Here is a 54,353-nt window from a genome sequence, read left to right on the forward strand (position 1 = left end):
ATCCGCTTCCACACCCACGAGAACATCGGCTACGGGCCGGTGAATCTGCCCGACCAGGAACTGCACACGAGTTCCGTGTGGTGGCAATTGCCGCAAGCGGCACTGGACCGCGCATTCGATGCGCGCCACGAGGCGCTGGATGGCTTCCTCGGCGCCTCGTATGCGCTGCATCTGGTCGCGCAGGTGGCGGTGATGGCCGAAAGCCGGGATCTGCAGAAAGCCGTCGGCAGCGGCGACGGCACCTGGTTCGCGACCGCCGACCAGCGCGGTCGCGGGCAGTTGCGCGACGGCGACGGCAGCAGCACCTCGATCGAGTTGCTCGGCCGCTTCGCGCCCACGCTGTATCTCTACGACAACTATCCCGGCGGCGTGGGCCTGTCGTCACCGCTGTTCGAGCGTCGCGACGAGCTCCTGGGCAAGGCCGCGGCGCTGGTCGCCGGTTGCAGCTGCCGGGCCGGTTGCCCGGCCTGCGTGGGGCCGATTCTCGCCTCGGAGGAGGACGCCGAGCGCACGCCGCGCCAGCTCGCGGCGCGGGTGATCGATCTGCTGATGCACGCGTCGCAGCAGCCGGCATGAGTGCGCTGGGCAAACGCCTGGGCCTGCTGCGCAGCCAGGCCGGGACCGTGCTGCCGTCGGTGACCCCGACACCGCCGTTGCCGTCGACCGTGCCGCGCGCGCAGTGGCCGCGCGCCGATGGCGCGCGTTCGCCGGAGCAGGTGGTCGAACAGTTGCGCAAGCTGATGAAGCTGCGCGCGCCGACGCCGGCGATGCGCCCTCCGGCGCCGGTCGACCGCGCGCTGCCCGGCGACGAAATCGCACCGGGGCTGCGCTATTTCGAGCAGACGGCGGCGTGGCCGTACGACGACGACGAGCTCGCACTCGGCGACATCCGTCACGAGCCGGCGAAGCGCGCCCATCTGCTGGCCTTCGACACCGAAACCACGGGCCTCGCCGGCGGCACCGGCACGCGCGCCTTCATGATCGGCGCGGCGGATTTCGTCGAGGGAGCGCTGCGCATCCGTCAGCTGTGCATCACCACGCTCGGTGCCGAACGCGCGATGCTGAAGACGTTTTCGACGTGGCTGCGGCCCGAGACGGTGCTGGTCAGCTACAACGGGCGCAGTTACGACCGGCCCCTGCTGACCACGCGCTATCGCCTGGCACGGCTGCGCGATCCGCTGGTGGAATTGCGTCACGTCGATCTGCTGCACCCGGTGCGGCGCCGCTATCGCGGCGTGTGGGCGAACTGCAAGCTGGCGACGGTGGAGCGCGAGTTGCTGGGGGTGCTGCGCGAGGACGACCTGCCGGGCAGCGAGGCGCCTGCCGCATGGTTGCGCTATCTGCGCGGCGGCAGTGCGGACACGCTGCGGCGCGTGGGCCTGCACAATGCCCAGGACCTGCGCAGCCTGTTCGGTCTGCTGGAGGCGATGCGCGACGAACCGGTGCACGACACGGTGGTGGTGCGTGACGCGCAGGCGGACGCCGACGGCGACTGCGGCGTCGACTGAAGCCCCGCCCGAACCCGCTGCGCCCTCATGGCCCCTGCGGCGGCGTCACGTCGACCGTCGCGCGCGTCCTGCCGGTGGGCTCGATTCCATTCGGGCGCGCTCCCGCACGCGCCGCAGGTGCATGTGCCCTGTCGGGTGCTTCATGCCGCACGGCGTTCACGTGCTCCGCATCGCCCGGATGCTTGAATCCGGAGGCCCAGCAGTCCCGATCCGCTCGCCGTCCGGCAGCGACCGCCCGCGTCACTCTGGAGCTTCATGGATACACGCGAACGCCGGCCCGCGATGGCCGACCCGGTGTCCCCGCGCGCCACACTGCGCGCCCGCGACGCGTTCGCGATCACCATCGGCGTCGTCGTCGGCGCCGGCATCTTCCGCACGCCGTCGCTGATTGCCGGGGTGTCGGGCAGCGAGTTCGTCATGCTCGCCGCCTGGGTGGTCGGCGGCGTGCTCTCGATCATCGGCGCGCTGTGCTACGCCGAGCTCGCCACCACCTATCCGCAGGCCGGCGGCGACTACAACTATCTGCGGCGCGCCTACGGGCCGCGTCCGGCCTTCCTGTTCGCCTGGGCGCGGGTGTCGGTGATCCAGACCGGCTCGATCGCGCTGCTGTGCTTCATCGTCGGCGACTACATGGCCCAGCTCTACGACGTGGGCCCGCTCTCGTCCGCGCTCTACGCCGGCGCCGCCGTGCTCGTGCTCACCGCAGTGAACTGGCTGGGGACACGGCAGGGCGCCACGGTGCAGGCGTGGCTCACGGTCGCGGAGATCATCGGTGTGCTCGTGATCGTCGTCGCGGGACTGTGGTTCGCGCCCGCCGACATCGCGCCCGTGCCCGGCACGGGCGGCGACAGCGCGATCGGGTTGATCCTGGTGTTCGTGCTGCTGACCTACGGCGGCTGGAACGAAGCCGTCTACGTCACGTCCGAAGTGCGCGATGCCAGAACCTGGATGCCACGTGTGCTGGTGTTGAGCCTGATCGCGATCGCCGCGCTGTATCTGCTGGTGAACCTCGCCTACCTGCGCGTGCTCGGGCTCGGCGGCATGGCCGAGCACAGCGCGGTCGCGGCCGAGGTGATGGGGCGGGTGCTCGGCCCCTCGGGCGCGATCGTCATGAGTGCGATCGTCATCGCGGCGGCGCTGACCTCGGCCAACGCGACCATGATCACCGGCGCGCGCAGCGTCTATGCGGTGGGGCGGGATTTCCCGGCGCTGGGCTTCATCGGGCGCTGGGACGCGCGCAGCGGCACGCCGCGCGCCGCGTTCGTCACCCAGGGCGTGCTCGCGCTCGCGCTGGTCGTACTCGGCGCGTTCGCGCGCGACGGCTTCGAGGTCGCCGTGGAATACACCGCGCCGGTGTTCTGGCTGTTCTTCCTGCTGGTGGGCATCGCGCTGTTCGTGCTGCGCCGGCGCGATCCCGACCTGCCGCGTCCGTTCCGCGTGCCGCTCTACCCGGCGCTCCCGCTGCTGTTCTGCATCACCAGTGCCTACCTGCTGTATTCGAGCCTGGCCTACACCGGCCGCGGCGCGCTGTTCGGCGTCGGCGTGCTCGCGGTGGGCGGAATCCTGCTGTTGCTGATCAAACCGACTACACGACCCGAGGACGACCTGCCATGACACCTTCGAAGAAGTCCCTGCTCGCACTCGCGATCTGCGCTCCCATCCTGCTGGCCTGCGCCGACCAGGCGGTCAACGCCTACGAACCGGCCGGCGGCAGCGCCGCGGCCGCGCCTGCCGATGCGCCCGTGGATACCACCCACACCGTGACCGCGGCCATCGGGGAGGACGCCGCGGCCGTGAGCGATGCACCGCGCCCGGCGCGCGAGCCCGACGTGATCTACGTGCCCACACCGGAACCCGTGGTCGATGCGATGCTCAACCTCGCCGGGGTGCGCGCAGGCGACGTGCTCTACGACCTCGGCTCGGGCGACGGTCGCATCCCCATCGCCGCGGCCCAGCGCTTCGGCGTGCGCGCCGTCGGCATCGACATCAATCCGGTGCGCGTGCGCGAGGCGAACGCGAATGCGGAAACGGCCGGGGTCACCGATCTGGTGACGTTCAAGGAGGCCGACCTGTTCGAGGAGGACATCAGCGAGGCCACCGTGGTCACCCTGTATCTGCTGCAGAGCCTCAACGTGAAGCTGCGTCCCAAGCTGCTGGCCGAGCTGAAGCCGGGCACCCGCATCGTCAGCCACGCCTTCGACATGGCCGACCAGTGGGCGCCCGAGCAGACCCAGGAAGTCGACGGCACCCGCATCTACCTGTGGACGGTGCCCGAGCGTTGATCCACCGGGACGCGGTGCGCTCCGGCGGCCGCGTCCTGTCCCACACCCGGCATCCGCCGGCGTGATGCGGCCACCGGCGTCGACGCCGGTGGCACTCGAGAGGAGTTTCCCATGACATCACCGGGCGTCGCCGCCTCGCTCGCCGCCGCGTTGCTGGGTCTTGCGAGCCTGCCCGGGCTCGCCGCGGCGCCGTCGTACGGGGGCGAGCTGCAGGGGTTCGACTATCCGCACCCGCGCCTGGCCCACGCGTTCGAATCCCAGGGGCAGGCGCTGTCGATGGCCTATATGGACGTCCGTCCGGACGGCCCCGGCAACGGGCGCACCGCGGTGCTGTTGCACGGCAAGAATTTCTGCTCGGCGACCTGGGAGGACACCATCCGCGCGCTGGTGGAGGCCGGCTGGCGCGTGGTCGCCCCGGACCAGATCGGCTTCTGCGGCTCGACCAAGCCGCGTGGCTACCAGTTCTCGTTCGCGCAGCTCGCGGCGAATACCCGTGGCCTGCTCGAGGCACTCGACGTGGCCCATCCGGTGCTGATCGGTCACTCGATGGGCGGCATGCTCGCCACGCGCTATGCCCTGCAGTATCCCGACGAGGTCGCGCGCCTGGTGCTGGTCAATCCGATCGGGCTCGAGGACTGGCAGGCCGAGGGCGTGCCCTACGCCAGCATCGACACACTGGTGCGGAACGAGCGGACGACCACGTTCGACAGCATCAAGGCCTACCAGCGCACCTTCTATTACGACGGCCGGTGGGCAACGCGCTACGACCGCTGGGTCGGGATGCTGGCCGGCATGTACGCAGGGCCCGATGGCGAGATCGTTGCCTGGAACCAGGCCAAGACCTCGGACATGGTGTTCACCCAGCCGGTGGTGCACGAGTTTCCCCGACTGCGCGTGCCCACGCTGCTGATGATCGGCGGCAAGGACCGCACCGCGCCCGGCGCCAACCGCGCGCCGGCCGACGTGGCGGCCCGGCTCGGTGATTACCCGGTGCTCGGACGCCGCGCCGCCGAGGCGATTCCCGATGCGCGGCTCGTCGAGTTTCCGACCCTCGGCCATTCGCCGCAGGTCGAATCGCCGGACGTGTTCCACGCGGCCCTGCTCGAACACCTGTAATCCCGATCCGCGCGGGCGGCTGCGGGCGGGTGTTCAGACCGCGTTCTTCCGCATCCCGGCCCACGCCCTAAACTGAATCGGTCGAGGCCGCGTCGGCCCGTATGGTTCCGGAGTCCGTTGTTCCCATGTCGTTCTGGCGTCCCGCCCTGCTGCCGTTGATCGTCTGCGCCGCGCTCGCCGCGTGCCGTCCTGCCACCGATCCGGCCGCGTCGCCGGTGGAGACGGTCGAAGTCGCGAGCCCCGAGGAGGGCGGCGCGGTCAGTACCGCGCCGCTGGCCGACGAGGACATGCCCGAGGTCGCGCTGCCGGAGGCCGGCATCGAAGGTGTCGACTGGTCGCCGATGACGCTCAGCGACGGCACCGCATCGCTCAGTTGCGAACTGGATTACGCCAACGCCGGCGACGGCGACGCACTGGGCGAGTTCGATCGCGAGGCCCTGCGAACCGCGATGTCGGCCTGCGCCGAACGCGGCGTGTTCCGGCTGCGCTACCGGGGCCGCGTCACCCAGGAATTCACCCAGCTGATGCAGCGACTCGCGGTGGTCGCCGACGACCTGGCGATCAACAAGCGCGTGCTCGACATCGACTCCAGCGGCGGCATGGTCGAGGAAGCCCTTCGCGCCGGTGACGTCATCGCCGAGTCGCGCTGGACGATCTGGGTGCGCGACGGCGCGGTCTGCCACAGCTCTTGCGTGTTCGTGCTGGCTGGCGGCGACACGCGGCTGATCGGTGGCCGGGTCGGCATCCACCGCATCATCCGCATGAGCTCGAGTGCGTCGACACGCGCCGAGCTCAACCGTGAGCTGCGCGCGGTGTACGGGCGCGTACGCGACTACCTGGAGCGCAATGGCGCCGCGGTCGCCGTGGCCGATCTGATGATGGCCGTGCCCAACCGCAGCCTGCGCATCCTGACGCCCGACGAACTCAAGCTCTACGGCCTGGACGGCGTGAACCCGGCCCAGGACGATCTCGACCGCCTGCGTCTGATGCGCACCTGCGGTCAGGATTTCGTCAACCGGCGTGACGCCTACGTGCGTGCCTTCGACACCACCTGCAACGCGCCGGATCGCGACGTCGAGCAACTCGCCGCCTGCGGACTGGAACTGCGCGGCAAGTTCGGTTTCCCCGACGAGCAGTGCCCGGCGGAGAGTCCGCTGTCCGAGTTCGATCTGGTGGGGCAGATGACCGCGGCGGCCGACGTCGCCAGCCGGCTGCGCATCCTCGGCGTGCCGGGGGTCGAGCCGCAACCCGCGGCCGACGCACCCGCGGCCGACGCGGCGCCCGTGCGGCGACGCGCGCCGGGCCCACGGGCGCCGGCGGCCGAGGCGGCGAACGGTCCAGCGCCTGCGGCGCCGCCGTCCGACGAATCGCCCGTTCGCCCCGAACCCGCAGCCGCCGAGAGTGCAGAGACGGGCGAGGAGGGCTGATCCCGGGCAGATGCGGGCGGCGCGTCCGGGCCCGGTCCGCGTCGATTCGCGCGCCGCCTCGCGCCGCGGCGCGCCGGACGGCGCGGCAGACGAGGACGCGGCGGATCAGATCGCGTCGTCCTGCAGGAATCCGCCGGACTGGCGGCGCCACAACTGTGCGTAGATGCCGTCGGCGGCGATCAGCGCCTCGTGCGTGCCCTGTTCGACGATGCGGCCGTGGTCCATGACGATCAGCCGGTCCATCGCCGCGATCGTCGAGAGCCGGTGCGCGATCGCGATGACGGTCTTGCCTTCCATCAACCGGTAGAGGTTTTCCTGGATCGCGGCTTCGGCCTCGGAATCGAGCGCCGATGTCGCTTCGTCCAGCACCAGGATCGGTGCGTTCTTCAGCAGCACGCGTGCGATCGCGATGCGCTGGCGCTGTCCGCCGGACAGCTTGACCCCGCGTTCGCCCACATGGGCGTCGTAGCCTGTGCGGCCCTTGGCGTCGCTGAGGGTCAGGATGAAATCGTGCGCTTCGGCCCGCCGTGTGGCATCGAGCATCTCCTCTTCGGTGGCGTCGGGCCGGCCGTAGAGGATGTTCTCGCGCACCGAACGGTGCAGCAGCGACGTGTCCTGGGTGACCATGCCGATCTGCGCGCGCAGCGAATCCTGCGAGACGGTGGCGATGTCGACGCCGTCGATGCGGATCACGCCGGCTTCGCGGTCGTAGAAGCGCAGCAGCAGGTTCACCAGCGTGGACTTGCCCGCGCCCGAGCGCCCGACCAGGCCGATCTTCTCGCCTGGACGCACGTGCAGATCGAGCCCCTCGATGAGACGACGGTCCTGCTGGCCGTAGTGGAAATCCACGTGCTCGAAGCGGATGTCGCCGGCGACGACCGGCAGCGGCGCGGCGTCGGCCGCGTCGTCCACCGTGGGCGCCAGCGAGATCGAGTTGATGCCGTCGCGCACCGTGCCGATGTTCTCGAACAGCGCCGACAACTCCCACATGATCCACTGCGACATGCCCAGCATCCGCAGGGCCAGCGCCAGGCCGACCGCGATCGCACCGGTGCTGATCGCGCCGCCCAGCCACAGCCACAGACCCAGCGCCGCGACCGACGCCACCAGCAGCATGTTCAGGACGTAATTGCAGACGTTGACCATCGTCACCAGACGCATCTGCCGGTGCACGGTGTCGAGAAAGCCGTCCATCGCCTCGCGCGCGTAGGCCTGCTCGCGCTGCGAATGCGAGAACAGCTTGACCGTCGCGATGTTGGTGTAGCTGTCGACGATGCGGCCGGTCATCACCGAGCGCGCGTCGGCCTGGCGTTCGGAAATCCGGCTCAGTCTCGGCACGAAGACCCGCATCAGTGCCGCATAGGCGAGCACCCAGCCGATGAAGGGCAGCATCATCCGCCAGTCGGCCGAGGCCGCGACCACCAGCGCGCCGGTGAGATACACCAGCACGTAGTTGCCCACGTCCAGCAGCTTGATCACCGTCTCGCGCACCGCGAGCGAGGTCTGCATCAGCTTGGTCGCGATGCGGCCGGCGAACTCTTCCTGGAAATAGCCCATCGACTGCCGCAGCAGATAGCGATGCACGTTCCAGCGGATCCGCATCGGAAAGTTGCCGAGCAGGGTCTGATGGATGATCAGCGAGCTGAACAGCGTGAGCAGCGGCAGTGCGACGAGCACCAGCACCGCCATCGCGAGCAGGCGCCCGCCTTCGGCCTGGAGAAAGCTGTCCGGTGTATGTGCGGCCAGGCGGTCGACCAGCGAACCGACGTAGGCGTAGAGCACGACCTCGGCGATCGCGATCGCCGCGGTGAAGACGGCCATCAACAGCAGCCATCGTCCGCTGCCGCGCACGTAGTGCATGCAGAAGGCGAACAGCGTGGTCGGGGGCTGCGCCGGCGCAGCCGGCGGGAAGGGGTCGATGCGGTTTTCGAACCAGCGGAGCATGGCGGACCTTGGTGCGCCGCGGGACGCGGCGATGGGGGGCACTCGGGCGGCCCATTGTCGGGGATGCGCGCGTGGTGCGCGCGGCGCTCAGGGCACGTCGAGCACGATCCGGCCCAGATGGTGGCCTTCGAGGGCCTCGACCGCCTCGGCGATGCGCGACAGCGGCAGGCGTGCGCCCAGGTGCAGGTGGAACGGGCCGCGTTCGATCGCGCGGCAGGCGGCGTGCACGTGTTCGGCGCCGGCACGGGCGCCGAACGCCACGGCGGCGATGTCGGCGCGGGCCGGCGGCGGACGCACGCCGTGCGGCCACGCCAGGCGGCCGCCCGGACGCAACGCCGCCACGGCCGTTGCCGCGATGGGGCCGTCGTCTGCGGTCAGCAGGGCCGCGTCGAGGCCGGCGGGCGCGAAGATGCGCAGCGCCGCGGCCATGTCGTGGCGTCGGCCGTCGATCGCCATGTCCGCGCCGAGCCGTTCCGCCAGCGCCTGTCCGTCGCGCCCGGATGCCACGGCCAGCACACGCGCCCCGCGCAGCCGGGCGAACTGCAGGGCCATGTGGCCGATGCCGCCGCTGGCACCGAAGACCAGCAGCGCGTCGCCGGGCGCGATACGCAGCGCCGCGTCCACCGCGTGCATCGCCAGGCCGCCATCGACCGGCAGGGCCGCGGCCTGCTGCAGCGGCAGGCCGGCCGGCACCCGCCAGAGATGGTGGGCGTCGACGAGCGTGAACTGTGCATGGAAGCCGTAGCCGGGGCGGCGCGTCATGACCAGACCGCAGACCCGGTCCCCTTCGCGGACGTGGTGTACACCCGCACCGACCTCGACGACGGTGCCGGCGCCCTCCGAGCCGCTGACGAAATCCGTCGCGGTCGACGCACCGAGCCGTCCCGCGCGCTCGAGCACATCCCAGTGCCCGAAGCCGGCCGACAGCACGCGCACCAGCACTTCGCCGCGGCCGGGGGCGGGAATCGGCATGTCGACGGGGCGCCACGCGCCGCGAGCGCCGGGATCGGCGACGGCCATGGCCGTCATGGTCTCCGCGGCGAGATCGTCGGGGGCGAACGCCGGGTCGGTGTCGGCATTGCAGGCGGATTCGGCGTCGAGATGCATCGGCATAGGGCGGCTTGCGGTCGGTGGACGGGCAGGGTAGAACCTCAACATTGATTGAGGTCAAGCGGGGCGGATGCAATGGGCACGGTGGGCGACGCCCTCTCGGTGGGCGAGCTGGCGGCACGCAGCGGCGTGGCGGTGTCGGCGCTGCACTTCTACGAGCGCCAGGGCCTGTTGCGCAGCGCGCGCAACGCGGGCAACCAGCGCCGCTACGGGCGCGACGTCTTGCGCCGGGTGGCCGTGATCCGCGTCGCGCAGCGCGCCGGCGTGCCGCTGGCGGAAATCCGCGCCGCATTGGAGACGTTGCCGGACGGCCGCACCCCCACGCGCGAGGACTGGACCCGCCTGTCGCGGCACTGGCGCGCCACACTCGATGCACGGATCGCACGGCTGAGCGCGCTCCGGGATCAGCTCGACGGCTGCATCGGCTGCGGCTGCCTCTCGCTGAGGCAATGTCCACTGCGAAATCCCGAGGACATCGCCGCGGAGCGGGGGCCCGGCGCGCCGTATCTGGAGGGATGAGGCGAGACCGCCGCGCGCGGAATCCGGACGCGCGGCGACAGGTTCGGCCTGGGGCGCTGTTTCGACGTGCGGGACGCACGCGCCCGACCCGGCGGTTCCACTGACGGAAGCAGGCATGGGGTGGTGGATTCCCGCAGCGGCCCTGGCCGTTCTCCCGGGAACTCGGACCGGGGCCCGGATCCCGCCGCCACACCGGCGCGCCGCGCCTGCGGATGCGTGCAGGGTGGCCGGATGTCGCTGTCGAGCGCGCGCCGGCGGCGGGCCTGCCGCCGACGTCGTTGCTTCGATCACGCCGCCCGGCGTGCGCCGGGCCGATCACGTCACCGGGCGCGCGTCACCACCGCGGCCGCATGCCCTCGGTTCGTGGCGGTTGACGATTTCCGCAGTCCCCGGAGCCCGCCGCGCCCGCCGTCGCAGCGCTCATTCCGGCAGGTGCACCTGCACGGCCGAGCGGCCGGCGGCGTCGGCCTCGAAGAACGCCGCCGGACCGATCCGGGAGACGCGCGCCACGACGAGATCGGGAACCCGCTGCACGGCGTCGTTGAGTTCGCGCACTGCGCCGTTGTAGAAGCGCCGCGCGTACTGCAGTTGGGATTCGACGTCCACCAGATCACGCTGCAGCTGCAGAAAGTTCGCGCTCGCTGCGAGGTCCGGGTAGGCCTCGCGCAGGGCCAGCAGACGCTGGATTCCGGCCGCCAGCGCGGGCTCGATCGCCGCGAGGGCCACGGGCTCGTGCAGCCCCTGCGCGCGATCGCGCAGCGCGGTCACCGCCTCGAGCGTGCCGCGCTCGTGCCCGGCATAGGCCGACACCGCGCGCGTCAGGGCGGGCACCAGATCGTGACGGCGCATCAGCTGCACGTCGACGTCGGCCCAGGCCGTGCGCACCTGGTTGCGCAGTCTGACCAGGCGGTTGAAGACCACGACCGCCCAGCCCAACAGCAGGGTGACGCCACCGGCCGACACCAGGGCGATGCTCACGCCGACTGCGCCTCGTGCAGGGCGGCGCCGCGGGGAGAGCGGTAGACGTGGACCATGCGGGCGAGGATACCGCGACACGCATGATGCCGGCACGGCGGGCGCAGGTCCGCGGGCGCGCTTGCCCCGCGTCCGCCGCCGCGTACACTCGGTCCCCTCATCGCCGCAGCAGGAGTGTTGTCGTATGAAGTCCCTCCGCATCCCGATGTCGGCCGCATTGCTGGTCGCATGCGCGTCCACGGCCGGTGCCCAGCAGCCGCCCCCCGCCGCGCCGGCCCCGGCGGCCGCCCAGGCGCCGCTCACGCCGGAACAACAGGCCCAAGTGGAACGCCAGAACGCCGAGATGAGCGCGGCCGCCCAGCAGGTGCTGCAGATGATCGACGCCGATCGCGCGGGCGAGGTCTGGGACGGGGCGTCGCAGACGATGAAGACGGCGGTGGATCGCGACACCTTCATCCGGCAGCTCGCCACCGACCGCAGCCAGCTCGGTGCACCCACCCGCCGCGATGCGCCCGCGGTCAGCCGTTCGCAGTTCCAGGCCGGTGAATCGGTACCGGCGGGCATCTACATCAACGTGGCATTTCCGACCACGTTCGCTGCGCAGCCGCAGCCGATCCGGGAACTGGTCTCGTTCCGTCTCGACGAGGACCGCACCTGGCGCGTGTCCGGCTACAGCGTGCGCTGAGCCTCGCGCCGGGGACAGGGCGCGCGTCGCTCAATCGGCCGCGCGCACGTGGATGGTGTGCGCGCCCAGCGCCACCGTCTGGCCTGCGCGGATCTTGCAGGTCTTGCGCAGTTCCACCGCGCCGTCGACCCGGACGGCTCCGCTGGCCACCAGCATCTTTCCCGCACCGCCGCTGTCGCACAGGCCGACCAGCTTGAGCAGCTGGTTGAGTTCCACATGCTCGCCTTCGAGCGGAAATTCGATCGTCTCGGTCATCGGCGTTCTCGCGGGTCGGCCGTGCATTATCGGCCATGGCGATCCCGCCATGGCCGGTCGCCGACTCACCGTGAACGTCGCCGGGTGACTGTGTACCCGCAGTCAGTCACGGTGCGTTACCGTGGCCGCGACGCCATCAGGAGGCCGCGGATGCCAGCCGATCCGTTTCGCGTGATGCAGAGATCTCAACCGTGATGCCCGCACCGGTTCCCGCCGACGAGGAAGCGCGCCAGGCCACCCTCGATGCCTACCGGATTCTCGATACCGGGCGCGAGGCGATCTACGACGATCTCGTCGCGATCGCGGCGGCGATCTGCGATGTCCCGATGGCCGTCATCTCGCTGATCGATCGCGACCGGCAATGGTTCAAGGCCGCACACGGCGTGGACGGTGACGGCACCGCGCGCGAAGTGGCGTTCTGCGCGCACGCCATCTTGAATCCGTCCGAGACGATGATCGTGACCGATGCGTCGCGGGATCCGCGTTTCAGCCTCAATCCGCTGGTCACGGATACACCACGTGTCCGCTTCTATGCCGGTGCCCCGATGCGGGCGACCAATGGTCAACCGATGGGTACGGTGTGCGTGCTCGACGACCGCCCGCGGGAGCTGGCACCGCAGCAGCGCACCGCGCTCGAGGCGCTGTCGCGGCAGGCGTCGCGCCTGATGGAACTGCACCGCGTGAGCCGGGAGCTGCGGCATCAACTCGAGGAGCGCGGCTGGTACGAGCAGCAGCTGCTGCATTACCAGCGGGAGCTGGAACAGCAGAATTCGGATCTCGAAACGCAATCACTGACTGATCCCTTGACCGGCCTGGCCAACCGCCGTGCGTTCTCCCGCACGCTGGATCAGGCCATCACCCAGGCCCATGCGCTCGGCGAACCGCTGTCGGTGGCGATCGTGGATATCGACCACTTCAAGTCCATCAATGATCTGCACGGTCATGCCGAAGGCGACCGCGTGTTGCAGTCGCTGGGGGAAATGCTGCTGTCGGCCGAGGCGGCGCGTGGTCGCCTGGCGCGCTTCGGCGGCGAGGAGTTCGTATGGCTGCTGCCGGGACGCGCCCTCCACGAAGCGGTGCGCGAATGCGACCATCTGCGCGAAGCGGTCGCGGCCATGCCCACCGGGTTGCCGGTGACGATCAGCATCGGGGTCGCGGCGCTCGAGCGGGACGAAGACGCCTCGTCGCTGCTCGCCCGTGCCGACCAGGCGCTGTACACGGCCAAACGCGAGGGCCGCGATCGGGTGTGCGCGCTGCCCTGAGGCGGGAGCGCGCAGCGACGACACGGGCATCCGCCGCGGGCGGTGTCCGGCGATCGCCGGAGACGGCGCTTCAGTCGGTGATCCGCTTGGCCTCGCCGGCCGCGAGATTTTCCGCATGCGTGATCCGCCGCGGCCGTGCGAGCAGCGGATACAGCAGCACCGCGGCCAGGATGATGGCGACGCCGACGTAGAACCGGGCCGAAAGCTCGTGCTGTTCGCCCAGCAGCAGGATCGCCAGCGCGATCGCGTAGACCGGTTCGAGATTCACCGCCAGCTGCGCGGCGAACGCACTCATGTGCCGCAGCGCCACCAGCGACAGCGCGAACGGAAACAGGGTGCAGGCGAAGGCGAGCAGCAGCAGATAACCGCCATCCTGCAGGCCGGGCAGCACCAGCAGGCTGCCGGCGAACGCGGGAAACAGCAGCGGCATCAGCGGCGCGAGCAGGGTGAGGGTGAGCGTGCCGGCGCCCAGCTCCAGTGCGGTCACGGTGAGCGGATCCGCGCGCTCGACCAGGCGCTTGTTGAGCGAGCCGAAGCAGGCGACGAACACCGCCGACAGCGCGCCCACCGCCACGCCGATGCGCATGCCGTCGGGAATGCCGCCGACCACCAGGGCCACGCCAGGCAGCACCGCCACGCCGAGGGCCAGTTCGCGCCACGAGAAGCGGCTGCGCGCGACCAGCGGTTCGATCAGTGCCACGAACACCGTCGCCAGTGCCATGCAGGTGGCCGCGACCGACGCGTTGGCCAGCTTCACCGCGCCGTAGAACGTGAGCCAGTGCAGCGCGACCAGCGCGCCGACCCCGGTGTAGGCCAGCAGCAAGCGCGGCGGCATCGCACGCAGCCCGCGCCATACGCGCGGCACCAGCATCAGCACCGCGGCCACCAGCAGCATCCGCCACCACACCAGCGGCAACGCGGGCAGGGTGATCAGCTTGCCGAGGATGGCGGTGAAACCCCACAGCAGCACGCAGAGGTGGATCTGCCAGTGGGCTTTGGCGACGGGCGTCATCGGCGCGGGATCGAGGGCGGGCGCGCATTATCCACGGGCGCCGGGTCCCGTGCGGTGCCCCGCGCGGAACTCGCTACGCGTCGCGGACGGCGGCGTCCCCGGCTCGGGCGCCGGCCTCGCTGCGACGGTGCTGCGCGCGCCCCAGCCACAGGCCGAGCGCCGCCCAGACCAGCGCAAGCGGCACGACCACGCTGACGAGTCCACCCAGCGCCAGCCCGAGGCGACCGAGCAGGCCTTCGGTCTGCGCGCCGACGACGTCACCCACGCGGTAAACGAAGGTGTCGATGAAGGCCTTGGCCTTGTACTTGTCCTCCCGGCCCACGACGGTGAACAGCGTTTCGCGCGCCGGCCGGGTCAGGCCGCGCTGCAGGGCGCGGTTGGTCGCCTCGAGCAGGATCAACACCAGAAACGAGCCGTAGATCGCCAGGCCGATGAACCCGACCGCCATCGCGATCGGCAGCAGCGCCAGCGCCACGCCGAGCCCCAGTCGACGGATGATGTGCCCGGTCAACGTGACCTGGAGCACCAGCACCGCGATCTGGGTCCACATGTCGATGCTGCCGAGCAGGCCGGTCCGGGCGTCGAGATCGGCCTCTGCCGCGGCCACCATCTGCAACCGGGTGAAATAGATGAAGGTCGCGACCACGGTCATGATCACCACGTAGCCGGCGATGCCGAGCAGGTAGGGCGACGCCAGCACCGCACGGATGCCCGCCCAGGCGCTGCCGCCGATGCGCGTGTGCTCGTCCGAGCGGGCGTCGGATTCCGTGGCGATGCGTGATTCGCGATGGGGCCGGTCGGGCTGCACCCGCACCAGCAGCCACGCCATGCCCACTGCGAGCGCGAGAAAACCGCAGGCCAGCGGCAGCAGGCTCGCGGTGCCGAGCGGCTCGGCGAGGCGCGCTGCGAGCCACGGCCCGAAGATCGCGCCCAGGGTGCCGCCGACCGCGATCAATGCGAAGAACCGCTTGGCCTGGTCGCTGGAGAACCGGTCCGCGAGCAGCGCCCAGAACACCATCGTCACGAACAGGTTGAATACGCTGAACCACACGTAGAACACCTGCCCGCTGCGCGCGCCGACCGTGTCGGGTGCGAACACCAGCAAGGCCCAGAAGCCGAGCAGGCTCAGGATGAAGAAGCCGTAGGTCGCCGCGATGAACGACAGGCGCCGCAGCCGGCTCACCAGCCACCCGAAGACCGGGTTCACCAGCAGCGTCACGACCGCGGTGCCGATGAACAACCAGCGCACGCTGTCGAGCCCGCGCTCCATCCCGAGCGCGTCGCGTGCCGGGCGCAGCATCATCAGCGCGGTCAGGATGAAGAAGAAGAACGCCCCGGCGATCGCCACCGGCAGGATCTCGCGGCGACGGAGATTGAAGACCCCGGCAGGCCGCGTGCTCATGCCGGGCTTCCCGCGGGGTGCGAATTCGGTCCCGGGCCCCGGTCCTGGGCGCCGTCGTCGCCCCGCGGCGACCTGGCGATGCTGAGCGTGCGGCGGCGTAGCGGCATGGACGGCCCCGGCATGGATGACGGCTCCGATCATAGGCGGTGCCCGCGGCATGTCGACGCTCGGCCGGCTGCAGACCGCGACGGGTCGGATGTCCAGCGCGCCGTTCGACGGAGTACGCTGTCGGCTGCCCGCCCGGTTCCGGCGCCGGGGTGCCGCCGCCCGTCGCGGCCCGCCCTGAAGTTTTCCGGCGGCGGGCCGATCTTGGGGTGTACACGACCACGGACGCGAGATGGCGCTGGACGAACGAAAGCTGGCGGTCTCGGAATTGCGGACGGGCATGTATGTCTGCCGGCTGGACCGTGACTGGGAAGGCACGCCCTTCCTGCTCCAGGGTGTGCTGATCGAGTCCCAGGGCGACATCGACACGCTGGCGCGGCTGTGTGCCCATGTGTACATCGACCTCGAGCGCGGCGTCGGCCCGCTCGGCCTGGGGCTGCTCGCCGACGAGGCGCCGGGAGCGCGGCGTGCCCCGCCTGCCGCCGGCTCTCCCACGTTGCACGACGCCGACATCCGGGCCCTGCAGGGGTCGGTCCGGTATCCCGAACAGGTGGGCTTCGAGGACGAACTCGCCGATGCCCGCGACGCACACGAACGTGCGGCAGCGTTCGCCGGTCGCGTCCTCGATGATGTCCGCAACGGGCGGCCGCTGTCGCCCGCCGACGTGCGCGAAGCGGTCGAGCCGATGGTGCGCAGTCTGGTGCGCAATGCCGACGCGTTCCTGTGGCTCGATACGCTGCGCGCGCGCGGCGGCCATGAATATGCCCATGCGCTGGGCTGCAGCGCGCTGGCGGTCGCGTTCGGGCGGCATGTCGGATTGCCCGAGCATCTGCTGGTCGATCTGGCGAGCGGGGCTCTGCTGCTCGACATCGGCAAGTTGCGCGTCGATCCGGACCTGCTCACCACACCCGAGACCTACAGCGACGCCCAGGCGCGTGCGATGCAGGCCCACGTCGGCCACGCACTGGCGCTGCTCGACGAGAGCGGCGCGGTGCCGGACCACGTGCGCGACATGGTGCGCACGCATCACGAACATGTCGACGGCACCGGGTATCCCGCGCGCCTGTCCGGTGACGCGATTCCGCTGCTCGGCCGGATCGCGGCCGTGGTCGACGGCTACAACGCGATGATCAGCGACCGTCCGCACCGACGGGCCGTCGGTCAGCACGTCGCGTTGCAGACGCTCTATCGCGAGCGCGACGCGCGCTACGCCGCCGAGGTGGTGGAGCAGTTCATGCAGTGCATGAGCGTCTACCCGATCGGCTCGCTGGTGGAACTGAGTACGGGCGAGGTGGCGATCGTCATGGCGCAGAATGCCGCGCGCCGGCTGCAGCCGCGGGTCATGGTGCTGACCGCGCCCGACAAGCGGCTGCTGCAGCAGTTCCACAGTCTCGACCTCATGGTGCGGGCGAACAGCGACGATCCGGTGCGCATCCTGGCGCCGCTCCACCCCGGCGCGCACGGGCTCGATCCGGTGGCGCTGTTCCTGTGAGCGGGGCGCCGACGTGCTGAACCGGGCGCAGGCTTTCGCGGCGGTCGCGCGCCTGCATGCACAGGCAACGCGCGACGCGCCGGCGGCCGTGCTGGTCGTCCGGCTCCAGCGCCTGCGCGAGATCGAACTCGCGTTCGGCTACGAGGCGGCCGAGATGCTGTGCGGCGAGTTCGAACGACGCCTGCAGGCGCTGCTGCGCGCGGGCGACGTGCATTTGCGCACCGGCGAGTCGGATCTGCTGGTACTGCTGCCCGACCTGCGTGGGCGCGCGCATGCCGCGCTGGCGGCGGCGAAGATCGTGCGCGCGCTGCAGGCGCCGTTCGATACGACGGCGGGGACAGTGCATCCGCTCGTCGTCGTCGGCATCGCACTGTGTCCCGAGGACGGTGAAACGTCCGAACTGCTGTGCCGACGCGCGGACCGGGCCTGCGACGAGGCGGCGGGCCACGTGGAGCGCCTCGCGTTCTGGCGCGCGCCTGCGATCCCGGTGGAGGCGGTGCAGCAGGCGCTGCGCACGGCCATCACCGACCACCAGTTGCAGTTGCACCTGCAGCCCATCCAGCGTCTGGCCGACGGACGCATCGTCAGCTACGAGGCGCTGTCGCGCTGGACGCATCCGGTGCTGGGCGCCGTGCCGCCGGCATTGTTCATCGGCGTGGCCGAGCGCAGCGGGCAGATCGCGGACCTCACGCGCTGGACGCTCAACGTCGGCCTGCGGCATCTGGCCGACCTGCGCCGCGCGGATCCGGAGGTCCGGATCGCCGTCAATCTGTCGGTGGAAGTGCTGCAGCTGCCGGGCTTCGTCGACCAGGTGTTCGACCTCCTGCGCTTGTGGAACGTGCCCCCGGGTAGCCTGGTGCTCGAGGTGACCGAGAGTGCACTGATGCGCGACGTCGGCCAGTGCGAGCAGCAACTCGCCGCGTTGCGCGCGGGCGGGGTGCGCGTGGCGATCGATGATTTCGGCACCGGCTACTCGTCGATGGCCTATCTGCATCGCCTGCCGGTGGACACGCTGAAGATCGACCGCAGCTTCATCCAGGAGATGGCCACCGACACCCGCGCGCAGCGCCTGGTGGGCACGATGATCGAGCTCGCCCATCATCTCGGCCTCGGCGTGGTCGCCGAGGGTGTGGAAACGCCCGAGTCGCGTATGCAGCTCGCGGCGTTGGGCTGCGACCACATCCAGGGCTATCTGATCGGACGGCCCGCGGCGGCGGACGAGGTCGTGGCCGCGGCCTTCGCGTCAGCGACCGCACGCGCGCGCTGACGGCGGCTTGGGTGTGCACGTTGGGCACGGCCTTGTGAGCCGGCGCGCGTGCCGCCCGATGCGCGCTAGCGCAGTCGCGCCGCGACGCTGTCCCAGCTCACCAGGTGCCAGAACGCCTCGAGATAACGCGCCCGGTTGTCACGGTAGTCCGGATACGCCGCGTGTTCCCACATCGAGGCCGCCAGCAGGGGCGTGTCGTCGCCCGTGATCGGCGTGGCGGCGTTGGCGGTCGCGACGAGACCCAGTCGGCCGTCGGCGCGTTGGACCAGCCACACCCAGCCTGCGCCGAAATGGCGAAGGGCGATCGCATCGAAGCGCTGGCGCAGTGTGGCCACGTCGCCGAAATCGCGCGCCACGGCTTCGGCCAGCGCGCCTTTCGGTCCACTTCCGCCCGCCGCAGCCGGGCGCAGCGAGTGCCAGTAGAAGGCGTTGTTCCAGGCCTGCGCGGCATGGTCGAACAGCGCGCCCTGGGCCTTGCGCACGACGACCTCGAGCGGTGCCCCGTCGAGCTCGGTGCCGGCGGTCAGCGCATTCACCCGGTCGATCAGTGCCCGCTGGTGGTGCCCGTGGTGGTGGTCCAGGGTGTCACCGGACAGATGCGGTTCGAGCGCGGTGCGGTCGTAGGGAAGCGCGGGCAGTTCGAGAGGCATGAAGGCAGACGTCCTGTGTGCCGCTGCGAGAAGCGGCAACGCGATAGAATGTCGTGATTCTAACCCTGACCTCCGCCGGCTCCGCTGCGGCGCGGTGGTCATGCAGGAGTGGTATCCGTGTCGATCCTCGAACGCATCCAGGCCGAAATCGACGGTCACGCCGTCGTGCTGTTCCTGAAAGGCACGCCGCAGTTTCCGATGTGCGGGTTCTCCGCGCGCACGGTCCAGGCGCTGCACGACGCCGGTGCCCGCGACTACCGCACGGTCAACGTGCTGGAAGAGCCGGAGATCCGCGCCAATCTGCCGCGCTTCTCCAACTGGCCGACGTTTCCGCAGCTGTTCATCCACGGTGAGCTGATCGGCGGCTGCGACATCACGCTGGAGTTGCACGAGTCCGGTGAACTGGCGCGCATGGTGGCCGAGGTGCTGCAGGCGTGAGCGCGGCCGGGCATGAAGCGCCGGCGTCCGCGGAGGCGTTGGCCGGGCGGGTCGTGCTCGTGGTCGGCGCGCACGGCGGCCTCGGCGAGGCGGTGTCGATGGCCTGCGTACGGGCGGGCGCGACGCCGGTGCTGCTGGGCCGCAAGGTGCCCAGGCTCAACCGGCTGCACGACCGGCTGCAGGCTGCCGGCGGCGCGCCGGTGCTGTACCCGATGGACCTCGAAGGCGCCTCGCCCGATGACTACGCCGAACTCGCCGCACGCATCGATGCGGCGTTCGGACGGCTCGACGGGGTGCTGCACGCGGCCGCGCATTTTTCCGGACTCACGCCGCTCGAGCACACCGACCCGGCGGCGTTCGCGCGTGCGCTGCACGTCAATCTCACCGCGCGCTGGTGGCTCACCCAGGCCTGCCTGCCGTTGCTGCGCCGGGCCACCGACAGTGCGGTGGTGTTCGCGGTCGACGATCGCGCCCGCAGCGCCGGGGCGTACTGGGGTGGATACGGGCTCGCCCAGGCGGGCCTGGAAGCGCTCGTGCGGATGCTGCATGCGGAACTGGCGCGTTCTCCCGTACGCGTGAGCGGCCTGCAGCCGCCGCCGATGCGCACGGCGCTGCGCGCCCGCGCGCATGTGGAGGAGGACGACCGCGTCGCCCGCGATCCCGGCGATGTCGCCGCGGCCTGCATCACCCTGCTGGCGCCCGAAGGCGCGACCCACCGCGGCCGGATCTGGTCGCCCGCTTCGAGTCCGCCCGCATGACCATCGCGTCCGCCGCGCTGCTGCTGTTCCTGATTCTCGACCCGCTGGGCAACATTCCGGTGTTCCTCAGCATGCTGCGGCGGCTCACGCCGCAGCGGCAGCGGATCGTGCTCGCGCGCGAGCTGCTGATCGCCCTGCTCGTGCTGATGGCATTCCTGTGGGCCGGCAAGTACGCGCTGGAGGTCATGCACCTGCGGCAGGAGTCGGTGGCCATCGCTGGCGGCATCGTGCTGTTCCTGATCGGCATCCGGATGATCTTCCCGCCGCAAGGTGGCCTGATGGGCGAGATTCCCGACGGCGAGCCCTTCATCGTGCCGATGGCGATTCCGCTCGTCGCCGGCCCCTCCGGCATGGCCGCTGTGATGCTGATGGGCAGCAACGAACCCGATCGCCTCGGCGAATGGAGCCTCGCGCTGCTGATCGCCTGGGGCGCGACGGCGGCGATCCTGTTCTCGGCGACCTACCTCTACAAGCTGCTCGGCCTGCGTGCACTGACCGCGATCGAGCGCCTGATGGGCATGCTGCTCGTCGCCATCTCGGTGCAGATGCTGCTCGATGGGCTGGTCGGGTTTCTCCGCGGAGCGGGCGCCGGCTGAGCACGTGACCGTGGCGCGACAAGGACTTGGCGGCCACTTCTTCGACATCGGATAAAAACGAGTCAGCTCAGTGGCTTGCGTAGCATCGTCGGTGTCACGGCACTGTCATTTGCGCGGCCTACCATGTTAACCTGTTGTTAACCACGGCATGCCCGCGCGCCACCGGCCGGGGTCCCACTTTCGCTCCATGTCCTGAACGTCGCTCGCCGCGAGGCGTCGACGCACTCCACGCACCGAGGCTTACACCCATGACCCAGATGCACCGCGCCCGACTTTCCAAGCTGTCGCTCGGCCTGATCGTCGCACTCGCCGCCGCTCCCGCGTTCGCGCAGAGCACCTCTGCCGGTGTCGGCGGCCAGGTTACCGGCGCCGGCGGCCAGCCCGTCGCGGGCGCTGAGGTCACCATCGTCCATACCGAATCCGGTACGGTCAGCCGCGCCACCACCGACGCCAGCGGCCGCTACAACGCCCGCGGCCTGCGCGTCGGTGGTCCGTACACCATCACGGTGACCAAGGCGGGCGAGGGCACGCGCACCGAGGACAACGTCTACCTGAACCTCAACCAGGTCAATACCGTCAACACCGCGCTGACGGGTGACATGACGACGCTGCAGACCGTGACGGCCACGGCCATCGGCGGGGGCTCGGAACTCTTCAGCGCGAACAAGATGGGCACCGGCACCAACGTCACCAGCGCCGAGATCGAGGCACTGCCGTCGATCAGCCGCACGCTGCAGGACTTCGCGCGCCTCGATCCGCGCGTCTCGCAGACCGACAAGGCCCGCAACGAGATCTCGATCGGTGGTCAGAACCCGCGTTACAACGCGATCCGCGTCGACGGCATCAACAGCGGCGATACCTTCGGTCTTGAGTCCAACGGTCTGGCCGCACCGCGTCAGCCGTTCTCGATGGACACCATCGACGAAATCGCCGTCGACGTGGCCAACTACGACGTCACGATCACCGGCGGCGTGGGCGGCGTGATCAACGCCGTGACCAAGTCGGGTACCAACAACTTCAGCGGCACCGTCTACGGCATCTACCGCGACAACGACTGGTCCGGCAAGAACCAGAACGACATCCGCCCGGTGCTGTTCGACAACGAGACCACCTACGGCCTGACCTTCGGCGGTCCGATCATCAAGGATCGTCTGTTCTTCTTCGCCAACTACGAGAAGTACACCGGCAAAGAGCTGTTCATCGGTAATTCCAGCTATGGCCCGATCGGCTCGGGTGCGAGCAACATCGTCGGTATCTCGCAGGGCGACATCGATCGCGTGATCGGTATTGCGCGCAATACCTGGGGTTTCGATGCCGGTTCGCTGGCGCTCCCGGCGCTCGACACCGAGTCCGAGGAGTACGGTCTGAAGATCGACTGGAACATCAACGACAACCATCGCGCGAGCTTCCGCTATGCGAAGTCGGAGCAGAACCAGGCGTATCTGCAGGGGTTCGGCAACAGCTCGCTCGCGCTCAATACCTATCACTACGTCAAGAACTACGAGATCGAGACGTCGACGGCGCAGCTCTTCAGTGACTGGAGCGACATCTTCTCGACCGAGATGAAGGTCTCCTACCGCGACTACTTCGTGCCGCGCGTTCCGCTGGCCGACCTGCCGGCGATCTCGGTGCGCATCGGCAACAACACGCTGAACCTGGGGACGGAAGAGAACACCCACGTCAACGAACTCGGCACCAAGACCTGGAACGGTTTCTTCGCGGGTAACCTGTTCCTCGGTGACCACACGGTGAAGTTCGGTTTCGATTACGAAGACAACGACATCTACAACCTCTTCGGTCGTCGGCTCAATGGTGTGTACACCTACGACAGTATCGACGCCTTCCAGGCAGGCAACGCGAGTCGTTACCAGCTGTTCTATCCGCGCGAAGGCGATCGGAACAACATGGCCGCTATTTTCGGCCTCAAGAACGTCGGTCTGTTCCTGCAGGATTCGTGGGCGATCAACTACAACCTGACGCTCAACCTCGGCGTGCGTTACGACGAGCCGCGCGTCAGCGGGTCTCCTTTCTACAACCCGCGTGCGTTCGCCGCGTTCGGCTTCGACAACAGCCAGACGATCGACGGCAACGGCCTGTTCCAGCCGCGTGTCGGCTTCAACTACACCTTCGACAGCGATCGTCCGACCCAGCTGCGGGGTGGCGTGGGCCTGTTCCAGGGCGCCGCGGCCAGTGTGTGGCTCTCGAACGGGTTCTCGAATTACGGTCGTGATGCCTACGTCGACTATCTGTTCTCCAACGGGTTCAACGGGTTCAACCCCGATCCCGCCGCGCAGTGCGCGTTGGTGAGCCAGAATGGTCGGCCGTGCCCCCCGACGACGGCGAACAGCGGCGCCGAGGCCATCGATTTCATCGATCCCGATCTCGGTCAGCCGGCGGTCTGGAAGGCCAATCTCGCCTTCGACACCGAGCTGCCATGGTGGGGCATCGTGGCGTCGGCTGAAGGCGTCTGGACCCAGGTCAAAGAAGCGATCTACTACCAGGAGCTCAATCTCGGCAGCGCCACGCGCACGGGGCAGGACGGACGCGCGCTTTACTACAACGCGGCTGGTTACGATCCGCGGTGCTTCAATGTCCAAGGCGCCGTGGTCGCGAATGCGGGAGGCGTCGCCACCGGTTGCTCGCGCGCCAGCGGAACGGGGTTCGTGTCCAACGTCGATGCCCGTACGGGGCGTGACCGCAATTTCACCAACGTGATCATCGCGCGCCCGACGAGCGAGGGTGAGAGCCAGCAGTACACCTTCGCCCTCAACAAGCCGTTCAACGACAGCGACTGGTCTTGGCAGCTGGCGTATACCTTCACCCGCGCCACCGAGGTCAGCGCGCTGACCAGCTCGACCTCGGGCTCGCAGCTCGGCAACACCGCAGTGTTCCAGGCGAACGAGGCCGAGGCCTCGCGCTCGAACTACGAGATCCGCGACCGCTTCTCGGCGGCGCTGACCTGGAAGCGTGCGTTCTTCGGCGACAACAACACCTCGGTGGCGATGTTCTACGAAGGCCGTTCGGGTCGTCCGTTCAGCTACACCTTCGACAACGACGCCAATGGCGATGGTCGACTCAACGATCTTCTGTACATTCCGTCGGGTCCTGGCGACGTGCGCTTCGGTTCGGCCGCGGAAGAGGCGGCGTTCTGGGCCTATGTCGACGGCGATGCCTATCTGCGCTCGCACAAGGGCCAGATTGCCGGTCGCAATGCGGCGCGCAACCCCTGGGTCAACCAGTTCGACATCCGCATCTCGCAGGAATTCCCGGGCTTCTTCAACGGCAACAAGGCTGAAGTCGCGCTGGACATCCTCAATGTCGGCAACCTGATCAACAAGGACTGGGGCCGCATCGAGGAAGTCGGCTTCCCGGCGATGAAGGGCATCGTCGAGTACGGCGGTATCGGTCCGGACGGCAAGTACGTCTACCGCTTCAACACGCCGGATGCGGCGAACATCTACGACGATCGCGGCGTCTCGCGCTGGGCTGCGCAGCTCAGCTTCCGCTACAAGTTCTGATCCCCGGATCGGACACGTGAAACGCGAAACGGCCGGGCGACCCGGCCGTTTCCGTTTGCGCGGACGGCTGCGCTACAGTGCCGCACCGACAAAAGCACCAGAAGAAGAACAGGATGAGCAACGAGATCGGAGCGGCGACGGCGCTGCCCACAGTAAATGCCTACGTCTATCCCCGCGGCGGCCTGGACGTGCTGTCGCGCGACGAGGTGGCGCGGCTCAAGGACGCCTCCAGCGGCGGCATGCACGACCTGCTGCGTCGCTGCGCGCTGGCGGTGCTGACCAGCGGCAGCGCGTCCGACGATCCGCGCGCGGCGCAGGAGCTTTATCCCGATTTCGACATCCAGGTGCTGCAGCAGGACCGCGGCATCCGGATCGAACTGGCCAACGCGCCCGCGATGGCCTTCGTCGACGGCCAGATCATCCGTGGTGTCGCCGAGCTGCTGTTCGCGGTCGTGCGCGACCTGGCCTATACCGCGATCGAACTCGGCCCCGAATACGCCCGGGATCTCGAGACCTCGCCCGGCATCACCAACGCGGTCTTCGGCCTGCTGCGCAACGCGCGCCTGCTGCAGCCGGGTGATCCGAACCTCGTCGTATGCTGGGGCGGGCATTCGATCAACCGCGGCGAGTACGACTACACCAAGCTCGTCGGCTACGAGCTGGGCCTGCGCGGCATGGACATCTGCACCGGATGCGGCCCGGGCGCGATGAAGGGGCCGATGAAGGGCGCGAACGTGGCGCATGCCAAGCAGCGCCAGTATCCGGCGCGCTACATCGGCATCACCGAGCCGGGCATCATCGCCGCCGAGTCGCCCAACCCGATCGTCAACCAGCTGGTGATCATGCCGGACATCGAGAAGCGCCTCGAATCGTTCGTACGCCTGGGGCACGGCATCATCGTGTTTCCGGGGGGCGTGGGCACCGCGGAGGAAATTCTCTACCTGCTCGGCCTGCTGCTGCAGGAGGAGAACCGGGACATCCCGTTTCCGTTCATCCTCACCGGCCCGACCGCGTCGGCGCCGTACTTCGAGCAGATCGACCAGTTCATCCGCCTCACCCTGGGCGACGAGGCGGCGGCACGCTACGAAATCATCGTGGCGGACCCGGAGCAGGTCGCGCGGCGCATGGCGGCAGGCATCCGCAAGGTCAAGGAGTACCGGGTCGCGCACAAGGATTCGTTCTACTTCAACTGGTCGATGACGATCCCGCTCGACCTGCAGCGCCCCTTCGTGCCGACCCACGAGGCGATGGCCGGGCTCGATCTGCACCACGGGCGCAGGCCGCACGAGCTCGCGGCCGACCTGCGGCGCGCGTTCTCCGGCATCGTCGCCGGCAACGTCAAGGAAGACGGCCTGCGCCGCGTGGAGCAGTTCGGCCCGTTCCGCATCAACGGCGACCGCGACATCATGCAGTCCCTCGACGCCCTGCTGCGCGCCTTCGTCGAGCAGCGCCGCATGAAGATCGCCGGGGACTACAAGCCCTGTTACGAGGTGGTGGCCTGAGCCTGAGCGCCTTCGCCATCACTGATTGGTTGACGCTTATCCCGGCCGGCAGACCGTCTGTCCGGGAGCGCTTGCGACCGAGCGGTTAACACCTAGACTCCAGCAGGCCCGGGGGACCGGCCGTGGTATCTATTGCAGGGGGCGCGTGGCACATGCGTAACAGGGGTTTCACGCTCGTCGAGCTGTTGGTGACGATCGCGATCATCGCGATCCTGCTCGCCGTGGGCTTGCCGAGCTTCCAGGGCGCGCTCCGCTCCAACCGGGTCGCCACGATGACCAACGAGGTGATTGGCAGCACGTCGTTGGCCCGCACAGAAGCCATCAGGACCACACTGGGCGGTGGGATGTGTCCAACCACCGACGGTGGCGCGTCTTGCGGCGGAAGCGACTGGAACAGCGGCTGGCTGGTCTGGGCGGACGGCGGCACCGCTGACTTCGGTGTGTTCGATGCGGCGGATACCGTCGTCCGTGTGATCGACCCGCACCCGCAGATGGCGCTGACGGTTTCAAATGCGGGCGGGGCGCTGGATGCCGTGAGCTTCGATTCCAGAGGACGCCCGAGGCAGGGCGTCGTGACGATCACACTCAGTCCGGTCGGCTGCACCGCAGGCACCGAGCTTCTGCGCACCTTGACGCTCAATGCTGTCGGACAGCTTTCCACCGTCAGGAGCGCCTGCCCATGATCCATCGCCACGGCTTTCCCCCGTCGGGTGCCGGACGGCGCCAATCGGGCTTTTCGCTGATCGAGGTGCTGATCGCACTCGTCGTGCTCGGCGTCGGCCTGCTCGGACTCGCCCTGCTTCAGACGATGAACCTGCGCTACACCCAGAGCGCGCACCAGCGCACCCTCGCGGTCAATCTGGCCAGTGAACTCCTCGATACGATGCGGGCCAATCGCTCCCTCGCCTCCATCTACGTGATGAATCAGGCGAGTTTCGCGGGAGTAGTGCCGACGAAGGAGACAGGATGCGCCATCCAAGGGCAGATGACGGCCGCCAACAACGTGACGCGCTGGCGCTGCGAAGTGCGCGAGGCGCTGGGGCCCGACGCATGGGCCAGCGTCGCATTGGGCACCGATCCGTTGAATCCGACCGTGACCGTCACCGTCCACTGGACCGAAGCCAATATGCCTGCGCTGGCCGATGCCGGTCGGGTCGAACTGAGCACCGTCCTATGATGTCCACGCGCCGACGCCATGCAAAAGGTGTTTCGCTGATCGAGCTCATGGTCGCGCTCGCGATCGGGTCGCTTCTCATCCTGGGCCTCGTGCAGGTGTTCGCGGGTTCGAGGACCGCCTATCAGCTCTCCTCCGGCCTCGCGCGCACACAGGAGAACGGGCGTTTTGCGATCGACATTCTGCAGCGCGATCTGCGCATGGCAGGCCATATGGGCTGCGTCAACGACCAGGCGCGCTTTCTCCCATCCAATGTCACGTCCTCGCGCCCCGCACTGCTGTCCACGTTCCTGTCGGAAGACGAGCAGTTCGGCACCGGACCTGCGCCTGCGACCAATTATGGCGGCGCCAGCGATCCGCTGCGGTTCGATCGGGGCATCGAGGCGTTCAACGCGGTCAATACCGGGAGCGGGGATACCCTGTCACTGACCACGGCTCCGACACTGGCCACGGCGGCGACCAACTGGCAGCCTCAACTTCCCAACCGCCTTTACACCGATCTCACCGCCGGCACGGTCGGGCGTCCGGTTGCCGGCAGCGACATCGTCGTTCTGCGTTATCTGATGCCCACGGGTGCGCAGGTCACGGCCTTCACCGCGGGAAGCCCCACGAATATCGAGGTGGCTAACCTCGCACCCCTGCTGGAAGGCGATGCCAATCCGGGGCTCTTCGGTATCTCGGACTGCTTGCAGGCGGGTGTGTTCAGCGCGACATCACGGACCGGCACCGCAATGACCGTGCAGACCTCGGGTCTCAACCGGTCGACCTTCGATACGGTGCCGCAATTCACCCTAGGCCAGTCGATGGTGTATCGCGCGGAAAGTATCGCGTATTACATCGGACTCAACGCGAGCGGAAATCCCGCGTTGTATCGGCTGCGCTACTGGGCAGCGCCGGGCGCGGGTGGCTTGTCCACTACGAAGGAGGAACTGGTGGAGGGCATCGAATCGATGCAGCTCCAGTTCGGCCAGGACAGCAATACCACCCTGACGGGGCGCCCCACCGGCAATATCGGTACAAGCGTGGTTGCCAGTGCGCTTCAGCCGGCGGGCGCTGCCAACTATGACCACGCCTGGCGGCGAGTAGGACTGGTGCAGGTCGGGCTTGTCGCGCGCAGCCCCGATCCGGCTGCTGCCACGCAACGTATCGACGATGATGTGACGCGGCTCTCGGCGCTGGGCGTGATCATCGCGCCCCCCGACGACACCCACTACCGCGCCGTCTACGAAGACACCGTGGCGCTACGCAACCGCCTGTTCGGCAACTGACGGACACGAGAAACATCATGAACTCTAGGCAGCAACAGTCGGGCGCAGTGCTGTACGTCGCGCTGATGATCCTGATCCTGATGGCGCTGATCGGCATCGTCGCGCTGCAGGTCGCCAGTCTGCAGGAACGAATGTCGGCCAACTACACCGCCACCAATATGGCATTCCAGGCGGCGGAGTCGCGCGCCCGAAGTACGGAGAACACCCTGAAGAGTCAGGTGCTGGCAGGCGAAAATCCAGCGACCAGCCTGTCGCCTAACGACTGCAGCTCCACGCCCAATCTCGCCGCATGGAACGATCCGGATGTCCAGCACGTCCGCCGGCTCGACCTCTGCTTCTCGTGGGGGGCGCTGGATGTGCCGGCCGACGAGGCCGAGCGGACCGACCAGATTTACCAGATCACCGCGTACTCCCGTGACCGGGCCTTGTTTCCGACATCGGAAGCCACGGTCGATACGGTTTTCATTCCCTGATCGGGACGGAACGACATCATGAATTCTGACAACCTCGTCCGTTACGGCGCCGCCGGACTGCTGCTGGCAGCCATCGGTGTTTTCAGCCTGTCACTGCGTTCCGATCCCGCGTTCTACGCCGGGGAGCCGCCGCCGATCGCGCAGTCGCCGCTGTACATCCGCGACGCGGTGCCGCCGCTCAACATGCTGGTCATGGGCAAGGACCACAAGAACTACTACGAGGCCTACAACGACGCCTCGGACCTCGACGGCGACGGCGTCCTCGATGTCGGCTACAAGGGCTGGGTGCTCAAGGACACCCAGCCCACCGAGCCGGGCGTGTCCCGCTTCAAGATCGACTACTACGGCTATTTCAATTCCTACGCCTGTTACCGCTGGGACGTCAACGAGGGTGGACGTTTCGTGCCGGCGGCGGCCGCACCGAACAAGACTTGCGGCCGCCGGTCCAACGAGTGGAGCGGCGATTTCCTCAATTACCTCACCACCTCCCGCATGGACGCCCTGCGGCGCGTGCTCTATGGCGGCTGGCGCCAGGTCGATACCGCCGAGCGGACCATTCTCCAGGGCGCCTTCTTCCCCCAGGATGCGCACAGCTGGGGCAAGGAATACATGAGCGAAGCGCGCGACGGCTATCACATCGCCGACTACGCGCCGCTTCCGCTGCCCAACCAGGACCGCTATCACCTCTTCGCGGTCACCACGACGACCGGCAGCGCGAACTCGTTCCTGTTCCCCAACTACCAGGCGCCGCGGTTCCGGGTCCTGCGGCAGTCCCCGTTCCGCGTGTGGAACTGGCTGTCGATCGAGGGTCCGGTCGCGGGCAATAACTGCGTCAACGCGGCGAACCAACGTGTCAGTTGTACCGGTGGGGGAACCGCCCCGGCGCATCCGGGGCATCCTGGGAGTCGAGCCGTATTTGACACGCTTGTCAGCAACTATGCGATTCCGGGAAACCGTTACGGCAGCGGGCCCATCAGCACGATCAATTGTCGCGACAACGACTGCAACCCCTTTGGACCCGACGACAACTATCTGACCATCATCGAAGGCCAGTTCGCGATACCGGCCGGACGCTACCAGTTCAAAGTGGACGGCGACGATGTCATCGACTTCCAGCTCAGGCGAGCCAATGGGAGTGTGCTGGCGGAGGCGGGCTGCTACACGACCGGCGGACGCGGTTTCGGCACCTGCAGCAACGCGGAAAGGACAGCCGTGGTCAATTACGCGGAGGGCGTGTACCCCTTTACCTTCCGTCACGAGGAAGGGACTGGCGGGGACGGCTATCAGCTGCAGTTCCGGACCTGCACCGGAAACGGTGAAGGGTCCTGCGAATCGACTTGGAGAAATGTGTTCGCGGATACCGGAAGTGGTGGCCTGAGGAGCACGACGATCACCACCTACAACCTGCGCCCGACGACCGGCGGGGTGACCCGCGACGACTACCTCGTACGTGTGGAAACCTGCTCCTCGGACGCGGCGCTTCGCGATGCGTCCTGCAGAGTGTATCCCGGTGGCTCGGTCAAGCCGACCGGCATCCTGCATGAATATGGTGAATCGCAGCGGATGTACTTCGGCCTGATCACAGGCTCGCAGCGCAACAATCTGGAAGGCGGCGTGCTGCGCCGGAACATCTCCGACTTCGCGACCGAAATCGATCCGCAGACGGGCGTGTTCCGTGCCGATGTCAATGGCATCGTGCGCAGCATCGACCGTCTACGGATGATTGGTGGCGGCTATAGCGGTAACACCACGGATAACTTCAGCAGCGACGCGAACTGGGGCTGGGGCAACGGAAACGGCAACTGTCCGTCCATCGGCAATCGTCCGATCAACAACGGCGAATGCCGCATGTGGGGCAACCCCATTGCCGAGATGATGTACGAAAGCCTGCGCTATTTCGCCGGTGCGACGGGCGCGACGCCGCGCTTCGTCGAGGGCGGCAGTACGGCCGGAAACGAGGACGAAGTGCTTGGTCTGCCGGCGCCGGCATGGCGGGATCCATACCTGCGCACGGGCACGGGCCTGAACTATCCAGCCTGTTCGCGGCCGTACCAGACGGTCATCAGCGACATCAACCCGAGCTACGACGGCGATCTGCCTGGCAGTGCATTCTCCGGTGCGATCACCACGACCGGGAACACACCCACCAGCATTGCCGGGTTCCACGCGGCCAATGAGGGCCAGGCGATCTGGAACGCCGAGTTCGGCGCGGGCGCGCGCAACGTGTTCGTGGGCGAGGCCGGCACCGTGAGCGACGGAAATCCCACGGTGAAGTCCGCCTCGAGCTTCGGCAACATCCGCGGTCTGTCACCGGAAGAGCCGGGCAAGCTCGGGACCTACTACTCGGCCAGCGTCGCCCGCTTCGCGCGGAATACGCGGTTCAACGCCAATGCGGCACCCGACGTGCGCCTCAGTACCTACGCGATCGCACTGGCCTCGCCCCTGCCGCGTATCGAGTTTCCGATCGGCAATGGCCGGGTCACCCTGGTGCCGTTCGCCAAGACCGTCAGCGGCACGTTCGGCGACGGGACACGCAAGCCGACCAACACTATCGTTGACTTTTACGTACAGGAATATGCGAACTTCCCGGGCACGCCGATCAACGCCACGATCAACGGCGGTCGTCCGTACGCGGTGTTCCGCATCAACTACGAGGACGTGGAGCAGGGCAACGATCACGACATGGACGCGATCGTCCGCTACGAGATCCGCGCCAACAGCAACAACACATTGACGGTGACGCTGGATTCGGAGTACGCCGCCGGTTCGGCCAATCAGAACATGGGCTACATCATCTCCGGCACGACGCGTGACGGTGTGTATCTGGAAGTGCGCGATCGCGACAACTCCAACCAGGCATCTTCCGCTTATCTGCTCAACACGCCTGCAGGACGCTGGGCGGGCGAGTGCGCCACCCAGATGGGCACCGCGCCCTGCAACGAGGGACTCGGTTTCAACTCGACGCGCGACTTCACCCCGAGTTCGAACGCCCCGGCGCTCCAGCTGCGCGACCCGCTCTGGTACGCGGCCAAGTATGGTGCGCCCGAGCCAACGACGTCGCCGACGGGTGAGCCGGACAACTACTTCCTGGTCACCAATCCGCTGAATCTGCGCAACCAGCTCTCCAGGGCATTCGACGACATCGCCTCGCGCAATCTCGACGCGGGCAGTCGCACCCTGGCGGGCGCCCGCGTGGGCGCGGAGTCTTTCACGCTTCAGCCGACCTTCCAGCGCGAACGCAACGGCAAGGACTGGACCGGCAACCTGACGGCGTTGTCGATCAACCCCGACGGCTCGGTCGGCGCCCCCCTGTGGAATGCGCGTGCCCAGCTTCCGCTCCCAGCTGACCGCAACATCGTCACCATCGTCGACGCACGGGATGGCACGTCGTCGTCGGCCAGTGGTGTCACTCGCGCACCTTTTGCGGTGGGCAATCTGGGCGCGAGCAACGCCGACCAGCTCGGCAAGCTCGGCATCACCCAGGCCAGCATCACGAATGGTCACTACGGCAGCACTGGCTACACTGCCGACCAGTTCGTGTCCTACCTGCGCGGTGACCAGTCGCTCGAGCTCGGTCGTGGAAACGGCACGCTGCGCAACCGCAGCTCGGTCATCGGCAGCATCATCAACTCCGAGCCGGTGATCGCGGCGCCCAGGTCAGATGTCGGATACGGAAATATCCATCGACTAACGTCGGACCCGATGTTCGCCGGCTACGCCAGTGTGGCGACGGGCAGCAATCCGGGCAGCGGGTATCTCGATCTCAAGCGCACACGGCCGACGATGGTGTACGTCGGCGCCAACGACGGCATGCTGCACGCCTTCAACGGGAATACCGTGCCGTGCGCGACCGATCCAAGAATTTCGTGCGCCGGGCTGGGTGCGGGCCGCGAGATGTTCGCTTTCATCCCGAATGCGGTCCTGGGCAACCTTGGGCAGATCCCGCTGCAGGATGCGCGGTATGACCATCGCTATTACGTGGACGGGCAGATCAGTGTGGGCGATGTCAAGAGCGGTCCGGGCAATACGGGGGCCGACTGGTCGACGATCCTGGTCGGCTCGACCGGTGGTGGTGCGCGGTCGGTCTTTGCGCTCGATGTCAGCAACCCGTCGAGTTTCGGCGACAGCCAGGTGCTGTGGGAGCGGAACTCGACCGTCGACTCCGACATCGGCCACGTGTACGGCAAGCCGTTGATCGTGCCGCTCGAGAACGGCGAGTGGGGCGTGCTGTTCGGCAATGGCTACGGCGCACGCCGCAGCGATCCGTCGCTTTACATCCTCAACGCAATGACGGGCGCGGTGATCCGCAAGATCACCGCCAATGATGGCAATCGCGCGGGCACCAACGACACGGCCTGCGCAAACGCGGCGCCGCACTCCAGCGCCTGCGTCGCGAACGCCACCGACCCCTACAACGGGCTGGGACAGATCACCGCCATCGACCGCAGCGGTAACGGCAAGATCGACGTGGTTTACGGTGGTGACCTGCAGGGCAACCTCTGGAAGTTCGACCTTGCGAGCGCGAACGAGGACAACTGGGGGGTCGCCAACAACGGAGCCGCACTGTTCACCGCGCAGATCGGCACCGAGCGGCAGCCGATCACGGGAGGCATGCGCGTCGCTGCGGGCCCTGGCACTGGGGTGATGGTGTACTTCGGAACTGGCCGGTACCTGTTCGGCGGCCCGAACGGGGACAACAACGTGCCGGCCAATCCGACCGTGCAATCGCTGTACGCCGTGTTCGACAATGGCACTCCGGTCACCGGCGGACGTAGCGCGCTGCAGCCGCAGACGATCACCGGTGAGACGACCGTTGACGGCACGGTGACGCGCAGCATCAGCCGGGCCCGGGTGATCTACAACGGGCCGCAGGCCAAGCGGGGCTGGTACCTGGATCTCCAGGTGTACACCCAGCCCGCGGGACAGCCGGCGTTCTACAGAGCGATCGGGGAGCGCTTCATCGCCACGCCACGGATCCAGAGCGGGCGGGTCTTCTTCACGACGTTCACGCCCTCCGAGGACAGTTGCAACCCGGGCGGTGACAACTTCGTCTACGCGCTCGATCTGTTGTCGGGCTCCGGTGCACTGGCGAACGTGCAGGTACTGCCCTCGCAGACGCCAGCTTGCACAGGGGCGGACTGTGGCGGAATCCGTATCGACCAGGGCGGCGCACCGGTGACGAGCAACTCGGTGGCCGCGATTAATCCCCTTGTGCCCATCACCGGTGCGCCCGGCACCCCCGGCGCATGTACCCCGGGCGTCGATTGCCCCACCTTCGAGCAGTGCCAGGTGGTGGTGTATCCGGGTGCCTTCGTTCTGCCCAGACCTTGTGGCCGCCAGTCCTGGCGTCAACTGAGATGACCCCGATGATCCTGCGAGAGAGCACCATGCGGACCCCGTCAAGACTGCGCGGCTTCACCCTGATCGAACTGATGGTGGTGGTGGCCGTCGTGGCGATCCTGGTGGCCATTGCCTACCCGTCGTACCAGGATGCGGTGCGCAAAGGGCATCGAGGTCAGGCCAAGGCGGATCTTGTGGATCTCGCGCAGCGCGCAGAGCGGCACCGTACCGTTCGCGGCTCGTACCAGGGCTTCAACGTGACCGGAGACGACGCACGCTCGCCGCGCCAGGGTACGGCGCGCTACACCATCGCGCGTACCGATGATGAGACAGATCCCAACGTCTTCGCATTGAGTGCGACGCCTACCGGGGCACAAGCTGCGGATGCGCGCTGCCGGACGCTGACGATCAATCAGGCTGGCCAGAAGGGCGTCACCGGTGACCCCGCGCCGACCGGGACTGCGACTGACTGCTGGTAATCGGATCGGCTGTAAATGCCGCGGCAAGCCGCGGCATTTTTCTGCGTCGAGTAATGCGGTGCGCGTCGTCTGCCCTGGCTGACGGCTCGCGATGGACGGCAACCGGTCATGCTCTCGCAGGGGCGCAACACGGATCGCGCGTCCTGCTGCCTCGCGCATAGACGCTGTGCCGACGCGCCGGCGCATGCCGTCCCTGTCCATGATGCCCACAGACGGCGCGCGCTCTGGACGCCAACAAAAAAAGCCTGCGCATTGCTGCACAGGCTTTGCTGTTCTGGCGCCCGAAGTTGGACTCGAACCAACGACCCCCTGATTAACAGTTAGCCGCGCTTCCCTTTGAATTCAATTACTTAACTCTATTTTATTTACGGGGCTGCCCGTCCTAAGTTGATGAATTGCTGTGCGGAAGTGCGTTAAATTACGTGGCTCGCAGGCTTGTGGTCATAGCGCATGGAAGAGCGTGTCGGTCACCTCAGATGGGTTTTGGAGCGCCAGATTCACTGGATATCGGCCGCTGACGCTAAGGCCGGCGCCCTCATAGCGGTCTACATTGCGCTCTTCACAGTCACTCTAGCCGCACTTGAGGCGACTCATCCGACGCCGGGGATCAAGGCGCTGCTCGCTTTGGGGGGCGCGCTTATGTGCGTCGGCCTTGCAATGGCGCTATGCGTTTTCTTGCCAAGAACTGAGTACCAGTACCCATCCGACATCTACTTCGGTGGGATCGTTAAGTGGGACGTACTGAGCTTCATTGATCGCGCCGCGTCTCTTGACGCGGAGGCCATCGCGAAAGACTTGGTCCAACAGATCTACGTCAATGCGGACATCGCGACTGTCAAACATCGCTACGTGAAGCGGTCGCTCCTCTTCGGGAGCTTGGCCATGGTGTTCTGGCTTCTGGGAGTCGCTATCGCCGGAGCATCCACATGACCGTGTCTACAGATCTTATCGACGAGGTGGCCAGCATCGCAGTTGCACCTTGGCAGATCACCCAGGGCCGTGTTGTTCCTGATCTCGACGGATTAACACGTGGAAACGTCGGCAAGCTGATATCTGCGTGCATCCTCTATGCGGATCTGAGTAAGTCAACAGAGATGGTGGGTAGAGTGCGCCGCGAGGTGGCTGCCTCGTATTACAAGGCGTTTCTCTCAGCTGCAGCGAAGCTGATCAGGCACAACGGTGGGGAGATCCGCGCTTACGACGGCGACCGGGTCATGGGAATCTTTATCGGCGACGGCAAGGAAGATCGTGCTGTTCGATGTGGTCTCAACCTCAAGCACATCATGGATATGATCGTGAATCCGACGTTCGCAGCGGTCTGGAGCGATCATCAGCCTTTGCTCTACACGGTTGGCATCGACACGGGTGAGGTTCTCGCCTGCAAGGCCGGCGTTCGGAATGACTCTGATTTGGTGTGGATCGGAGATGCGGCGAACTACGCAGCAAAGCTAAACAGTTTCTCCGGTCTGGACCACGAATTTCCCATGCGCATTACCTCGCGCGTGCACGCATTGCTTTCCCCGCAGTCTGTCGGAGCGACGTTGCTCAGTTTAGGGCCTGAGTGGTCGGGCCCGTATGGCAACATTGGCGTCGGTCATTACCGCACCTCGAGCAGCAGTTCGTTGGGACTTTAAGGTTTCGGCCTGGGGCCTGCCGGCGCCACCACCGGGAGGTCGAAGTCGTAGACCTCGAGCATGTGCTCGTTGACGTGGCCGCTGGCCAGCTGCTTCTCGGGTCGCGTGCCGGGTGTGTCGGTGATGCCACGGCGCTTTAGGGCGTGGGCGCCGAAGCGCTGAGCCTCAGTCAGCACACCCTTCGTTGTGGCCAGTTGGATCAGGCGGCGCCAAGCCGAGCTGAAGGTGCTCTTGAGCATCGCGTCGCCGGTCATGTTGACGACCAACGGGCGGTCCTCCGCGCGGATCGGGGTCGGTCGCTTCCGCTTCTCGAAGATCCGCTTCCGCTCGGCGACCAGGTAGTCCCAAGCTTCGCGCAGCTCCGGCGACCAGGTGGTGATGTTGTCGCGGCTGCCCTTGCGGCGGTTGGTGACGATGCCGAGATCGACCGCGTTGGCGTCGGTGAGTGTACGGACCTCGATGGGCCGCAACCGCACGCGATATCCGATCACGATGCAGGCCCACAGGTACGGCGCCACGCTGTTCTTCGTGCCGCGGCCGCCGGCGTTCTGGCGCGCGAATGCGATCAGGGCGTTCATAGCATCGCTCTCGGGCAGCACGCGCCGCTTGCGCTCGATTGGCAGCTCAATGCCATCGGCCGGGTTGATGTCGTTGTAACCGCGGTTCATGCCCCAGCGGAACAGGCGGCGCAGGTAGCGCTGGACGTGTGCGGCCTTGCTGGGTGTCGGGATCAGATTGCCCGTGTCGTCGCGCTTGTGGCCGCGTGCGATCGCATCGACCAGGCCCTGCACCACCGGCTGGGTGATCCGCTTGATGACCAGGTCGCCAACGAGGCCGCCGGCGGGCAGCTTGAACTTCGTGACGACCTCGGCGCAGTAGGCGTAGTCGTCGCGCGTGTCTTTCGAGAGGCGCTTGCACTGCGGGCTGTTCGCGAAGGCCTCTGTCAGGCCTCGCAGAAGGCGGCTGCTGGTCTTGCCGCTGCGGGCCTCGGCGATCGCATGCAGATCTGCCAGGGTGGCCGTGTGCGTGGCTACATTCGATCGGCGAGGGCGCATGCCTGGTGGATTGAACGCATACCAGACACCGCCCCAGCGGCCATCCCAGTACAGGCCGGTCGGAATCTTCTCGAAATCGGGGGCAATGTGTTTGGGCAGCGTAGGGTCTGCCTTTCGCTTGCGACCACGGGGCGCCATGTCACTTCCCTCCGAATAGAGCGGCAGCGTCGTAGGGCGAGTCATTGGCGGCAGGCGCGACGCCGAGCGCTGTCTCCAACGCGCCCAGTGTCGTCCAGATGCCGCCCTTTCCGTCGTACTTGTACTTGATACCGGCATCGTCGGCCCACTTGGCAACCGTTGTCAGCCGTGGCTTCTCGCCTGGCCGACAAAGCTCCTGCAGGTCCGGATACTGAAGGATCCGATCGCCGATCATGCTGCCCTCGCATCGACGTCGATCGCGTCTGCATTCGCGGCCACGAGCGCGCACTGTGGCGGCGGGCTGACGCTGTTGCCGCACATGCTGACGCTGCGGCTCACGGACAGCGTGCGGCCGTCGGCGGTGCGGTCGATGATGTAGTCGGCCGGGAAGCCCTGCGCGCGGAACAGCTCGTGGCGCTGGAGCATGCGCAGGCCGATGTCGACGATGACGTAGGGCGTGCACTTGATGGTCACCGTTACCAGCGCGAGGCGGTCTTTCGTCGTGATCGCGTGCGCTGGATTGCGGACGTCAGCCAGCTGGCCGCCCGTGCCGTAGTAGCGAAGCAGGAACGCTGCCACCTGCAGTGCGCCGGCCTCGTGCTCGGGGCTCAGCGTGCATTCGACCAACGCGTGGTGCTCGGCGCCTGCGGTGATGGTGCGCACCGGCTCCGCGGCATCGGCGCCGTCGCAGTTGCGGCGCAGCGTCACCATGTTGGCGGCGACCAGGCGCTGCTGGCTGCCCTTCGTGGATATCGTCGACACCGGCTCGGTGGCGGCGCGCGGCCTCGACGTGTTGCTGTTCGGTCCGCCGGCCGCCTGTTCGAGGAATGCCGTCATCAGACCAAGCGCATGCGCAGCGCCAGCGGGTCGCGCGGCGCCGGCGCCGCTGGTGAGGGTCGGCGCTGGCGCCTGGACGTCTGCGCCATCGCTGTCGCCGCGGAACTTCACGAGTGCCGCAGTCACTGCTGCGTGCTTCTGTCCGTCGACGAGCGTGCCGATCGGCTTGTCCAGCCCGGGTACGCGCGGCGCTTGCCCTTCGCGTTCGCCATAGCCCGTCTGCACCAGCGTGGCAGCAGCCAAGGCATAGCCGCCACTGCCGGACGCGGTGAACGTACCGGCGGGCTCTTCGATCGCGCGCGCGCCGCTTCCCCATCGCTGCACGCCGCCCGGCTTGCCCTCGCCGTGCGCCGCTTGCACCAGCGTCGCGGCTGCCACTGCGTGTGCGCCGCCCTTCGGCCATGACGTCACCGTGCCCAGCGGATTGGATCCGGCGGCAACGCCATTCGCAGACGCGTTCGCGCACTGCACGATGGTGGGTGATACCGCCATCAGTTCGCCGCGGTTGGCGGCGGTGATCGTGGGTAGCGGTTCGCCTGCGCCATGCGGCCTGCGCTCGCCGCCGTGTGTGGCATGCACGATGAATGGCTCTTTGGCGTCGATCACGTAGCGCTGGATACCGCGCGCGATGCGCCGCATCGTTGCGTCCGCCAGCGGCTTCGCGCGGGTGAAGATCGACGGGCACGCGATCGACCAGTCGATGCAGTCCGCCGCGGTGACATACGGGTGCGCGCGGCCTGGGCCGTGGGTGGGCGCCGGCCAGACGATCGGCTGGCCATCGCGCCGGGCGATTAGGAACAGGCGTTCGCGGCTGGTGCCGGCGCCGTAGTCGCACGCTTTCAACCGGCGCCACTCGACCTGGTAGCCGAGCGCACGCAGCGCCGCGACGAACTTGCGCCACGTCTCGCCCTGACGGCGCTTGTCCGGCACGAGGAATTGCTGCTCAACCGGCACGCGCTCGCCTGGTGCCGCGACGGTGCCGTCGAGCTTGAGCACGCGCCCGGTGGCCTTGCAGCGCTTCGCCACCAGCGGCCCCCACTTCAGGATCTGGTGGACGTTCTCCAGGCTGACGATCCGCGGTCGCGTCTTGCCGGTCCAGCGCACTGCGCACCACGACAGCGCCCGCACCTTGCCGCTGCGCGGCTGGCCGCCCTTGGCCTGGCTGAAGTGCGTGCAGTCCGGCGAGGCATGCAGCCAGCCCACCGGGCGGCCCGCAACCTCGCGCACCGGGTCCGCCTGCCAGACGTCCTCACACAGGTGGCGGGTGTACGGGTGGTTCGCGGCGTGCATGCTCACCGCCCACGGGTTGTGGTTGATGGCGATGTCGACCGGCCGGCCGAGTGCCTGTTCCAGCGCGGTGCTCGCGCCGCCGCCGCCGGCGAACAGGTCCACAACGATCTCCCCCGGGCGCAGGCGGGACGTGGCCTTGAGGTGGGGCAGGTGGAAAGCATGCTGGTTGCCGTCAGCCATTGGTCGATTCCTTGGAGAACTTGTAGCGCCGAGCGCGCAGCCACTCGCCGAACGAGAGGCCGCTATCTGCGTGAAGAAAGTCGGCGTAGCGCTGCTGGCTGCGCGAGTGCGGCACGAACCCGCGATCGCCCTCGGCCGGCGCGGCGGCCAGGCGCCCGGTGGCGGTGACGCTGAAGATGTCGTCGCCGCCGCTGAGCGCGTTGCCGGTGCGGCGCGTCATGAGGCCGCGCTCGACCAGCGCCATGCAGAGCGGGTGGTCGGTGCTGCCCTCGCCGGTGACGAAGTGGTTGCGGAACGGCGGGCGGGTGCCGTCCTCGCCGGTGCCGAGGGCGTGGCGCAGGATGGCGACCAGGGCGGCATCCATCAGGCGTTGCCCTCGTCGAACATGTCACGCGTGCGGTCGCAGCGCGGCGTGGGCGGGCGTCGCTCGGCATCGCTGGTCTGCCCGTCGTCGCGTTCGCTCGACTGGCGGCGCATGCGCGCTTCGAAGTTCTGTTCGAGGTGGGCCCAGGGATCAGTCATCGAGGTTCTCCGGGGGTAGGAAGTCGCCATTGGCGGCGCGTTTCGGTCGCGCCACGCCGCAGGCCTCGGCGAGGCAGTTGAGCCAGCGGTTGGCGGTGGCCTTGCTGACCTCGAAGCGAGCGGTCACGTCTTCGGGCATCGGGAAGTGGGTGCGCTCGATCGCCCAGGCCACGAAACGTGCATAGACGACGAGGGTAGGCAGCCCGGCACACGCGCCTTGGCGCGTCCGATTGGCCGGCGCAGCCTTGGGCAGCGCGGCCACGTTCGAGAGCGGCTCGATCGCGACGAACCCGGGCACGTGGTGCAGCCCGGTGGTGCCGAGCGAGGCGTGCATCAGGCAGCCTCCGTCACCTGGAGCGCAGCGCACGCGGTGCACCGGCCGTCGGCATCAAGCGGGCCGTGCCAGAGCCCGCACGCGGTGCACGCCGGCACGTCGATCAGCCCGTGTGCGCGGCCGGCGGCGAGATGGCGGGGGTTGCCCAGGCTCAGCAGCCAGTCGCGGTGCTCGCGCAGCCTGCGCACGCGGACCTCGGTGTAGTCGACGTCGAACAGCGCCATCAGCAGGCCGTAGGCGACGGGCTTGGCGTCTCGGCAGTCGCGGGCCAGCACCAGCACGGCGCCGTGCTCGGGCTCGCCGGCGAAGGCCATGTAGGGGCGCATGGTGGGGGCGTCAGGCATCGGTGTCGCCCTCCATCGCACCGCGCACCGTGTCGTCGCGCGGCGGGTCACAAGGTGCATCGCTGTCCACCCACCGCTGCACGCCATCTCTGCCTATGTACCAGGCGCGTGCGCAGCCGGTCGCAACGTCGAAGCGCGTTCCGAAGCCTCCAGTGATCGGCATCACGCACCCCCGCCAGTGCGAAGCGCGGCTTTGAGGACGATCCGGAAATCCTCCATCGCCCTGTGCTGCTGATATGAGGTCAGGCGGTCGAATGAGGTGTCAGTCAGGGCGCACCATTCGCGCGCGGCTGCGGTAGCCATCGCGTCCGTGACATCCAACCCGACGGCCGGGGGCTGGGCGCGGGTGTTCCAGTTGGAGACGAAGTTCTCCTTGTAGCCGAACTCCACTGGACCGCTGGACTCACACTGCGTGCAGGCGATACACGAACCGCCCTCGTTCTCACCATCGCCGGGTCCGAAGTCGATTCGCTCGGCTTTCCCGCCACAGAACGGGCACGGCTTCAGTTCAGCCTTCATGACCCACCTCCCCCTCTGCGTCCGGCGTCGGCGCGGCGGCGAGCATGGCGGCGCGGCAATCGTTCCAACCGGACTTGTAGCCGTTCCTGCTGCCCCAATCGCTCGGCAGAGCGGGCACGTCGAGTAGTTCGATCGCATCCGGCACCCCAGCCGCACCACCCTGCGCTGCGCGGTCTTGCGCGAGGGCGGCTTCCAGTGCGGTCATTTCCTCGTCGTACTTCGGACCGGTGTAGCGGCCTCGGTGCAACTGCGCGATCTGCCAAACGGCCTGATACTCTGAGCTGCCGTGAACTGAAACCAGCTTGTCCAGCAGTGCGGCAGCGGCCTTGCGCACCGCATCACCGGCCACCGGGCGGTCTTGCGCGAGGGCGGCGACTCCCACGATTCGCTGCGACGGGTCCGTCTCGTTGATGAAATCGTTCACCTGCTGGCGCGACGCCTCACCGTCGTTGGCGTCGGCTGTGGTCAGGCCGTAATTAACCGTCCCGTCCGAGTCCACCGCGAGCCAGTACGCCACAGCATCACCGGCCACCGGGGCGGGCGCGGCAGGCTTGGCCGACTTCGCCATCTTTCGCAGCGCCTCGGCCTCGCGCTTGTCGAGGATGCTACCCGTGCCTTCGAGCAACGCAGCGGCCGACAGGATGGTCTGCAGCCAGTGCGATTCGATCGTCACGAAGTCGGACTGCACCGCATCCCCGGCGACGGCGGCAGGCTGCGGGCGGGTGTAGAGCGCGATCACATTGACTGCGTCCGCGGGCGGCACGGCACCGACCTTGAATCCAGCCCCAGGCATCGCGAACGACTTAGGGTCATCGGAGAAGTAGTGGCCGAACGGCTTCTGCTCACCCTGCGCCGCCTCACCGCGCAGGCGGGCGGCTGCGTGTTCGAGCGCCTTTCTGGTCTTGCAGTCCTCATGCCTTTCGGCAATGCGCCGTTCCAACACCTCGACCGCCAGCGCATCCGTCATGGTCTCTTCGTTCACGTCATCTCCCGTGCGCGCGTAGCGCGGTCAGGCGGCCATGGCCGCGGCAGTGATCCGCCGCAGGCGCTGGTCGAGGGCGGTGTTCTCGGCTTCGAGCTCGGCGATGCGGCGCTGATCCGCGGCCCACTGCTGGGCGCGCTCGCGGAAGTGCGCGGCGTTGATGTGGTGGCCGGTGGTGGATTCGGCGTCGGCCAGCTGGTCGAGCAGCTCGGGGCCGCTGATGGCGGTGAGGGCGGTGATGTCAGTCGTCATTGGAGGCGTCTCGCGGGGTGCGGAAGAGGAGCGTTGGGCCGAGGCGTTCGATGCGCCCGCCGCGCGCCTGGAATGCGGCGATGTCGGCGGCGATCTGAGCGCTGCGGTCGCGGTTGGTGGGTGACACGCTGGTGCTCGAGGACGTCGCCCGCGGCGCAGCCGTTGCGCTGGGTCGCGGGCCGGCGGTTCGCGCGCGCATGGCTTTGGGCATCACTTCGCCCACGCGGTAGCGCGCATCCTTGCGACCGCCGCCGGCGCGTTCCGCGTAGCCGCGCTTCACCATGCTGGCGAGCGTGATGCCGGTGATGCGGGCGTCGTGCTGGGCGTCCGTCGCGTCGGCAATCGCCTGGATGGTGTGCGGCCGCGGATTGGCGCGCAGGAAGGTGTAGATGCGCTCGCAGCGGCCGTTGCTGCCTGTCTTGCCGCTCATCAGAGCGCCCTGTCGTGCACGAGCCAGAACAGGTCGCGAATCTCGCGCGGCAGTTCCGGCATGTTGAGCGCGGCGGTGTAGGCGCGCTCGATGATGTTGTAGCGGCGCGCGGCATCGCCGTCGCCGAGTCCCGGCGGGCAGCCGCCTATGAGCTTGGACACGAGCGTGACCTTGTCGGCATCACTGAGGCCGTTGGCGATGGTCTCCACGTCGAGGTCGACGTCCTCGTCGATATACGCGGAGATCTCGCGGCAGATGTTGACGCTGACCCGGCTCATACGGACGCTCCCTGTTCGGTGCTGCTGAGGTCGCGCGCGGCGTCCAGGCCCATGTCGGTGAGCGTGACGGTGGGGGAATACTCCGTACCGTCATCGAAGGCCAGCAGGCCGTCGCGCTGCAGGCGCAGCACGGTGCGGCGGGTGAACACTGGCACCTGGGCCTGCCCACCCGCACGCACCCGCTCAGCGGGCGGTGCGGTGAACCCGCCCGCGCATCGACGCAGGCGGTGATGCGGCGCGGAGGCCGCGGCAAGCAGTGCGGCGCGGATTTGCGGGGTGTACGGGTTCGTGGGCATGTGCGTGCTCCGAAGTTCAGGCAGAGAGGCCAATCACTGACCGGCGCGGCGCACGGCCAACGCGAACCCGTCGTCGCCGCGGTGGGCGCCGTCGACGCCGCCGTAGTTGAAGTAGACGCCCCACGCGGACGACGACGACCACGCAGTGAGATCGCTGGACCAGTACCAGTCGTCGCTCACGAAGGGGAACGCCTCCGCATCGATCGCCGGCGCGTGCCGGGTGATATCGGTAATGGCGATCAGCTCGGCACGCGTGGGTGCGCGCCAGCCGCCGCCGGCAATGGCCACTGCGGTGCACGCCTGCATGGCGGGGTCGTGCTCGAGGTAATCGCCGCGCTGCCCGGCGGCGGTGTACTCGAGGCCGGTGCTGGTGTCGCGGGTGATGACGTGATCCTCGGCGCCCAGCGCCACGGCATTGCCGGCGGCATTGAAGGCGGCGAAACGGGGCTGCGTGGTGGTGCCGGCAGCGGCGATGGTGGTGGTCTCGGACATGGCGAATCTCCTGCCGGCACGGCCGGCGTTGTGGTGTGGGTCGATCAGAAGCGGGTGCGCGCCCAGGCAACGAGCGCGACAGCGACGAGCGCGAGCGCCAGCCGGATCCAGCCGGCGAGGCGTCTGCGGCGGCGTGCGCGCGGGCGGCCGATGCCGTGCGTGGTGTCGGCGATGTGGACGGCGAGGCCGTGGCGGCGGGGTGTGCTCATGCGGGCGCCTGGGTGCCGCAGTTCGCCGTTTGCGGCGAGTAGCGGTGGAAGCCGTCGCGCGTGTCGGCAATGACGCGGGCGATCACGCGCTCGCGCGGTTCGTCGCGGCCGGTGAAGGCGTTCTGCCAGAGCGCGTGGCGCACGGAGTCCAGCCGCACGACAAGGCCGGTGGTCTGCTCAGCCACGGAGCACCGCCTCCCGCGCTTGCATCGCGCGGACGTGTGCGTTGTGCTCGGTCTCCACCAGGTCGGCGTTGCCCGTCTGGATGCCGAACACGGCGGGCGGCAGGTAGCCGTCGTTCGACTGAGTGGCGGGTTCGATGGTGGCGTGTGCGAGGGCGCGAAGCTGGAGCGCTTCGACCTCGGCCAGCAGGGCGTCCAGGCCGTCGCCGTCGAAGCGGCCGGCGTCCACGCTGGCGATGTAGTGCGCGCGGATGGTGTCAGTGAGGGTGCTCATGACTGCGCTCCGGTGGCGCGGGCGAGGGCGCCGTCGAATGCATCGAGCGATGCGCGCAGCGGGGTGCCCGCCGCATTGCCGCCGTTGAAGGTGACGACTGCGAGGGCGTGCTCCAGATCAGCAGAGAGCGCACGACCCGTCGCAATCAGATCCTTCAGAGCGGCCTCGACTTTCTCCAAGTCGTCAGCGATAAGCCCGCCGTTGAAGATCGCGACCTTGTCGATGATCGCCATCACATCGACGCCGCTCATCGCGGCCGGCTCCGCATGTCAGCGCGGGCGCTGGGGGTGTACTTGGCATCGCCCCAGCCATTGGCCTGGAGCGCGGGCGGCACCGTGGGCTTGGCCGGCGGCTTGCTGCGGCCAAGGGCGCGGTCTTCGAGGGCGTCGAACGCCATCAGGGCCGCGAGCATGCCCAGCGCGCCCACGATGAGGCCGATGACCAGGCCGATGGGCAATCCGGGTTGGTTGAGCAGTTCGTTGATCATCTGCGCCTCCATCGAGTGATAGAGGCGGCAGGCGGGTCACCGGGGAGGGGAGGCCCCGTGTTGCCGGTCAGGGGTGGGCCCGGCAGGCGACCCGCCGGCCGCCGTCCCGTGGTGGGACGAGGCCGATACTAAGGACGCTTAGCAAAATGTCAAGCGGGCTTTGCAAAATTCGCGTGGACGCTTAGCGGCCATGCGCGAGACCATGGCCCTGTCACTTAGGAGGGCTTCATGGACGGATCATTGCTGGTGGTCGTTATCTGGCTTGCGACATCGATTTGGGTGGGGTTTGACGCTCGCTCCATCGGAGCCGAGCGTGGGCTGCTCCCAGGCATCGCCAACATGGGCCCGCTCGGGTGGTTCCTATCCTCGATCCTTCTCTGGGTTGTGGCTTTCCCGCTGTACTTGGTCAGCCGGTCGAAGATCAAGGCAGCGGCCGCCGGCCCCAAGCGGCGGCGCGGTGGCCCGATCACCGGGCGCTAGGTCGCCGGGGGGGCATCAGGTGCGCCGAGTCCGTGCTTCGCGTTGTCCTCGAGGTGCCGCATCCGGTTGCGAAGCCGTGTCAGATCCTCATCGCTCAGCGCCGAGAGCAGGTCGACGTTCGTCTCGTCCAAGGTCCGCTGGATTTCAGACGTCCAGCCATACCACGCCGCAATTCGCGTGATCTCGCGCGCGGCTATCGCTCGCCACGAAGATTCCAAGGGCGCGGGGGCACTGTAGGCCTCGAACTGCTGAAACCTCCGCCACGCTTCCCCTTCAGCATCGTTCGTGACAATTCTCGGCGACGGCGTTGCCTCGCCCAGCAGCTTTCGCAGCTGGGATACCTTGTCCCTCATGTGACCTCCCTGACCGCCTAGGCGGCTGCACGCTTCACGAAATGCAGGACCTTTGCGGCCTGCAAGCCTTCTACCAGCAGGTCGTGGGCCAAGAGCGTGACTTCCGCGCGCTTGTCAGGCGGGAGCGTGAGTCCTCGGTCGTCAAGAGCCTCGGCAACAAGCTGGAAAGCCATCTTCCAGTTGTCGAGTTGCACAGGCTGAGACGCGTACTCCGCGCGCGGGTCGGCGACTGCCGACCGGGTGCCAGTGAGCAATTCGCGCGCGTCCGCCCCAACGGCGTCGGCGATCTTGAACAGCTGCACCGCCTTCACGTGCTTTGGAAGCACGTTGTCGTTCATCCAGTTACTGATGGTCGCCGTCGTCGATTCCGCGCGGCGCGCGAGTTCCGCCGGCTTCATGCCGGCCATCGCCGCACTCAAGCGCTGTCCTAGTGTGTCCCGGGCCATAAGCCAGCTTAGCGACCGCGACGCTAGGCGTGCTTGACATTGGGCGCTAAGAGGTCTTAGCGTATCGCTCGCCATGAACCTATCCCTTACCAAGCGGCAAGTCCGTGACGCGCTCGGGCAGAACACCGATGCATCGGTTGCCCGCTTCTTCGAGATATCCACGGCCGCTGTCGCGCAGTGGGAGTTGGACCGTCCGATACCTGCGAGGCGTGTGCTCCAGGCGGTCGTGAAGCGGCCTGACCTTTTCGGTGCGATCGCTGAGCCGGCTGCCAACGACGACGTCGGCCCGGCGAAAGAAGACGGCGACCGGTGCGCCGGGACCGGTGCGGATGTCGAAGGCGCGCAGGGCGCTGAATCTGATGTCCATGCGGCGACATGCTCAGGCGCGGAGGAATCCAGTTCCACGATGATCGCGGTACGCGATCAGGGGGCAGGTCAGTGACCTGCGCCCGCTCCGAGCTTCAATGGCGCGACGCCCTGTACGCCGCGGTGAGCGATACACCGGGCGGCGTGGGCGATGCGGCGCTGTACCTCACGCAGCGCCGCGGCAAGTCCATCACCCGCGAGAGCCTGCGCAAGAAGCTGCGCGGGCTCGAGGGCGAGTCGCTGTCCATGGAGATGGCGGAGCTGCTGACCGAGTGGATGCAGGAACGTGCCGGTACGCAGGCGTTCTCCACCAGCTGGATCCAGTCGCTGGCGTCGCAGTTCGGGCTGGCGGTGGACCACGTGCCGCCGGCGCCTGAAGGCGGCTGGACCGACGAACTGCAGGCGATGCGGGACAAGGTGCTCAGCATCGGGCAGCACGCAGGCAACGTTGCGGGCACCACACTGGGCGCGCTGGTGGACGGCCGCGTCACGCTGGGAGAGGCCAACGCACTGGCTGCAGACCTGCGCGAGCTGCGCACGATGGCGCACCGGCTCGAGCGCAATGTGCGCCGCGCGGTGTGCGGGGTGAGGCCGCGTGGCTGATCCACAGCCCTATGACTTCGGCGAGGAAGGCTATCTGGCCTTCGTCATCGCCGAGGCGCGCCGTTCTGGTGCGCCGATGCCACTACCGCCCGCGCCGCGTGGCGACGACCAGGGGGATGCAGGCAATGCCTGACGAGATCGACCGCATCACGGACATGACTGAGCGCCAGATGGAGAACGCGCTGGAGCACCGTGCGCGCCAGCAGGCGCGACGTGCACCGGGACTGACGAACTGCGAACAGGAAGGCTGCGGCGAGGCCATCGCGCCGATGCGCACGGAGATGGGTGCGCGCCTGTGTATGACGTGTGCGACTGCGGACGAAGCGCGCAGCGCACACCTGGCTGCCTGGAGGCGTCGGTGAATCATGAAACTTCCGCGGGGCTGCCGCGAGCGTGCGACACACCGGCCGCCGAACGCGATATCGCGGCGTCGGATCACGGACATGGTGAGCCTGCTACAGGCGCCAGCGCCGACGCCTCGCTCGAGCGAGACATTGCTGGCGGAGCTGGAGCAACGCCGCGTCGACGTTACCTGCACCCGACAGTTGCCTTTGCGATCGCCGACCAGCGAATGAACATGCGCGTGCTGGAAGCCCAGCTGAGCACGCTCGGCGATGGGGTGCTGCACGACCAGATCCGCACGCTGTCCAAGATGGCCCGGCATGCACAGCGTGTGCTTGCGGCGGCCCACCGCGCTCGCAAGCGCAAGAGTCGCGAGGGCCGCGGCGCATGAGCGTCTCGCATTGCATGCGGCGTGCACTAGCCATTGCGCTGCGACCTCGCGCGGACTGGAAAGAGGCAATCGCCGAGCTACCTGAAGCCTGCCCGCGGACCGATTGCACGGGCGGGGTGGGCTGCCGGAAGCGCGTGGCTGACTACCTGCGCATGCAGTGGCGGATGCTCGATGCCCGTTCCACGGCGGTGAGCCCGTGATCGCGTCCCCGCACCCCTTGGTGGTGGGATTGGTCCGCGATTTCCGCGGCGCTTCGTCGGCCTGTCAAGCATGCGAACGAAATGTTAAGGGAGCCGGGCGCGGGTCCTCCCGGGCCGCCTTCGACGCGGGTAATCAGACGCGCGATTGCAGGGTAGTCAGTGGGGTCTTGAGTAACTGAAATGGCTTCGAATCTCGACGACGTCCTGAATCAACTGCGCTCTGCCGGCCTCCTCGTCGACGGCGGGCTGGAGATCGGCACCCCGCGGCCGGTCCGCTGCCTCGTCGAAGGCGGGGGGCGCGAGCGCCGCGGCTGGTACCGGCTGTACGAGATGCCCACGACGGCCGGCGACATCCTCATCGTCGGCAGCTTTGGCATCTGGCACGGCAACGAGAACAACGCGCAGAAGGTGACGCTGGCCAAGGGCGCGGCGCTGAGCGCCGAGCAGCGCGAGACCCTCAAGCGGCGGCTGGCGGAAGATCGCCGCCGGCTCGAGCTGGAGCGCAAGCGTCAGGCCGAGCGCGCGGCGCTGCGGGCGAACGCAGCGTGGAGCCGGCTGTTGCCGGACGCCGAATCGGACTACCTGGCAGGCAAGGGCGTGCGCGGCCACGGGCTGCGATACACGCAGAACGGCACCGCTGTGGTGCCGCTGCTTGACACCGGCGGCCGCATGCATGGCCTGCAGTTCCTGCGCAGCGCGAAGCAGGCCGAGGCGTGCAGGCGTCCGGCCAAGGAGTTCTGGCCGGCCGGCCTGGTCAAGCGCGGACACTTCCATCTGTTGGGCACGCCCGACTGGCTGGTGATCGTCGCCGAGGGCTACGCCACCGCGGCCACGCTGCACGAAGCCACCGGCTATCCCGTCGCCGTCGCGTTCGATGCCGGAAACCTCGAGCCGGTGGCGACCGCGCTGCGCAAGCGCTACAAGCGCGCGAAGATCCTGATCGCCGCCGACGACGACGTCCTCGCGAAGTGTCGCAACCCGGACTGCCGCGGCCGCGTCGTGCTGTCCGTCGATCCCATCACGTGCCCGCACTGCGGCGAGGCGCACAGCGCCACCAACGCCGGCATCACCGCCGCAACGTCCGCAGCCATCGCCGTCGATGGTGCCTGGGTCGCGCCGGTGTTCGCCGATGACGCTGGCCGCATCGAGCGCTACCGCACCACCGGCCGCAAGCTCACCGACTTCAACGACTTGCACGCCGCCGAAGGCCTGCACGTTGCGCGCACGCAGGTGGAAGCCCGCCTCACGGCGCTGTCGTGGCGTCCGAAGGCCATTGCGCCTTCTTCCTCCAACCCGGGGGGCGGGGACGACCGCAAGCTGCGCCCCATCCAGAACCTGGACGATCTGCTGCCGCGTTTCTCGCTGGTCTACGCCGCCGGTGGTGCCGTGTTCGACCGCAAGGAACACTGCCTGCTGCCGATCACCGACATGCGCAACATCTGCATCCGCGCCGATCTGCACAAGGCCTGGATGGAGCACCCCGAGCGCGACATCGTCCGGCAGGAAGAAGTCGGCTTCGATCCCGCATGCACCGATGCCTCCGTCACCTGCAACCTCTGGTCCGGCTGGCCGACCACGCCGCGTGCAGGCAACTGCGACCGCCTGCTCGATCTGCTGCGCTTCCTGTGCTCCGACGAGCGCAACCGGTCCGACGAGCTGTTCAACTGGGTGCTGCGCTGGGTCGCGTATCCCATCCAGCACCCCGGCGCGAAGATGAAGACCACCATCGTCGTGCACGGCGGGCAGGGCGCCGGCAAGAACCTGTTCTTCGAGTGCGTCATGGGGATCTACGGCAAGTACGGTCGCATCCTCGACCAGGACGCGCTGGTCGACAAACACAACGACTGGGCCAGCCGCAAGCTGTTCCTGATCGCCGACGAAGTCGTCGCCCAGGCCCACCGGTTCGAGCTCAAGAACAAGCTCAAGACCCTGATCACCGGCACCCAGATCCGCATCAATCCCAAGCACATCGCCGCCTACGACGAGGCCAACCATTGCAATCTGGTCTTCCTCAGCAACGAGGACATGCCCGCGGTGCTCGAGGAAGACGACCGCCGGCACTGCGTCATCTGGACGCCTGCCGAACGCAAGCCCGATTACTACGCCGCCATCCGCGATGAGATCGCTGCCGGCGGCATCGAGGCCCTGCACGACTACCTGCTGCACCTGGACCTAGGCGACTTCCACCCGGGCACACGTCCACCAGAGACCGAAGCCAAACGCACCCTGCAGGGCCTCGCCCGCGACACGCCGCTGGTGTTCGCCGATGCCCTGGTCACCGGCGACATCGGCAAGCTGCAGGCCATCCCCGGCCTCACCACCGACTGGTACGCCGTCTACCAGCGCTGGTGCTCGACCATCGGCGAGAAGCCCGCGCCGATGAAGCGCTTCCTCAACACGCTCGAACGCAAGCGTGGGTTCGCCACGGAGCGCCGCCGCTACCTCGACGGCCAGACCGTCGTCCACCCCAAGTCCGTCCTCACCTTCGGCCTGCGCGCCCGCGAGGGCACCGATGAGCGCGACTGGCTGGGCGAGCAGATCCACATCATGAAGAACGCAATGGCCGACTACCGCGGGGGCCTCGCATGATCGCGCCTACTGCTGTGCGGCCTGTGCGGGAAGCGGTGCGGGCAGCTGTGCGGGCAGAAACCGCGCAGCCACGCGGATTGTGCGGCCTGTGCGGCCAAACCGTCCGCGCCCGTGTAGGCGCATGCGCACACCTGCGCACACACATGCACCCGCGCCCGCGCACGGGGATGTGCCCGCACAGGCCGCACACCCCGCACAGCCGCGCAGCCATGCGGGTTCGCGCACTCCGATCCCCGCACACGTCGGCGCACACCACGCCGCACAGCCGTGCCGCCTCGCGCGCGCTCGTCCTCTCACTCGTTGCTCGAAAGAAGATGGAGGGAGGTTCCTCGATGCGGTCGCACGGCCGGCAGCTCGACCTGGTGCGCCACGGCGAGGCCGCCCTGGCGCACGCGCATCGCATCGCGGCGGAGACCGCCCTGCGCAACCCCTACGAGACCCCCGCGGCCTGCGCCCGCCGTGCCGCCCACCACCTCGCCGAAGCCGCCCGCCTCACCGCTGGCGCCCCCTGCGCTGAAAAATCGCGCGCGATCCTCTCCGCCTCCACGCAGGCCGCCGCATGACCACCGCCGTCGATATGGGATTCCGCGAGTTCGCCGACCACCTCGGCTGCAAGCCCGGCTACGTCACCGAGCTCCGCAAGGCCGGCCGCCTGGTGCTGACCGATGACGGCAAGCGGGTGCGCGTCGCTGAGAGCCGTCAGTTGATCGAGGACACGCGCGACCCGCGCAAGGCGGGGGTGGCTGCCCGCCATGCCGGCACTCGCGGCGCACTGATCGGACCGGCTGGCCCGGCGCTGGACAGCGCGGATGATGGCGCAGACGATGATGACGAAGCACTCGCCACCAGCGGCCCGTCCGCAAGCCACGCCGCGCGTCGCGCGAAGGCCGCGGCTGATCGTGAGGAAGCGCTGGCACGCAAGGCGCTCCGCGACGAACAGGTGGAGCTCGGCACGCTGCTGGTGATCGACGAGGTGGTCTCGGCCATCGCCACCACGGTGACCACGCTGCGTACCGGTTTGCAGAACCTTCGAGCCACGCTCGCGCCGTCGCTGGCCGCTGCCCAGACCGAAGAACAGGTCGGCGCCATCCTCGGCGAAGCCATCGAAAGCGCGCTGGACGAGTGCGCCCGCGAGTTGCGCACACTCGGCAAGGACGCGCAGGCATGACCGCCGCTGCCCTCTACACCGCCGCCGCCCGCGCCATCGCCCCACGCAAGCCCATGCGCGTCAGCGAGTGGGCGGATCGCAACCGTGTGCTCTCCCAGAAGGGCAGCGCGATCGGCGGGCAGTGGCGCAGCAGCCGCAACCCGCTGCAGGTCGAGATCATGGATTGCTTCAGCGCCCGAAGCCCGGTGCGCGACGTCGTGGCCATCCTGCCCATCCAGTTCGGCAAGAGCGAGATCGAGACCAACATCCTCGGCTACACCATGTGCGAAGACCCGGGCCCGGTGATGGTCGCGTTCCCCGGCGAAGTGTCGATGAACAAGTGGATCGACCAGAAGCTGAGCCCGTTGATCGAGTCCACCCCAGCGGTAGCGCGCGTGCTGACCAGCGTGGCCAGCCGGGAGTCCAGCAACCGCCGGCACTTCAAGGATTTCCACGGGGGCCAGCTCTACATCGAGCATGCGGGCAACCCGGTGCGGCTGAAGTCCACCTCGGTGAAGGTGACGCTGGGCGACGAGTTCAGCAGCTTCGCCAATCTGCTGCGTGGCGGCGATGACCCGGAGGCCCTGCTCGACGGTCGCAATTCGGCATTCCCCACCACCTACAAGCGGCTCAAGGTCGGAACCCCCGAGCTGATGGGGCTGTGCCGGCTGACGATGCTGTGGGAGAAATCCGACAAGCGCCTGTTTCACGTGGACTGTCCGGACTGTGGGCACGCGCAGCCGCTGCAGTGGTCCGGCCTGCACTGGACGCCCGACGCCAGCCGCTGCTGGTACGTGTGCCGGGAGTGTGGCGTGGTGATCGAAGAGCACCAGAAGGCGCAGTTGCTGGCGGGTGGTCGCTGGATTCCCACTGGCGATGTCGATGCACGCATCCGCGGCTACCAAGCGAACTGCCTGTACTACCCGCTCGGTCTCGGCCCGCGCTGGCTTGATCTGGTGCACATGTGGCGTGACGCCCAAGCCGACCCCGGCAAGCTGAAGACCTTCGTCAACGACCGCCTCGCCGAGGCCTGGGAAGACCCCGCCATGCGCGCGGTCAAGCACAACGTCATTGCCGATCGCGTGGAGCGCTACGATCTGCGCACCGCGCCGGCCGGCGTGCTGCTGCTCACCGCCGGTGTCGACACGCAGGACAACCGCCTTGCCGTGCAGATCGTCGGGTGGGGCAGGGGCATGGCGTGCTGGATACTCGATTACGTCGAGCTCGACGGCGACCCCGCCGATGCCGAAGTCTGGACCCGCCTGACCGATCTGCTCAACAAGCCCATCGAGCACGCCCGCGGCGGCCTGCTGCGCGTGCAGGCCACGGCCATCGACGCCGGTGGCCACCGCACCGAGGCCGTCAAGCACTTCGTCCGCGCGCGCCGCATCGCCCGGCCGCTGTGCATCTTCGGCGCCGTCCCCAACAACGCGCCGGTGTTGTCCAAAGCCAAGCTGCAGGACGTCAACTACCGCGGCCAGCTCGACCGGCGCGGCGTCCACATCCAGCACGTCGGCACCGTCGGCATCAAACACCTGCTCTACAGCCGTCTGTCCGCCGATGCCGACAAGCCCGCCGAAGCACGCATGGTCCACCTGTCCGACCAGCTCGATCAGGCCTATCTCGGTGGCCTGGTCGCAGAGACCTACAACCCTGCCAAGAACCGGTTCGAGAAGAAGCGGGGCGCCCCGCGCAACGAACCGCTCGACACATGGGTCTACGCCTACGCCGCCGCCCACCATCAGGAGCTGCGCCTGCACCGGTTCACCAAGGCGGACTGGGATGCGGTCGAGATTCGCCTGGTGGCATCGCCCGGCGCCCCTGCCGCCAATGATTCGCGTGGAACACAACCGGAGCCCGCACCCGTGAAGACCCCGAACGATTCGCGTGGAACACCGCCGCCTCGTCGCGCGCGTGCCGGCCTCGGCCGCGACGGGTGGGGCCTGTGATCCGCAAGCGCGAGACCGAGCAGCAGCTGCGCGAGCGCATCGAAGATGCGCTGGTGCGCGACGTCGGCGTCAGCCCGACGATGGCCCAGCCCTTCATCGACTCAGTGATGCGGTGCTTCGCAGGCGAGCAGGCCTACTTCCCTGCGGCGCCTCGCGACTATCCGGTGCTGCACATTCGCGCAGCGCTGGAGCGGG

At 68.1% G+C, this 54,353-nt stretch carries 61 protein-coding genes and 1 pseudogene (2 of these 62 only partly in view); 34 read left to right on the forward strand and 28 right to left on the reverse strand.

The genetic code is table 11. The features are described 5' to 3' along the window. From PQS31_RS05865 to PQS31_RS05890, 6 genes and pseudogenes are all read left to right on the forward strand, one after another. Positions 1 to 576, forward strand: the 3' end of a protein-coding gene (locus PQS31_RS05865; RefSeq protein WP_272762125.1) for a DEAD/DEAH box helicase. Its footprint begins 1,851 nt before the window's first position; only the last 576 of its 2,427 coding nucleotides appear in the window; its start codon lies off the left edge, out of view; the stop codon is at positions 574 to 576. A gap of 341 nt (positions 577 to 917) precedes the next feature. Continuing rightward, positions 918 to 1,508, forward strand: a pseudogene (locus PQS31_RS05870) (ribonuclease H-like domain-containing protein); the annotation flags it as partial. 255 nt (positions 1,509 to 1,763) lie between these two features. Next, complete coding sequence (locus PQS31_RS05875) at positions 1,764 to 3,122, forward strand: amino acid permease (protein WP_272761732.1); 1,359 nt, start codon at positions 1,764 to 1,766, stop codon at positions 3,120 to 3,122. Further along, complete coding sequence (locus PQS31_RS05880) at positions 3,119 to 3,790, forward strand: class I SAM-dependent methyltransferase (RefSeq protein WP_272761733.1); 672 nt, start codon at positions 3,119 to 3,121, stop codon at positions 3,788 to 3,790. The genes PQS31_RS05875 and PQS31_RS05880 overlap by 4 nt, the downstream gene beginning before the upstream one ends. Positions 3,791 to 3,901: 111 nt before the next feature. Continuing rightward, positions 3,902 to 4,906 carry an alpha/beta hydrolase gene (locus PQS31_RS05885; RefSeq protein ID WP_272761734.1) on the forward strand — a complete coding sequence of 335 codons (1,005 nt, stop codon included), beginning with the start codon at positions 3,902 to 3,904 and terminating at the stop codon, positions 4,904 to 4,906. A 125-nt stretch (positions 4,907 to 5,031) separates the two neighbouring features. Continuing rightward, positions 5,032 to 6,333 carry a hypothetical protein gene (locus PQS31_RS05890; protein WP_272761735.1) on the forward strand — a complete coding sequence of 434 codons (1,302 nt, stop codon included), beginning with the start codon at positions 5,032 to 5,034 and terminating at the stop codon, positions 6,331 to 6,333. A gap of 105 nt (positions 6,334 to 6,438) precedes the next feature. Here PQS31_RS05890 and PQS31_RS05895 read toward each other — a convergent pair whose 3' ends face one another. Together PQS31_RS05895 and PQS31_RS05900 are read right to left on the reverse strand one after the other, a co-directional pair. Continuing rightward, entirely contained in the window at positions 6,439 to 8,277 is a 1,839-nt protein-coding gene (locus PQS31_RS05895; protein WP_272761736.1) for an ABC transporter ATP-binding protein, read from the reverse strand. A gap of 87 nt (positions 8,278 to 8,364) precedes the next feature. Next, positions 8,365 to 9,390 carry an NADP-dependent oxidoreductase gene (locus PQS31_RS05900; RefSeq protein WP_272761737.1) on the reverse strand — a complete coding sequence of 342 codons (1,026 nt, stop codon included), beginning with the start codon at positions 9,388 to 9,390 and terminating at the stop codon, positions 8,365 to 8,367. An 81-nt stretch (positions 9,391 to 9,471) separates the two neighbouring features. On the opposite strand from PQS31_RS05900, the gene soxR reads away from it, so the two are divergent. Next, positions 9,472 to 9,906: a redox-sensitive transcriptional activator SoxR gene (soxR, locus tag PQS31_RS05905; RefSeq protein WP_272762126.1), complete on the forward strand. Its 435-nt coding sequence runs from the start codon at positions 9,472 to 9,474 to the stop codon at positions 9,904 to 9,906. 420 nt (positions 9,907 to 10,326) lie between these two features. On the opposite strand, the gene PQS31_RS05910 is transcribed toward soxR, so the two are convergent. After that, the gene (locus tag PQS31_RS05910; protein ID WP_272761738.1) at positions 10,327 to 10,884 is read right to left on the reverse strand and encodes a LemA family protein; all 558 of its coding nucleotides are present in this window, start codon (positions 10,882 to 10,884) and stop codon (positions 10,327 to 10,329) included. Positions 10,885 to 11,065: 181 nt separating this feature from the next. On the opposite strand from PQS31_RS05910, the gene PQS31_RS05915 reads away from it, so the two are divergent. Continuing rightward, positions 11,066 to 11,566, forward strand: coding sequence for a DUF4019 domain-containing protein (locus PQS31_RS05915; protein ID WP_272761739.1), 501 nt, complete (start codon positions 11,066 to 11,068; stop codon positions 11,564 to 11,566). Between the two features lie 30 nt (positions 11,567 to 11,596). Here the strand turns inward: PQS31_RS05915 and PQS31_RS05920 are convergent, their stop codons facing one another. Next, positions 11,597 to 11,821, reverse strand: a complete 225-nt coding sequence (locus PQS31_RS05920) for an RNA-binding S4 domain-containing protein (RefSeq protein WP_272761740.1) — start codon at positions 11,819 to 11,821, stop codon at positions 11,597 to 11,599. Between the two features lie 194 nt (positions 11,822 to 12,015). On the opposite strand from PQS31_RS05920, the gene PQS31_RS05925 reads away from it, so the two are divergent. Beyond that, positions 12,016 to 13,083 carry a sensor domain-containing diguanylate cyclase gene (locus PQS31_RS05925; RefSeq protein WP_272761741.1) on the forward strand — a complete coding sequence of 356 codons (1,068 nt, stop codon included), beginning with the start codon at positions 12,016 to 12,018 and terminating at the stop codon, positions 13,081 to 13,083. A gap of 70 nt (positions 13,084 to 13,153) precedes the next feature. On the opposite strand, the gene PQS31_RS05930 is transcribed toward PQS31_RS05925, so the two are convergent. Both PQS31_RS05930 and PQS31_RS05935 read right to left on the reverse strand, forming a co-directional pair. Next, positions 13,154 to 14,095 (reverse strand): DMT family transporter, encoded by a 942-nt coding sequence (locus PQS31_RS05930; protein ID WP_272761742.1) that lies wholly within the window; start codon positions 14,093 to 14,095, stop codon positions 13,154 to 13,156. 73 nt (positions 14,096 to 14,168) lie between these two features. Next, positions 14,169 to 15,497: an MFS transporter gene (locus PQS31_RS05935; RefSeq protein WP_272761743.1), complete on the reverse strand. Its 1,329-nt coding sequence runs from the start codon at positions 15,495 to 15,497 to the stop codon at positions 14,169 to 14,171. A gap of 337 nt (positions 15,498 to 15,834) precedes the next feature. On the opposite strand from PQS31_RS05935, the gene PQS31_RS05940 reads away from it, so the two are divergent. Beyond that, positions 15,835 to 17,094, forward strand: a complete 1,260-nt coding sequence (locus PQS31_RS05940) for an HD-GYP domain-containing protein (protein ID WP_272761744.1) — start codon at positions 15,835 to 15,837, stop codon at positions 17,092 to 17,094. 13 nt (positions 17,095 to 17,107) lie between these two features. Then, a complete protein-coding gene (locus PQS31_RS05945; RefSeq protein WP_272761745.1) occupies positions 17,108 to 18,361 on the forward strand; it encodes a GGDEF domain-containing phosphodiesterase in 1,254 nt (417 codons plus the stop codon). Between the two features lie 65 nt (positions 18,362 to 18,426). Here PQS31_RS05945 and PQS31_RS05950 read toward each other — a convergent pair whose 3' ends face one another. After that, on the reverse strand, positions 18,427 to 19,011 hold the full coding sequence (locus tag PQS31_RS05950; protein WP_272761746.1) for a Fe-Mn family superoxide dismutase: 585 nt from the start codon (positions 19,009 to 19,011) through the stop codon (positions 18,427 to 18,429). Between the two features lie 117 nt (positions 19,012 to 19,128). Between PQS31_RS05950 and grxD the strand changes: the two genes are divergently transcribed. The 13 genes from grxD to PQS31_RS06015 all read left to right on the forward strand — a co-directional run bounded on the left by grxD (position 19,129) and on the right by PQS31_RS06015 (position 36,191). Next, entirely contained in the window at positions 19,129 to 19,449 is a 321-nt protein-coding gene (gene grxD, locus PQS31_RS05955) for a Grx4 family monothiol glutaredoxin (protein ID WP_272761747.1), read from the forward strand. Continuing rightward, positions 19,446 to 20,207, forward strand: a complete 762-nt coding sequence (locus tag PQS31_RS05960; RefSeq protein ID WP_272761748.1) for an SDR family NAD(P)-dependent oxidoreductase — start codon at positions 19,446 to 19,448, stop codon at positions 20,205 to 20,207. Before grxD ends, PQS31_RS05960 begins: the two co-directional genes overlap by 4 nt. Continuing rightward, positions 20,204 to 20,803 (forward strand): YhgN family NAAT transporter, encoded by a 600-nt coding sequence (locus PQS31_RS05965; RefSeq protein ID WP_272761749.1) that lies wholly within the window; start codon positions 20,204 to 20,206, stop codon positions 20,801 to 20,803. Before PQS31_RS05960 ends, PQS31_RS05965 begins: the two co-directional genes overlap by 4 nt. 248 nt (positions 20,804 to 21,051) lie before the next feature. Beyond that, positions 21,052 to 24,321 carry a carboxypeptidase regulatory-like domain-containing protein gene (locus PQS31_RS05970; protein WP_272761750.1) on the forward strand — a complete coding sequence of 1,090 codons (3,270 nt, stop codon included), beginning with the start codon at positions 21,052 to 21,054 and terminating at the stop codon, positions 24,319 to 24,321. A 113-nt stretch (positions 24,322 to 24,434) separates the two neighbouring features. Then, complete coding sequence (gene ppnN, locus PQS31_RS05975; RefSeq protein WP_272761751.1) at positions 24,435 to 25,823, forward strand: nucleotide 5'-monophosphate nucleosidase PpnN; 1,389 nt, start codon at positions 24,435 to 24,437, stop codon at positions 25,821 to 25,823. A 152-nt stretch (positions 25,824 to 25,975) separates the two neighbouring features. Beyond that, positions 25,976 to 26,506 carry a GspH/FimT family pseudopilin gene (locus PQS31_RS05980; RefSeq protein WP_272761752.1) on the forward strand — a complete coding sequence of 177 codons (531 nt, stop codon included), beginning with the start codon at positions 25,976 to 25,978 and terminating at the stop codon, positions 26,504 to 26,506. Beyond that, positions 26,503 to 27,000: a type IV pilus modification protein PilV gene (gene pilV / locus PQS31_RS05985; protein ID WP_272761753.1), complete on the forward strand. Its 498-nt coding sequence runs from the start codon at positions 26,503 to 26,505 to the stop codon at positions 26,998 to 27,000. The genes PQS31_RS05980 and pilV overlap by 4 nt, the downstream gene beginning before the upstream one ends. Beyond that, positions 27,000 to 28,265: a PilW family protein gene (locus PQS31_RS05990; RefSeq protein WP_272761754.1), complete on the forward strand. Its 1,266-nt coding sequence runs from the start codon at positions 27,000 to 27,002 to the stop codon at positions 28,263 to 28,265. The genes pilV and PQS31_RS05990 overlap by 1 nt, the downstream gene beginning before the upstream one ends. 17 nt (positions 28,266 to 28,282) lie before the next feature. Beyond that, a complete protein-coding gene (locus tag PQS31_RS05995) occupies positions 28,283 to 28,738 on the forward strand; it encodes a PilX N-terminal domain-containing pilus assembly protein (RefSeq protein ID WP_272761755.1) in 456 nt (151 codons plus the stop codon). 18 nt (positions 28,739 to 28,756) lie between these two features. Further along, positions 28,757 to 34,099, forward strand: coding sequence for a PilC/PilY family type IV pilus protein (locus PQS31_RS06000; RefSeq protein WP_272761756.1), 5,343 nt, complete (start codon positions 28,757 to 28,759; stop codon positions 34,097 to 34,099). Continuing rightward, a complete protein-coding gene (locus PQS31_RS06005) occupies positions 34,096 to 34,557 on the forward strand; it encodes a type IV pilin protein (RefSeq protein WP_272761757.1) in 462 nt (153 codons plus the stop codon). Before PQS31_RS06000 ends, PQS31_RS06005 begins: the two co-directional genes overlap by 4 nt. Before the next feature lie 450 nt (positions 34,558 to 35,007). After that, positions 35,008 to 35,487: a Pycsar system effector family protein gene (locus tag PQS31_RS06010; RefSeq protein WP_272761758.1), complete on the forward strand. Its 480-nt coding sequence runs from the start codon at positions 35,008 to 35,010 to the stop codon at positions 35,485 to 35,487. Next, positions 35,484 to 36,191, forward strand: a complete 708-nt coding sequence (locus PQS31_RS06015) for an adenylate/guanylate cyclase domain-containing protein (protein ID WP_272761759.1) — start codon at positions 35,484 to 35,486, stop codon at positions 36,189 to 36,191. Before PQS31_RS06010 ends, PQS31_RS06015 begins: the two co-directional genes overlap by 4 nt. On the opposite strand, the gene PQS31_RS06020 is transcribed toward PQS31_RS06015, so the two are convergent. From PQS31_RS06020 to PQS31_RS06120, 21 genes are all read right to left on the reverse strand, one after another. Further along, on the reverse strand, positions 36,188 to 37,384 hold the full coding sequence (locus PQS31_RS06020; RefSeq protein ID WP_272761760.1) for an integrase: 1,197 nt from the start codon (positions 37,382 to 37,384) through the stop codon (positions 36,188 to 36,190). The genes PQS31_RS06015 and PQS31_RS06020 overlap by 4 nt on opposite strands. Before the next feature lies 1 nt (position 37,385). Further along, on the reverse strand, positions 37,386 to 37,619 hold the full coding sequence (locus PQS31_RS06025; protein WP_272761761.1) for a hypothetical protein: 234 nt from the start codon (positions 37,617 to 37,619) through the stop codon (positions 37,386 to 37,388). After that, positions 37,616 to 39,691 carry a DNA cytosine methyltransferase gene (locus tag PQS31_RS06030; RefSeq protein WP_272761762.1) on the reverse strand — a complete coding sequence of 692 codons (2,076 nt, stop codon included), beginning with the start codon at positions 39,689 to 39,691 and terminating at the stop codon, positions 37,616 to 37,618. The genes PQS31_RS06025 and PQS31_RS06030 overlap by 4 nt, the downstream gene beginning before the upstream one ends. Continuing rightward, positions 39,684 to 40,055: a hypothetical protein gene (locus tag PQS31_RS06035; protein ID WP_272761763.1), complete on the reverse strand. Its 372-nt coding sequence runs from the start codon at positions 40,053 to 40,055 to the stop codon at positions 39,684 to 39,686. The genes PQS31_RS06030 and PQS31_RS06035 overlap by 8 nt, the downstream gene beginning before the upstream one ends. Further along, positions 40,055 to 40,213: a hypothetical protein gene (locus tag PQS31_RS06040; protein WP_272761764.1), complete on the reverse strand. Its 159-nt coding sequence runs from the start codon at positions 40,211 to 40,213 to the stop codon at positions 40,055 to 40,057. The genes PQS31_RS06035 and PQS31_RS06040 overlap by 1 nt, the downstream gene beginning before the upstream one ends. Then, the gene (locus tag PQS31_RS06045) at positions 40,206 to 40,547 is read right to left on the reverse strand and encodes a hypothetical protein (protein ID WP_272761765.1); all 342 of its coding nucleotides are present in this window, start codon (positions 40,545 to 40,547) and stop codon (positions 40,206 to 40,208) included. The genes PQS31_RS06040 and PQS31_RS06045 overlap by 8 nt, the downstream gene beginning before the upstream one ends. Then, entirely contained in the window at positions 40,547 to 40,891 is a 345-nt protein-coding gene (locus tag PQS31_RS06050) for a hypothetical protein (protein WP_272761766.1), read from the reverse strand. Before PQS31_RS06050 ends, PQS31_RS06045 begins: the two co-directional genes overlap by 1 nt. A gap of 162 nt (positions 40,892 to 41,053) precedes the next feature. After that, the gene (locus tag PQS31_RS06055) at positions 41,054 to 41,410 is read right to left on the reverse strand and encodes a Lar family restriction alleviation protein (protein WP_272761767.1); all 357 of its coding nucleotides are present in this window, start codon (positions 41,408 to 41,410) and stop codon (positions 41,054 to 41,056) included. After that, positions 41,400 to 42,392: a hypothetical protein gene (locus tag PQS31_RS06060; RefSeq protein WP_272761768.1), complete on the reverse strand. Its 993-nt coding sequence runs from the start codon at positions 42,390 to 42,392 to the stop codon at positions 41,400 to 41,402. The genes PQS31_RS06055 and PQS31_RS06060 overlap by 11 nt, the downstream gene beginning before the upstream one ends. Positions 42,393 to 42,419: 27 nt before the next feature. Then, on the reverse strand, positions 42,420 to 42,644 hold the full coding sequence (locus PQS31_RS06065; RefSeq protein ID WP_272761769.1) for a hypothetical protein: 225 nt from the start codon (positions 42,642 to 42,644) through the stop codon (positions 42,420 to 42,422). Continuing rightward, positions 42,634 to 43,074: a hypothetical protein gene (locus PQS31_RS06070; RefSeq protein ID WP_272761770.1), complete on the reverse strand. Its 441-nt coding sequence runs from the start codon at positions 43,072 to 43,074 to the stop codon at positions 42,634 to 42,636. The genes PQS31_RS06065 and PQS31_RS06070 overlap by 11 nt, the downstream gene beginning before the upstream one ends. Continuing rightward, complete coding sequence (locus PQS31_RS06075; RefSeq protein ID WP_272761771.1) at positions 43,074 to 43,352, reverse strand: hypothetical protein; 279 nt, start codon at positions 43,350 to 43,352, stop codon at positions 43,074 to 43,076. The genes PQS31_RS06070 and PQS31_RS06075 overlap by 1 nt, the downstream gene beginning before the upstream one ends. Next, the gene (locus PQS31_RS06080; RefSeq protein ID WP_272761772.1) at positions 43,349 to 43,648 is read right to left on the reverse strand and encodes a hypothetical protein; all 300 of its coding nucleotides are present in this window, start codon (positions 43,646 to 43,648) and stop codon (positions 43,349 to 43,351) included. The genes PQS31_RS06075 and PQS31_RS06080 overlap by 4 nt, the downstream gene beginning before the upstream one ends. A gap of 33 nt (positions 43,649 to 43,681) precedes the next feature. After that, positions 43,682 to 44,140 (reverse strand): DUF1566 domain-containing protein, encoded by a 459-nt coding sequence (locus PQS31_RS06085; protein WP_272761773.1) that lies wholly within the window; start codon positions 44,138 to 44,140, stop codon positions 43,682 to 43,684. Between the two features lie 44 nt (positions 44,141 to 44,184). Then, entirely contained in the window at positions 44,185 to 44,349 is a 165-nt protein-coding gene (locus PQS31_RS06090; protein ID WP_272761774.1) for a hypothetical protein, read from the reverse strand. Next, positions 44,346 to 44,534 (reverse strand): hypothetical protein, encoded by a 189-nt coding sequence (locus tag PQS31_RS06095; protein ID WP_272761775.1) that lies wholly within the window; start codon positions 44,532 to 44,534, stop codon positions 44,346 to 44,348. The genes PQS31_RS06090 and PQS31_RS06095 overlap by 4 nt, the downstream gene beginning before the upstream one ends. Continuing rightward, a complete protein-coding gene (locus PQS31_RS06100; protein ID WP_272761776.1) occupies positions 44,527 to 44,805 on the reverse strand; it encodes a hypothetical protein in 279 nt (92 codons plus the stop codon). The genes PQS31_RS06095 and PQS31_RS06100 overlap by 8 nt, the downstream gene beginning before the upstream one ends. Continuing rightward, the gene (locus tag PQS31_RS06105) at positions 44,802 to 45,056 is read right to left on the reverse strand and encodes a hypothetical protein (RefSeq protein ID WP_272761777.1); all 255 of its coding nucleotides are present in this window, start codon (positions 45,054 to 45,056) and stop codon (positions 44,802 to 44,804) included. Before PQS31_RS06105 ends, PQS31_RS06100 begins: the two co-directional genes overlap by 4 nt. Next, entirely contained in the window at positions 45,053 to 45,292 is a 240-nt protein-coding gene (locus PQS31_RS06110) for a hypothetical protein (RefSeq protein ID WP_272761778.1), read from the reverse strand. Before PQS31_RS06110 ends, PQS31_RS06105 begins: the two co-directional genes overlap by 4 nt. 476 nt (positions 45,293 to 45,768) lie before the next feature. Then, positions 45,769 to 46,125 (reverse strand): hypothetical protein, encoded by a 357-nt coding sequence (locus PQS31_RS06115; protein ID WP_272761779.1) that lies wholly within the window; start codon positions 46,123 to 46,125, stop codon positions 45,769 to 45,771. Positions 46,126 to 46,142: 17 nt separating this feature from the next. After that, positions 46,143 to 46,544, reverse strand: a complete 402-nt coding sequence (locus PQS31_RS06120; protein ID WP_272761780.1) for a helix-turn-helix transcriptional regulator — start codon at positions 46,542 to 46,544, stop codon at positions 46,143 to 46,145. A gap of 100 nt (positions 46,545 to 46,644) precedes the next feature. Here PQS31_RS06120 and PQS31_RS06125 point away from each other — a divergent pair, with 100 nt between their 5' ends. The 10 genes from PQS31_RS06125 to PQS31_RS06170 form a co-directional block, all read left to right on the forward strand. After that, a complete protein-coding gene (locus tag PQS31_RS06125) occupies positions 46,645 to 47,013 on the forward strand; it encodes a hypothetical protein (RefSeq protein ID WP_272761781.1) in 369 nt (122 codons plus the stop codon). Beyond that, on the forward strand, positions 47,010 to 47,540 hold the full coding sequence (locus PQS31_RS06130; RefSeq protein ID WP_272761782.1) for a hypothetical protein: 531 nt from the start codon (positions 47,010 to 47,012) through the stop codon (positions 47,538 to 47,540). The genes PQS31_RS06125 and PQS31_RS06130 overlap by 4 nt, the downstream gene beginning before the upstream one ends. After that, positions 47,533 to 47,673: a hypothetical protein gene (locus PQS31_RS06135; protein WP_272761783.1), complete on the forward strand. Its 141-nt coding sequence runs from the start codon at positions 47,533 to 47,535 to the stop codon at positions 47,671 to 47,673. The genes PQS31_RS06130 and PQS31_RS06135 overlap by 8 nt, the downstream gene beginning before the upstream one ends. Then, positions 47,666 to 47,902, forward strand: coding sequence for a hypothetical protein (locus tag PQS31_RS06140; protein WP_272761784.1), 237 nt, complete (start codon positions 47,666 to 47,668; stop codon positions 47,900 to 47,902). The genes PQS31_RS06135 and PQS31_RS06140 overlap by 8 nt, the downstream gene beginning before the upstream one ends. Continuing rightward, a complete protein-coding gene (locus PQS31_RS06145) occupies positions 47,899 to 48,273 on the forward strand; it encodes a hypothetical protein (protein WP_272761785.1) in 375 nt (124 codons plus the stop codon). The genes PQS31_RS06140 and PQS31_RS06145 overlap by 4 nt, the downstream gene beginning before the upstream one ends. Positions 48,274 to 48,653: 380 nt before the next feature. Further along, complete coding sequence (locus PQS31_RS06150; RefSeq protein WP_272761786.1) at positions 48,654 to 51,062, forward strand: DUF5906 domain-containing protein; 2,409 nt, start codon at positions 48,654 to 48,656, stop codon at positions 51,060 to 51,062. Positions 51,063 to 51,394: 332 nt separating this feature from the next. Continuing rightward, positions 51,395 to 51,625, forward strand: coding sequence for a hypothetical protein (locus tag PQS31_RS06155; RefSeq protein ID WP_272761787.1), 231 nt, complete (start codon positions 51,395 to 51,397; stop codon positions 51,623 to 51,625). After that, on the forward strand, positions 51,622 to 52,230 hold the full coding sequence (locus tag PQS31_RS06160) for a hypothetical protein (RefSeq protein ID WP_272761788.1): 609 nt from the start codon (positions 51,622 to 51,624) through the stop codon (positions 52,228 to 52,230). Before PQS31_RS06155 ends, PQS31_RS06160 begins: the two co-directional genes overlap by 4 nt. Then, positions 52,227 to 54,158, forward strand: a complete 1,932-nt coding sequence (locus PQS31_RS06165; protein ID WP_272761789.1) for a phage terminase large subunit family protein — start codon at positions 52,227 to 52,229, stop codon at positions 54,156 to 54,158. Before PQS31_RS06160 ends, PQS31_RS06165 begins: the two co-directional genes overlap by 4 nt. Next, positions 54,155 to 54,353, forward strand: partial view of a hypothetical protein gene (locus tag PQS31_RS06170; RefSeq protein WP_272761790.1) — the 5' portion only. It continues 104 nt past the right edge of the window; 199 of the gene's 303 nt are visible here — the first part of the coding sequence; the start codon lies at positions 54,155 to 54,157; the stop codon falls past the right edge of the window. The genes PQS31_RS06165 and PQS31_RS06170 overlap by 4 nt, the downstream gene beginning before the upstream one ends.

Origin of the sequence: Luteimonas sp. BLCC-B24 (assembly GCF_028550595.1) — a bacterium.
Taxonomy (GTDB): domain Bacteria; phylum Pseudomonadota; class Gammaproteobacteria; order Xanthomonadales; family Xanthomonadaceae; genus Luteimonas.

Excerpts from the sequence above, each read along its gene's own strand:
- PQS31_RS05875 (WP_272761732.1), top strand. The coding sequence starts at position 1,764 with ATGGATACACGCGAACGCCGGCCCGCGATGGCCGACCCGGTGTCCCCG.
- PQS31_RS05880 (WP_272761733.1), top strand. The coding sequence starts at position 3,119 with ATGACACCTTCGAAGAAGTCCCTGCTCGCACTCGCGATCTGCGCTCCC.
- PQS31_RS05885 (WP_272761734.1), top strand. The coding sequence starts at position 3,902 with ATGACATCACCGGGCGTCGCCGCCTCGCTCGCCGCCGCGTTGCTGGGT.
- PQS31_RS05890 (WP_272761735.1), top strand. The coding sequence starts at position 5,032 with ATGTCGTTCTGGCGTCCCGCCCTGCTGCCGTTGATCGTCTGCGCCGCG.
- PQS31_RS05895 (WP_272761736.1), bottom strand. The coding sequence starts at position 8,277 with ATGCTCCGCTGGTTCGAAAACCGCATCGACCCCTTCCCGCCGGCTGCG.
- PQS31_RS05900 (WP_272761737.1), bottom strand. The coding sequence starts at position 9,390 with ATGCCGATGCATCTCGACGCCGAATCCGCCTGCAATGCCGACACCGAC.
- PQS31_RS05915 (WP_272761739.1), top strand. The coding sequence starts at position 11,066 with ATGAAGTCCCTCCGCATCCCGATGTCGGCCGCATTGCTGGTCGCATGC.
- PQS31_RS05920 (WP_272761740.1), bottom strand. The coding sequence starts at position 11,821 with ATGACCGAGACGATCGAATTTCCGCTCGAAGGCGAGCATGTGGAACTC.
- PQS31_RS05925 (WP_272761741.1), top strand. The coding sequence starts at position 12,016 with ATGCCCGCACCGGTTCCCGCCGACGAGGAAGCGCGCCAGGCCACCCTC.
- PQS31_RS05930 (WP_272761742.1), bottom strand. The coding sequence starts at position 14,095 with ATGACGCCCGTCGCCAAAGCCCACTGGCAGATCCACCTCTGCGTGCTG.
- PQS31_RS05935 (WP_272761743.1), bottom strand. The coding sequence starts at position 15,497 with ATGAGCACGCGGCCTGCCGGGGTCTTCAATCTCCGTCGCCGCGAGATC.
- PQS31_RS05940 (WP_272761744.1), top strand. The coding sequence starts at position 15,835 with ATGGCGCTGGACGAACGAAAGCTGGCGGTCTCGGAATTGCGGACGGGC.
- PQS31_RS05950 (WP_272761746.1), bottom strand. The coding sequence starts at position 19,011 with ATGCCTCTCGAACTGCCCGCGCTTCCCTACGACCGCACCGCGCTCGAA.
- PQS31_RS05965 (WP_272761749.1), top strand. The coding sequence starts at position 20,204 with ATGACCATCGCGTCCGCCGCGCTGCTGCTGTTCCTGATTCTCGACCCG.
- PQS31_RS05970 (WP_272761750.1), top strand. The coding sequence starts at position 21,052 with ATGACCCAGATGCACCGCGCCCGACTTTCCAAGCTGTCGCTCGGCCTG.
- ppnN (WP_272761751.1), top strand. The coding sequence starts at position 24,435 with ATGAGCAACGAGATCGGAGCGGCGACGGCGCTGCCCACAGTAAATGCC.
- PQS31_RS05980 (WP_272761752.1), top strand. The coding sequence starts at position 25,976 with ATGCGTAACAGGGGTTTCACGCTCGTCGAGCTGTTGGTGACGATCGCG.
- pilV (WP_272761753.1), top strand. The coding sequence starts at position 26,503 with ATGATCCATCGCCACGGCTTTCCCCCGTCGGGTGCCGGACGGCGCCAA.
- PQS31_RS05990 (WP_272761754.1), top strand. The coding sequence starts at position 27,000 with ATGTCCACGCGCCGACGCCATGCAAAAGGTGTTTCGCTGATCGAGCTC.
- PQS31_RS05995 (WP_272761755.1), top strand. The coding sequence starts at position 28,283 with ATGAACTCTAGGCAGCAACAGTCGGGCGCAGTGCTGTACGTCGCGCTG.
- PQS31_RS06000 (WP_272761756.1), top strand. The coding sequence starts at position 28,757 with ATGAATTCTGACAACCTCGTCCGTTACGGCGCCGCCGGACTGCTGCTG.
- PQS31_RS06005 (WP_272761757.1), top strand. The coding sequence starts at position 34,096 with ATGACCCCGATGATCCTGCGAGAGAGCACCATGCGGACCCCGTCAAGA.
- PQS31_RS06010 (WP_272761758.1), top strand. The coding sequence starts at position 35,008 with ATGGAAGAGCGTGTCGGTCACCTCAGATGGGTTTTGGAGCGCCAGATT.
- PQS31_RS06015 (WP_272761759.1), top strand. The coding sequence starts at position 35,484 with ATGACCGTGTCTACAGATCTTATCGACGAGGTGGCCAGCATCGCAGTT.
- PQS31_RS06020 (WP_272761760.1), bottom strand. The coding sequence starts at position 37,384 with ATGGCGCCCCGTGGTCGCAAGCGAAAGGCAGACCCTACGCTGCCCAAA.
- PQS31_RS06025 (WP_272761761.1), bottom strand. The coding sequence starts at position 37,619 with ATGATCGGCGATCGGATCCTTCAGTATCCGGACCTGCAGGAGCTTTGT.
- PQS31_RS06030 (WP_272761762.1), bottom strand. The coding sequence starts at position 39,691 with ATGGCTGACGGCAACCAGCATGCTTTCCACCTGCCCCACCTCAAGGCC.
- PQS31_RS06035 (WP_272761763.1), bottom strand. The coding sequence starts at position 40,055 with ATGGATGCCGCCCTGGTCGCCATCCTGCGCCACGCCCTCGGCACCGGC.
- PQS31_RS06040 (WP_272761764.1), bottom strand. The coding sequence starts at position 40,213 with ATGACTGATCCCTGGGCCCACCTCGAACAGAACTTCGAAGCGCGCATG.
- PQS31_RS06045 (WP_272761765.1), bottom strand. The coding sequence starts at position 40,547 with ATGCACGCCTCGCTCGGCACCACCGGGCTGCACCACGTGCCCGGGTTC.
- PQS31_RS06050 (WP_272761766.1), bottom strand. The coding sequence starts at position 40,891 with ATGCCTGACGCCCCCACCATGCGCCCCTACATGGCCTTCGCCGGCGAG.
- PQS31_RS06055 (WP_272761767.1), bottom strand. The coding sequence starts at position 41,410 with ATGAAGGCTGAACTGAAGCCGTGCCCGTTCTGTGGCGGGAAAGCCGAG.
- PQS31_RS06065 (WP_272761769.1), bottom strand. The coding sequence starts at position 42,644 with ATGACGACTGACATCACCGCCCTCACCGCCATCAGCGGCCCCGAGCTG.
- PQS31_RS06070 (WP_272761770.1), bottom strand. The coding sequence starts at position 43,074 with ATGAGCGGCAAGACAGGCAGCAACGGCCGCTGCGAGCGCATCTACACC.
- PQS31_RS06075 (WP_272761771.1), bottom strand. The coding sequence starts at position 43,352 with ATGAGCCGGGTCAGCGTCAACATCTGCCGCGAGATCTCCGCGTATATC.
- PQS31_RS06080 (WP_272761772.1), bottom strand. The coding sequence starts at position 43,648 with ATGCCCACGAACCCGTACACCCCGCAAATCCGCGCCGCACTGCTTGCC.
- PQS31_RS06085 (WP_272761773.1), bottom strand. The coding sequence starts at position 44,140 with ATGTCCGAGACCACCACCATCGCCGCTGCCGGCACCACCACGCAGCCC.
- PQS31_RS06090 (WP_272761774.1), bottom strand. The coding sequence starts at position 44,349 with ATGAGCACACCCCGCCGCCACGGCCTCGCCGTCCACATCGCCGACACC.
- PQS31_RS06100 (WP_272761776.1), bottom strand. The coding sequence starts at position 44,805 with ATGAGCACCCTCACTGACACCATCCGCGCGCACTACATCGCCAGCGTG.
- PQS31_RS06105 (WP_272761777.1), bottom strand. The coding sequence starts at position 45,056 with ATGAGCGGCGTCGATGTGATGGCGATCATCGACAAGGTCGCGATCTTC.
- PQS31_RS06110 (WP_272761778.1), bottom strand. The coding sequence starts at position 45,292 with ATGATCAACGAACTGCTCAACCAACCCGGATTGCCCATCGGCCTGGTC.
- PQS31_RS06115 (WP_272761779.1), bottom strand. The coding sequence starts at position 46,125 with ATGAGGGACAAGGTATCCCAGCTGCGAAAGCTGCTGGGCGAGGCAACG.
- PQS31_RS06125 (WP_272761781.1), top strand. The coding sequence starts at position 46,645 with ATGAACCTATCCCTTACCAAGCGGCAAGTCCGTGACGCGCTCGGGCAG.
- PQS31_RS06140 (WP_272761784.1), top strand. The coding sequence starts at position 47,666 with ATGCCTGACGAGATCGACCGCATCACGGACATGACTGAGCGCCAGATG.
- PQS31_RS06150 (WP_272761786.1), top strand. The coding sequence starts at position 48,654 with ATGGCTTCGAATCTCGACGACGTCCTGAATCAACTGCGCTCTGCCGGC.
- PQS31_RS06155 (WP_272761787.1), top strand. The coding sequence starts at position 51,395 with ATGCGGTCGCACGGCCGGCAGCTCGACCTGGTGCGCCACGGCGAGGCC.
- PQS31_RS06160 (WP_272761788.1), top strand. The coding sequence starts at position 51,622 with ATGACCACCGCCGTCGATATGGGATTCCGCGAGTTCGCCGACCACCTC.
- PQS31_RS06165 (WP_272761789.1), top strand. The coding sequence starts at position 52,227 with ATGACCGCCGCTGCCCTCTACACCGCCGCCGCCCGCGCCATCGCCCCA.